The following is a 57,671-nucleotide window of genomic DNA, read 5'->3' as shown; positions in this document are numbered from 1 at the left end:
TTTAAACGATAAACTGTTGACATCGTTTTTACCTATTTTTGATTTCGATAAAAATTAATATTCCCTTTAAATACAGTAGTTTGAAGTTAACACTAAGGGCTGGCAATTTTGCCAGCCCTTAATTTGTTTTAGCGTTTGACCAACTTCTTAGAAACCTTCCGCAAGCGAATTGATTGTGGCGTTACTTCCACCAATTCATCCTGACCGATGTACTCCAAAGCGCGCTCCAAACTCATATCGACTGGCGCTTGCAATTGTGCCAATTCTTCACCGCCAGATGCGCGGTGGTTTGTCAACTGCTTTGACTTGCAAATATTCAGCTCCATGTCTTCATCTCGGTTGTTTTCTCCGATAATCATCCCTCTGTAAACCTTGGTTCCGGGGGTAATGAAAAATACGCCGCGGTCTTCAGCATTTTTCAGTGAATAAGTAGTTGCAACTCCTTCTTCAAAGGAAATCAATACTCCGTTGCGACGGGCGATAATTTCTCCACCGAGGGGGCGATAGTCGAGGAAGCTGTGGTTCATAATTCCAGCGCCGCGAGTCAACCGCATGAACTCGCCTCGGAATCCAATCAAACCGCGAGCGGGGACTGAAAATTCGATTTGGGTGCGACCGGTGCTGCTGACGTGCATATCTTGCATTTCTGCTTTCCGCTGACCGAGGCGTTCGATGCAGCCGCCGACTGCTTCTTCGGGTACGTCTAACACCAAACATTCAAAGGGTTCGCAGGGACGACCGCCGACTTCGCGGAAGATTACTTGGGGCTGGGATACTTGAAATTCGTATCCTTCGCGACGCATATTTTCGATCAGGATTCCGAGGTGGAGTTCGCCACGGCCGGATACGAGGAATTTGTCGGGAGATTCGGTTTCTTCGACGCGCAAGGCGACGTTGGTTTGGAGTTCTCGCATTAGCCGATCGCGAATTTGACGCGATGTTACCAAACTTCCTTCTTGACCGCAGAACGGCGAATCGTTCACAGAGAAAGTCATCTGCAAAGTCGGTTCATCTACCTTGATTAAAGGCAGCGCTTGCGGGTCGTTGGGGCAGGTAATTGTCTCACCAATATAGGCATCAGCAAAACCAGCAACGGCGACAAGATTACCAGCAGAAGATTCTGGGATATCAATCCGCTTCAGGCCTTCAAAGCCCATCAATTTGGTAATTTTTGATTTGACAAGCGCGCCGCTTTCTGTGATTAAGACTGCTTGTTGACCGATTCTAATCGTGCCGTTGTGGATGCGGCCGATGACGATACGACCGACGTATTCTGAGTAATCTAAGGTGGTTACTTGCAGTTGTAGTGGCTTGTTGGGGTCGCCTACGGGGGGCGGTACGTGGTCGAGGATTTCTTCAAACAGGGGCTTCATATCTACCCCTTCGTCTTCGAGGTGTTTTTTGGCGTAACCGCTTAAGCCGGAACCGAAGAGATAGGGAAATTCGCACTGATCGTCGTCAGCACCTAGTTCGAGGAACAGATCCAAAACTTTATCGACGGCTTTGTGGGGGTCGGCTCGCTCGCGATCGATCTTATTGACAAAGACGATCGGGCGCAGTCCTTTTTCGAGGGCTTTTTTGAGCACGAACCGGGTTTGGGGCATCGGGCCTTCGTTGGCGTCTACGATCAGCAGACAGCCGTCAACCATGCCGAGAACTCGTTCGACTTCTCCGCCGAAGTCCGCGTGTCCGGGGGTATCGACGATGTTGATCAGGGTTTCTCCGTACCTGACGGCGGTGTTTTTGGAAAGGATGGTAATGCCACGTTCGCGCTCGATGTCGTTGGAGTCCATGACGCAATCTGGGATTTCTTCCCCTTCGCGGAAGATCCCGGACTGTCTGAGGAGAGCGTCCACAAGGGTGGTTTTGCCGTGATCGACGTGAGCAATGATGGCGACGTTGCGAATGGGAAGACTCATAATGCGTCTGGAACGTTAAACGGATCTAACTAAAGATTTCTTAATAATTGTAGCGCATGAAGTCAAGGGCCGATCGAGCGCGGCTGTAAGATTGGAGTGCGATCGTCGCTAGAATCAAGATTATGGAAGCGCAACAAGCGTGAAATAGAGCGTTACACCACGCCTGACGGCAGAGTTTTTTTCGATCGGTGATCTTGAGTTGGCCCAGGTGAACAAGGTTGGATACGGGGCGATCGCCGGTATTAAGATGAGGGTGCAAGTTCGATCGACTTTATGGAAGTACAACCCAGAGATATTCAGCGTTATATCAGACAAAATGGCACAGTTCCCTTTGCAGAATGGTTTACAACCCTGCGGGATGTTAACGCTAAAATTAGGATTGATAAAAGGCTTCAGCGGGTTAGCGGTGGCAACTTAGGAGACTATCGCTCAGTTGGCGCAGGAGTCTGGGAATTAAGGATTGACTATGGCCCGGGCTACCGAATCTACTTTGGACAAGCGGGAGCTACGATTGTGCTTATCCTGTGCGGTGGAGATAAAAGCACTCAAGACCAAGACATTGTTAAAGCTCAGGAATACTGGAGAGATTATGAAAGACGCCAAAGTGCCGACGAGTGATAGTTATCATTCTTTTAAAATTTCCAATTTCAAAGACCCAAATTATGCTGCTGCTTACCTCTCACTGATCTTTGAAGAAGAGGAAGAAGGCGATTTAGAGATGGGAATAATGCGAAAATCGCTTCGAGATGTATTTGAGGCTCTGGGCGAACCAATTATGTCTGATGAGGAGGCCTCATTGCATCTGGAAAAATTAGATGTTTTGTTGTCGCAGAATGGAAGCGCCACAATTTATGCTTTGGCTAATTGGCTGAAGGCTTTGGGATTGAAGTTAACGGTTGTGGTTGATGAAGGGGATAAAGGGGAAGAGGAAGATTCTGTTGGTACTGCTGAATTGGCGGAAGTTGGTAATGTTTGATGACTCGCCCATTTCCCAAACATGGCTTTTTAAGTTTTTTTGATTTTAGGGTAGCACTATGTCAGAAACCGAACTAGATTTAGTATCAATAGCCACGAGAGTATTGCAGATTGAAGAAGAGCAAGTTATTCTGAAAAAATATTTAGCCAAACTTAAGAGGCAGTTAGAGGCACAGGAACAGCGATTTAACGATCGCCCTGAACCGCAAATGCTAGAAAGTTTGACTGCTGAAATTGCGTCCCTGCAACAGCCGTGTGATTTGGGAAATGGCGATATGTCTGTCATTGCCGATCGACCGATCGAGCTTGACACCGAGACAGAAAAGCAAAAGTCAGACTTTAAGTATCAGTTAGTATGCGATCGTCCCAACAGTCGTGCTGTGTTGATGGAAGCGCTATCACTAGCTCAAGAGCGGCTGATTATTGTTTGCCCTTGGCTCAATTGTAACAGCATTAATGATGAATTGCTGCAAAAATTTAGGGATTGCTTGAACCGAGGATGTTTGATAAATATTGGGTGGGGTTATCTGGGAGACAGGCAAAAAATCGGCAAGGGATGGCGCTACAATGCTTTGGCTGATTTGCAAGAATTAGCCAGCGAATATCCCGATAAATTTTGTCTCTATTTATTGGGAACTCACGAAAACTTTTTAGTGTGTGATTCTAGTTTTGCCATGTTGGGGAGTCATAATTTTCTGACTAACAGCGACCAAAGTGCAGAGAAAGAAGTGGGAATCCGCACGAATGACTGCCAAATAGTCAAGCAATTAATTGAGCGATTTGAAAGCAGCGAAGTATTAAATGAGGAGGAGATAGAAAGGCGGTTTGTAGCGAGTTCGGATTACTTGGATAGATCGGATTATTTGGAAGGATTGGCGCCGGATGCTGAAGATATGGCTTTAGAGGATAGCTGTGAGGATGTGGAGGATGAGTCTGAGGAATGTCTGGAACCCGTTGTTAGTGTTGAGGATTTTTGGGAGCGTTACACTCAGGGAGAAAGAGATTTTACTGGGATTAATTTAGCCGATGCTAATCTAACCGGTAAAAACCTAGCTTCTGATGTCAACCTGAGTAAAGCTAATTTGAAAAAAGCTAACTTAAGGGGTGTTAATTGGCAGAGCCTCAACCTCAGCGGCGCAATTTTGACGGGAGCAGATATGAGGGATGGTTATTTCTGTAGCACCAATTTTAGCGAAGCAAAATTAGGCGATGCCAATCTTGCTCAGGCTAATTTATCCAGTGCCAATATGAATCATGCCAACTTAGTCAACGCCAACCTTTCTCAGGCTAATTTATCCAGTGCCAATCTGAATCAGACAAATTTAATCTATGCCAACCTTGCTCAGGCTAGTTTATCCAGTGCCAATCTGAATCAGGCAAATTTAATCTATGCCAACCTCGCTCAGGCTAATTTACAATCAGCTAAACTAGAAAAAGCCAAATTAAGCAAAGCAAGCTTAAGAGGATCAAAGCTAGAATATGCAAATTTTAGTGAAGCCGATTTGAACGGTGCAAACCTCAGCGGTGCTAAACTCAATCAACAAACAAAATTCACAACGACCAACCTTGCTCAAACTAACTTAAGCGGGCTAAACTTGAGGAAAGTAGACATGAAAAATGCTGATTTGACAAATGCAAATCTGAGTAATTCTAACCTTTTAGAAGCCAACCTCGATCGAGCAAATCTCAAAGGAGTTCAACTTCAAGGAGCGATTTGCAATCAAGCAACTTTATTTCCTACTGATTTCGATCCCGTGAAAGCGGGCGCTTACTTAATTGCTCCTTATGTATCGCTGCAAAATGCCGAGCTAACTGGTAGGGACTTGAGCAGTGTTAACTTGATGGGAGCCAATTTACAAGGTGCTAATTTGATTTCGGCACAATTGAATAATTCCGATTTGAGAGATGTTAATTTAAGTGGGGCAAAACTTCAGGGATCAACACTGGATAGCACAAATTTGAGCAGAGCTAATTTAAGACAAGTTAACTTAAACGATGCAAGATTACACAGTGCCGATTTAACTACAGCAGACTTAACCGAAGCTGATTTGCGACAAGCTGACTTAAACAGTGCAAAACTGAGTGGTGCTGACCTAATTTCAGCCGACCTCCGCGCAGCAAATTTAAGTTATGCACACTTATCTGGCGCTAACTTAACTGGTGCAAAAATAGGGGGAGCCAACTTTACAAATGCTAAACTCACTGGTGCAATTATGCCCGATGGATCTACTCACGAATAAAATTAGTTAAGGGGTTTGCTAAACAAACTCTACTCAAAAAGCCTGAATACACTCTTTCATCAGACAATAAATGTTCCGCAGTAACTGCACCTGCAATTCTGACAACCCGTGCTTAATCTTACCTACCAACTTACCCCAGTTGAAGAGTTCTTCCACACCGCGAGACTGCCGAAATTTCCCCTCATAAAAATCTACCCAAAATATCGGTGCTTGATGTTGGCTGCTTCTCCAGCGTTTCCGCCACCGACTGCAATCTTGCAGCGTCGGCGGTTCGACTCCTAAAATTGGCGGCATATCTCCGTAGCTGACAAACCGACTAATCCCAACTCCCACAACGTGGATGACGTAAGCCCAGCAGCGAATGTCCCGAATCAGTTCTGGCTTGACTTTCAAGACTTTGGCAACTGCTTCTTTGGTTACAAAGCGAGAGAGTGGATTTATTTGCTTGGCTTCTGAGTTTTGTTTTGGTATCATGGTTGGTGACTCGGTGACTCCGACTTGTTTGGGGTGACTGCGACTTGTTTGGGGTGAATCCGACTTGATTTTGGGTGAATCCTACTTTTTGTTGGTGAATCCTACTTTTTGTTGGTGAATGCCAAATTGTCGGTCATTTGAATAAATAGCTGTTCGCTCTTCAGTTTTCGAGGCCGGGGGGCGATCGCTATTTATGATGTAAATATTTTAAGGCCAATACTGGCCTGTAGTCAAGAATGGGATTGATTAAGTTGCGGATTCGAGAGCTGGCTGCCGAGAAGGGTTGGACTTTGACAGAGGTTTCTGAGCGATCGGGAGTTCACTACAGCACGCTTAAGAATTATGCTCGTTCGCCCGGGTTAGCAACGGTTGACGTTACTCATTTGCAAAAATTAGCTCGAACTTTTGACCTGTTGATTGAAGATTTGTTTGATGTTGTGGAAGATTAGGCCCCGTCCTGCGGTTGCGGTGGTCGGCGCTTTCAATCTCATATATAGTATAGGTGAAATTTCACCCTAATGTCAAGAGGCGAATTGGTTAAATTGCGGATCAGAGAGTTTGCTGCTAGGGAAGGCTGGACGCTAAAGGAAGTAGCCGATCGCTCTGGAGTATCCTACAATACTGTTAAAAGTTATGCCCGATCGCCCGGTATGGCAATGGCTGACATCGGTGCTCTGCTAAAATTGGCGCGGACGTTTGATGTGTCGATCGAAGAATTGTTGGATTTTGTCGAACAACAGTAACAAATTACACTTAAAATAAACCAGCGCTACCAGCGCCAACCAGTTCGACCTCGCAGGGACGATCGACTGTGGGCCCAAGTAACAAATGCGAGAGTTGGCGGATGGGACGGGGCGAGGTCAGAAAGAGATGATATACTCTCAGCGGCAATTGTAGCTGTCCGATCGCCCATATCGGTCTACAATTTGTAACGTTGAGCCTTATTGAAGTGCAGGAGTGGAGCTGGCTTGGATAACGCTAGTCTGTCAAGAAAACCCGCGCAAGCCTCGGAGCTTGTCGCCGACGAAATTCCAGAAGCAGTGCGAGATCACCCATACCCAGAAGCAGGGCAGAGTCAGTCTAAGAAAAAAGGGCTGATTTGGAAACTGCTAGGGTTGGCCGCATTAGCCTTTGGGGTCAGCATCTGGCTGCACCTCAACTTTAACTTGTTCCCAGCCACCAGTCAGGCAGAGCAAACTCAACAAGACTCAGCGCCCACCAGTTCCGCGTCTCCGTCTGTCCCAAGTCCAGCTACCACCCCCAAAGCCACCGCCCCCGGCATCCCAGAAAACCTGCTGGGACACTTGCCGTACCCAGAAGCACCAGCAAAAGACTTGGTAAGCGTCACCTCCGACGGTAGCGTCAAACTCCGCACCTCAGCAGCAGCAAAATATCAGGAAATGGTCAACGCCGCAGCGGCATCAGGCATCTATTTCGCTCCCATATCCGGCTTTCGCTCCCTGCAAGACCAACAGCACGTATTTTTTGACGTGAAAGCCGAACGCAGGCAAAACGCCAGCAAGCGAGCCGAAGTCAGCGCCCCACCAGGTTACAGCGAACACCACACCGGTTATGCGATCGACATCGGCGACGGCAGCGCCCCGGAACACAACCTCAGTCCCAGTTTTGAAAATACCGAAGCATTCAAGTGGTTAGAAGCCAACGCCGTCGCCTTCAGCTTTGAAATGTCCTTCCCCAAAAACAATCGCCAAGGCGTCAGTTACGAGCCTTGGCACTGGCGGTTTGTGGGCGACAAGCAAAGCCTCGAAACTTTCTACAAAGCTCATTCGATGAAAAAGTAGAAGGAAGAAGGAAGAAGGAAGTTCGGCAACGGATTCTGTAACGGATGTAACGGATGTAACGGATGTAACGGATGTCCGTCAGAAGAAGGAAGAAGGAAGAAGGAAGAAGGAAGATTTTCCACATCTCCGGCTTTGCCACTCTGCCACTCTCCCACTGCCCCACTATCCTACTCTCCCATTCCCCTACTCCTCCACTCCTCCACTCCCCCCCACTCCGTTGAGCCAAACTCGTGATTGCAATCTATCCAGGCAGCTTTGACCCCATTACCTTCGGTCACGCAGACATTATCGAGCGGGGATCTAAACTGTTCGATCGGGTAATTGTTACCGTAGTCAGAAACCCCAGCAAAACCCCTCTGTTCACCGTAGAGCAACGGATCGAGCAGATCCTGCGCTCTACCCAACACTTGCCAAATGTAGAAGTAGACAGTTTTGAGGGTTTGACAGTAAACTATGCTAAGATTCGACAAGCCAAAGTGCTGCTGCGGGGGCTCCGGGTATTAACAGATTTTGAAATGGAACTCCAGATGGCCCACACCAATAAAACCCTTCTGGGTGAAATTGAAACAGTTTTTTTGGCAACTTCTAACGAGTACAGCTTTTTAAGTAGTAGTGTAGTTAAAGAAATAGCCAAGTTTGGTGGCTCCGTAGATCATCTTGTTCCGAAACACGTCGCCCTAGATATTTACAAATGTTACGCCAGCAGGAACCAACTCGCATCGAACCCGACACTACCGGACGCGGCACTGAGAACGAATCACCTCAGAACACAGCCACCTTCGGAGACCCCACCCGAACCGCAGGAGTAGACATCCAGCGGGAATTGAACAGGCTTGAGGAAATTGTTCTCGACAGTCCGCGAATTCCCATGACCAGACGCACTCTGGTGGATGAAGAACAGTTGCTCGATCAGTTAGACTTGGTGAGGCTAAATTTGCCGATCGCCTTTCAGGAAGCCGAGACGATCATCCGGCACAAGGACGACTTGCTTCAAGAGGCAGAACTTTATGCTCAGGAAGTGATAGAAGCAGCAGAACAGCGAGCTGCAGAAATTTTAAACGATATGGGCCTGCTTCAGCAGGCGAAGATAGAGGCAGATCAGTTGCGGCAGCAAGTTTTGCTCGACTGCGAGGCAATTCAGCAGGCGACGCTGGCGGAAGTCGAACAAATTCGCTACCAGGCTCAAGAGGAATTGGAAGAGATGAGAGTCAGGGCGATGGCTGAATGCGAGGAAATTCAAAACGGAGCCGATGATTATGCCGACCAAGTGCTCGATAATATCGAGCACAAGTTGAGCGATATGCTGCGCGTGATCCGCAACGGGCGCGAGCAGTTGGATAGTGTTTCTGCGTCGCACATCCATCACAACAACGGTTAGCCAACAGTGAACTCATTGCTTGAACATTTCTAAAAGTCTACCTAATTTAGGTAGATTTTTTTTCGCAATAGTTTTTATAGTTTTTATTCCTCAATCCCAGCACTCGGTGACTTGTTTTTGCCGACATAAGTTTTGTGAATATCAAAGCAAGTATAAAATTTTATGATATCCTACTATTCATACCAAATCCGGCTTAATTACCCCCTTTATCTCGCTTGTGCGTGGGAGGGCAGTTCCCTTGACTATTGAGCGATTTCAACCGCCGAATGATAAAAGGGATAGCCAACCCGGATTTTGTATCAGAAAAAACATTCCTAATTTGACTCAAATTGTGGCAATCTAATTTGAACCATGCAAAAAGTTTCTAATCGGTTCGCTGAATTTGATTTGATCCGAGCTTTAGCTATCGTTAGTGTGGTGATTACTCATGCGGGGTTCTTTACATTTCGCGATCGCAGAATTTTATTTGTGGCGATCGATACATTTCAACTATTTTGCGTACCAGCATTTTTATTGTTGAGCGGTTTTTTTCTCACCAACAAACTGGAAAACCAAAATAATCCCGCACTGGTAGTCAAAAAAAGACTGTCCAAAATTATACCCCCTTATCTGTTTTGGTCAGTAGCTGTGTACGTCTTAAATAATTTGGGAGAAATCCAAAAATTTGATTTACTTTCACTACTCAGAGATATCTTGACGGGTTCAGTAATGCCTCCCTATTACTTCATCGTTGTGATTGTTCAATGCTACGGCTGGTGGTGGCTGCTAGTGAAATTCAGAGTTTTAGAACCCAGAAAAGTTTTGGCTTTGGGCTTAACAATTCAAGCAATTTTTACAATCTTCTTCTACTTAACCGCTTTCAAATATATATCAATACCTCTACCTTTGATGGAGCGCTGGATTTTCAGTTGGATTTTGCCATTTTCAACAGGTCTATTTTTGGGCAGCTCGTATGACAGAATTCAACCCGTTCTCGAACGTAAAAAAATGCCAATTTTAGGGGCAACAATCCTTTTTTATCTAGCGAGCATTTGGGAATATTACCTGATAAGTGGAGTTAATTCGGAGGGATGGTTTCTCCGCTCGTTTTTTAAACTATCTGCTCAAGGATACGCAATTTTGTTCGTATTATCTATCCTCGCATTTTCTAAGAGTATCGCACTTCCCAGTAGAGTATCTGGGTTAGTCAAAATATTGGCTGCTTACTCATTCCCTATATATCTCCTGGATTCGACAGTAGTGATATATGTGTTGTTAGTGTTTTATAAGTTTATTGACCCGGTAAATCCCCTGCTGAAGCTCGGCTTTTTAGTTACGGGGACTTTGTTAGGTTGTTTGGCGATTATTTACCTGTTGGAAAAAGTTTTGCCCAAAAATTACAGGCAGTACATTTTGGGAATTTAATCAAATTTTCGGTTTCAGCGGATGTCTTCATAAAACTGCTGGAGATACCTTGGGGAAACGCCAAAACCCCACAAAAAACCAATCGCAAGATAGATCGCAATTGCTTTAAATTCGCCCCAATTCGCCACTCGTCGATCGCTACTTTCCACTACCCGATTGACTAACTTAAGTCTCCCCCGTCGCACTAACTTCAAACACAAATCCGCTTCCTCCATAATTGGCAGCGCAGCATCGAAACCCTCGCATTCCCAAAAATCGGTACGGCGACAAAAAATAACTTGGTCGCCAAACAGCAGGCGCAATCCTTGGAAAAATAAATGAGGTCGAAATAACAGCGGCGCGTAATAAGTTTTCAGGTAATTGTGGAGAGAAAAACCCCATCTTGTTTGCTGCGAACCAGCCATCAGGGAGATAAACCCGCCGCCGGCAATTTCGGCATCGGACAATGTTTTCTGGATGACTGCTACAATGTCGTCGGGAACTAAAGTATCAGCGTGGAGAAAGCACAGAATTTCACCGGTGGCGACTTGAGCACCTAAGTTCATTTGCAGGGAACGTCCGGCTATACTGCTAGAAATAACGCGGATGCCGGCGGAAAGTGCGATCGCGGCTGTGTCGTCTTGACTGCCGCCGTCTACCACCAACACTTCCCAAGCGGGAGGATTAAGGATGCTGAGTTGGCGGAGGGTGCGTTTCAGACAAGTCGCTTCGTTGAGGGCTGGGATGATAATAGAAACGCGATCCATCGGGTTGAAATTTATGCCAGAGATATTATAATAAAAAACTGTGGCGATTCACAACTAACGAGAACATAGAACTTACGCGCACAGATTCAAAAACCCGGTGTCTGCCTGTGAACTCGTCACGAAACATCCGATTTTCTACAGAAATTGGTTTTTTTGGCGTCAGTCCTATAAAATCACGCAAAAGTGCAATCGCCATCTATATTTTCCACTAATCAGGACTGAGAAACCGTGCAGAAAACAGAAGTAAAAAATGACTTAGAATTTTACGAGGAAAATGCCGATAATTGGTGGGACGAAAATGCTAAAATTTATGCCTTATACCATCTAAATAAACCCAGATTTGAGTTTTTCGACAGACACGCGACTAATTGGCAAGGGCTCAAAACCTTAGATGTCGGGTGCGGCGGCGGTTTTTCCTGCGAGTTTATGGCCGAGAGAGGTGCTATTGTTTCTGGAATAGATCGATCGCAAAAATGTATTGTAGCGGCTCAAAATCACGCAGTTACTAGCGGTTATGAGATTGACTACAAGCAAGGTTTTGCCGAAAATATGCCCTACGAAGACAATACCTTTGATGTTGTAATCTGCGTGGATGTTTTGGAACACGTGGCCGATTACAAAAAAGTTGTGTCTGAGGTTCACAGAATTCTGAAGCCTGGAGGATTGTTTTTTTTTGATACAATTAATCGAACTTTTTCGTCGCAAGTTGTGATGATTGGGCTGATGGAAAATATATTGCAGGAAATTAGGCGCGGTGTTCACGATTGGGAAAAATTTGTTACCCCGGATGAACTGTCTGTGGTAATGCGCGATACGGGTTTCGGCAAGATTGAAATTAAAGGTTTTGATATGTTTGGAGAAATGGGCGCTATTTTAGCCCTGATGCACGGTTTTTGGGGGAATCTTACAAGTGGAAAGCAGCTATTTCCTTCGGGGGAGAGTTTCCAACAAGTTTCTCAAGTGCTAATCTCTAATATCGCTAACTATTTTGATTACAAAAAGTCGGGCTTGTTTAAAATCAAAATTAATGAGGATACGTCGATTATGTATGTGGGCGTAGGGGCGAAGAATTAGTCGGTTAATTGGTGACTCTTGTCATTAGGGGCGGGTTTTAGACTGGTTTTTGCGATCGACAAATCCGGCTCAAACCCGCCTCTATTGCATTTTTTAGGGTACGCACGCAGCGGTACACCTTATCCTGTTGAGTGCAATACACATATTCCGTAGGCACGGTGCCGTATCCTTACTATATTGCGGGCAATTGAGAATTGCTATATTGGCGATCGCACGACAAACCTCAGCCTGGGCTGAGGGATACTGAGTATCGATCGAATTTTAATGACTCGCCCCAACTCCTCAAATAGCGATCGAGCAAGCATATATACTTAAATGTTAGGGCGGACAGAGTGGCATCGCCCCTACCGATTCACAATTTATCAAGAATTATGCCAGCAAGTTTTCTGCCAAAATCGATCGCACAACTCACAGAATCTACCTCAATTGCCTTAGCCCAAAGCATTCAACAAGCAGCAATTACAACTCCCCTATCTTCTGGGCCAATTGCCACAACCTATGTGCGCCAAGGCAGTGGCAACACACCAATTTTGCTAATTCACGGCTTCGACAGTTCCTTGTTTGAATTCCGCCGCCTGTTGCCGCTGCTAGCTGCCGAAAATGAAACTTGGGCGGTTGATTTATTGGGTTTTGGCTTTACAGAAAGATCGGCTGGTTTGGCATTCAGCGCGAGGGCAATTGAAAGTCATCTTTACTATTTTTGGAAAACGCTAATTTCGCAGCCTGTAATCTTAGTCGGTGCTTCAATGGGAGGTGCAGCAGCAATTGATTTCACTCTCAATTATCCCGAAGCTGTAAAACAATTAGTGTTAATAGATAGCGCAGGTTTTGCCATCAGTTCTAATAAGGGAAAGTTTTTAATTCCTCCTTTAGGATATTTGGCAACTTCATTTTTACGCAATCCCAAAATTCGCCAGCGAATTAGCGTCAATGCTTATTTCGATAAAAATTTTGCTTCTGTTGACGCTCAAACTTGTGCTGCTTTGCACTTGGAAATGCCCAACTGGAATCAAGCTTTAATTGCGTTTACCAAAAGCGGCGGTTACGGTGGTTTTGGGGAAAAATTATCGCAAATTCAGCAGCAGACGCTGATTTTGTGGGGAAAACAAGATCGGATTTTGGGGACGGCAGATGCGGAAAAGTTTGCAAGGGCGATCGCAAATTCTCAACTAATTTGGATACCCGACTGCGGGCACGTTCCCCACTTAGAAAAGCCACAGATTACCGCGCAGCATATTTTAGAATTCATCACCAAAAGCGGACTCACGCAAAAAAAATAAACTTAGGGTGCGCTGCGGCGCACCTTAAATATATGTTTTCACTTGCACATTTGATATAGTTTGAGGTCAAATAGACAGGTTTCAAACTTTCGGCAAATACTTTTGTACGATCGTCCATCCTGTGAGCAACACAGTCACAAATCCCCCAAACAAGGCCAAATTAGTGCCGATGTGGAGGGGACGCGCCCAAGGATGTTTAGGGCCAATTTGCAGCCCGCTTCCAACAGAAACCAACACCAAAGCCACAACAGCTAACCCCGCCGGTAAATGAGCCGAGTGACCCAAATTGCCGTAGTATCCTAGGGTACCGACTACACCAATTCCCAGCAGTAAAATTACCAAAGTCGCCATCCCCGCACCAGTGGCTAAATGAAAGGGACGCAGCCATTTTGGGCGCTGTTTTTTGGTACTCCTAGCGGCAAACATCCACGTTCCAGTAACGGCCAGCAACAGGTAAGCCAACAGGGAAACACCCATTGACCAAGCCGCTATTTTCCACAACCACAAGAAAGAAGGCAGATTCATCGGTTGCATCCCTAATTAGGATTTTCCACAAAAGGTTTCTTTCCGATTTTACCTGGACTTGAAAGCAAAAATGAATTATTTTGAGAGAAAGTGCGATCGGACTATCCACAGATTGCATCCGTCTTACCTTGAAGTCAAACGAACTTTCTCGGATACTCAGCTTAATTTATGCTAGAGATTTGTGGCTCACCTTTTTAGGAGCCACCTTTCCATTCTAGCTGGCTGGTTTTGCTCTCGATGAAAGGCATTTTATAAAACCCTAATTTTTGTTCTAAGATTAATCGGAAAAAAGGCAGACCTTCAATCAAATATCTTTTCCACAACCTTCTCGGTTCACTTAACAGTCGGTACGCCCATTCTATGCCGACTTCGCTCATCCATTTGGGAGCTCTAGCTTTGCAACCAGCTTCAAAATCAATGGTTGCACCTACGGCTAAGAAAATTTTGACGTGTGTTAATTTGCTCCTATATTTAACCAGCCATTTCTCTTGCTTGGGCGCTCCCACTCCTATAGCCAGAACTGTCGCTCCTGATTTATTTATATGGTCAATTATTTTTTCACATTCTTCTTCATTGTTTTCAAAGCCAAAAGAAGGAGAATGTGCTTCAACCACTATTTCTCTACCAATTTTTTGGTTAATTTTTTCCTGGGCTTTCTTAGCAATACCTTCAGCAGCTCCTAGCAAAAATATTTTAATCTTCTCGTTATCCTTGTGATACATATAAAATGCAGGAAACAAATCCGAACCAGAAATCTTTTCTTTGAGAGGAGTACCCAAAAACTTGGAGGCATACATCAATATTTGACTGTCGCAGACTCTATAAGTAGATGTATTGTAAGCTTCATAGAAGTCGCGGTCATACTGCAACTTAATCAAGTGGTCTACATTTGGCGTAAATACTACACCACCTTCGCAGTCGAGTTTTTCAAACAACTCTGTTATTGACAAGTTATCGATGGAGACATTCAATAAATTAACTGTTTTCATTTATTATTCCCTTCCCGCCTTATATTAAACTACAACTCAAACTATTATAACCCACAATACAGTTTCGTGTTTTAGCTACTTGGGCGCTTCAGTGAACATACTTTTCTCAGTATATCCTCCTAGACCATGCCTGTCTAGTCAGGATTTTTAAAGATTATGTAAAGAATCAGATCGTTTGAGAAAAAGTGTATAAAGCCCCTTTTTAAGTTTACAACTGGCAACACAGTTTCAATAAAAAAGCCATCCCGTGCTAATACTTGTTGAAGCACGGCAAATGAAGGTAAAAAAGAGTTTATGAGATTAAAATTTTAGCCGACTGAGAAATATCTCGCAACTTCTGAACTTGATTGCATACAAAAAGGGTAGATTTTTTAGTTTTTGTATTCAGCGAATGCAAGATATTTTCAAGCTTTGAGTGAAGCCGCGATCGCATTCCTGAAAATCATCCTAATTTTTGGTGAACCAGCGACTGTCTTCTTGGTGGCGAACTGGTTTTCTTGGCCTTAAGACTTTCTGGAGCTTTTAAGACCAGACCCGATATTCCTCCAGCAATCAGCGCAAAAATCGGGTTAGTCATAGCGTTCAAAACACAGTCAAACACGTACATAGTTAAGGCTACTCCCAGGGCTGCCGCGGGCGCTACTTTGGGATTAGACCAGGTTCTGGCGGGATACTTCACGCAAAAGACGATAACAGGAAGTAACAATGAAGAAAATAAACTAACTAAACCGACTGCACCGTTGACGCCAAATGCAATAATCCATAAGCTGTCGGTGACCGAGATATCATTACCGTACCCGTCGTACACGCGGTTTCCGCCGGAATCTCCCCAGCCAAAAAGAAATCTTTGCCGCGCTTTTTCCCCCAATATCTCTTCCATGTCAAATCTAAACTTCAAAGAGCCGGCTCGTTCTTCGCCAAATACTTGAGTGATGAAATGAATCACGTCTGTGCTCGAAAATTGACCCGATGCAGCTATGTACAGATAAAACACTATATATCCAATTATGAATAGCAGGGGCAAAGAGGTGCGAAACCACTTTGCCGAGAATAATAAGAGTAACGCGATTGCAAATAAACTGTAGGCGCCAGTAGAACGGCACAGGAAAAAAGCGATAGTTAATATAATTGCTAAAGTCTTGATGTTACGGCCCATAAACTTTTTAAGCGTCCCAGTTTGCCACAGCCAAACAGCCATTAAGGCGGCTGTCATCATCCACAGGCCCACCATCAAACCGTGCTGCATAAACACTACTGGTCTCCACCCCCCCAAACGCCTTGCTTGACCCCAGTCCTCAAAGGCATTGACGCCGTAAATCATTTGGTGCAAAATTGGGCCCCTAACCCCTTCAATTAAAGTAAAAGGAATGTAGGCTAACCCACCTGCAAAAATGCCGATCGCCAATTGTCGCAGCCCGTCTAAACTACCCACATACAAGCGTCCTAAAAAATAAGGCAAACCCCAAGTAACGATTTGGTTGAAAGTCGGAGAAATCGGGCTGCCACCATTACTAAGTTGTGAAACGATTGGGCACAAACACCAAATTACCATTGGCACATCCAGCCAACCGGGCTTAAAAGATGTGAGGCGCGCAGTATCGTAGATAAGAGTCCCCAGCAAAATGCCGTAGCAAGCTGCAGAGATTTTGGTATACGGTGGCAATGAGGGGATGGGATAAGAAGCTTGCGGCAAAAACAGCCATGCTACCACAAAACTTATAATTACTGCCCGCTGAGCCGGAAACCTCACAAACAGGTAAAAAACGACTGGAATAAAGCCGAACATAGCAAGTGGGATTAATGCAACCATAGGTCTTTTTTGGCAGTAAAATTGTAGAAAGACAACTGAAATTGCCGGATAAAAATTCTCGCTTAAACGATCGCCCAATCCCAATCTTTTAAATCCACCTCAATTTTACGTCTTGTTCGTTAATTGTGCTTGACGTTCCAAAGCAGTGTATAGTGCCGCCTCGAAGAGATTAGTTGCATCCTCCCAAGTATAATTTATCACCTTTTCCAAAGCATTCTCGGACATGGCGCGCCATTCGGCATCAGGCAACTGACAAATCTGCTCGATCGCTTTTGCCATATCCTCTGGGTCTTCTGGCTTGACAAGTATGCCACCCCCGCCAGCAAGTAGTTCCGGAGCCGCACCAGCAGGAGTGCCGATGACTGGAGTGCCACAAGCCATAGCTTCTAAAATTGGCAAGCCGACGCCTTCGGATCTGCTGGAAAACAGCCAAGCATCACATTTGCTGTAAAATTCTTTTAGTTGGTCTTGAGTCGGTTTCTTATTATACTCAGTGCCAGGCGGCAGAAAATTGGGAGGAGGAGTATGGCCGGAACCAAAGGCAACTAAACGAAGGTGGGGAATTTTTTTAGCAGCTATAGAGAAAGCTTTCAGGGCAATATCGCAGCCTTTCCAAGGAGTTGTAGTATAGTACATCCCGACTGTGGGAACTAATTGCTTGCCTCGCGGCTGCTTCGCTCGCGACTGGGGGTCGAAAAACTGTTTGGTGTCCACGGTGGGAGGGACGAGAGATACAGACAAATCGCCGTATTCATTCCGAGCTATATCGGCCAGCCACTGGGCCACAGCGATTTTGTGCATCGGCAGCCTCCAAGTTGCCTCTACTCGACCTTTTGGTACGTAGTCAAAAGCCTCGTAGTGTTGGAGAAAATATACTTTCGTTCCTTTGCTGGGAGAGAGTTTTGCCACCCACTCGGCAGTTTCCCACCAAGTAGCCATGACAATATCGGCATCAGGTACGTCCAGGTCGGTAATTGGACGGTAGGTTTCGAGAACTCGGTGTTCGACATCCACCTTGTCAAAGTGAGAGTGTTCTTTCTTTGGAGCGGACTCCCAACCCCTACCTCTGAGCAGCGAGCGCAATTGTTGGAGCCCAGTCGGTTGCGGCGGGGGCGTGGAGACGATCAGTATTTTGTGTCCTCGCTTTTGAAGAAGTTTTGTGTAGATAGATAAAACTCTCATGCCACCTGTAAGACCAAGGGTAGGAAGGACAAAAGTAATTTTCATGAGTAGATGCTGAAGATTGATACTGGTTAAAACTCCTCCATAACAAAAAGTTCGCACTTACCAGCCTCTGTTTGGCTTTTCTGCGGGGTGCGGATCTCTGCAGGAGGCGATCGTAACTCGATAGTCGAGCCGATCTTACTTTGTCGTCAGGGACTTTTCCCCATTACAAATCGGGAGATGTTTGACGACTAGATAAGTTTAACCTGTAACGGAGCCAGCCTTAAAACCTCCGTTGCCCTCTGGTTCAGATTTGGGCAGAGCAATTTATAACCAGTATTCCCTCGTCGGTGCGGTCAGAATTCGTCTCTAGACTGCGGCGTAGAAAACAGGACAGAGGCGATTTTAGTTGTGGCAAAAGCACCCCACCAAACGATATTGAGTTTCTCCCCAGAATCCGGCGCCGAAAACGCCCGTAGCGCCGAATTTCAAAGGGCCGCGCGGCACTTAGCATCCAACCGGAATTTTTCCTTGGGTTACATCGTAGTAGGGAGAACAGGAAACTATGTTAACCTCGCGCTGCTTAGATTTGTCTACAGCAACTTTCAATGCCGCTTCAAAATGATCCGTGGCATCTTCCCAAGTATAATTGTTCACCTTGGCATAGGCGGCGTCCGACATGGCTTGCCACTTGGAATTTGGCAACTGACAGATAGACTCTATGGCTTTGGCCATTTCTTCGGGATCTTCTGGTCTTACAAGTATGCCAGTACCGCCGCTCAAAATTTCAGGAGCAGCACCTGCTGGGGTACTGATGACGGGAGTGCGGCACGCCATCGCTTCGATAATTGGCAAGCCGAAGCCTTCTGAGCGGCTCGCCAGCAGCCAAGCATCGCATTTGCTGTAATAGTCTTTGATTTTGTCTTGGTCGGGTTGAATTACATACTCGGCATTGGCCGGTAAGGGCAATTCCGAGGATGGGGCCCCTGTACCGAAGGCAACCAGACGCAGGTTGGGGATGTTTTCGGCCGCTAGGGAAAAAGCTTTGAGGGCGATGTCGGTTCCTTTCCAGTAGATTGTAGAGTACATTAGGCCAACTGTAGGAACCGATTGTTTGTTGCGAGGACAGGCGTAAAATTGCTTGGTGTCCACGGTAGGAGGAGCTAAGGAAACTTTGCTATCGCCATATTTAGTCCGAGCTAGCTCAACTAACCACTCTGAGATCGTAATTTTGTGCAGGGGCAGCATCCAAGTTGCTTCTACTCTACCTTGAGGTAGATAGTCAAAAACTTCGTGGTGCTGGATAAAATAAGCTTTTGCTCCTTTGCTGGGAGAGAGTTTTGCTACCCACTCGGCGGTTTCCCACCAGGTGGCAACTACTACGTCAGCGTCAGGTACATCTTTGTCTTCTACCGGGCGGTAGCGATCGGTAATTTTGTGTTCTACACCTAACTTATCGAAAAATGAGGGTTCGTTTTCAGGTGGGGAAATCCAACCCCCTCCCCGCAGCAGCGACTTGACTTGCTGGCGCATACTCGGCTGGGGACGGGGTACAGAGATGACGAACACGGAGTGTCCTCGCTTTCTCAAAAGTTCGGCGAAAATAGATATTACTCGTATTCCACCAGTCAGAGACAGAGTAGGAAGAACAAAGGTGATTTTCATTTTTAAGTCCCGCTGACGACTTTAACTCGCTTTCGGCGCTGCTACCAGCGCTGATGTTAGATCCCAAAAGGAAAGGGGGGCGGGTGAATATTAATTACCGCTTTCCTGGTGTTTACATAGAATCTAACCGATCGACTGTTCGCAACACCCCAACATCTATCTGCCAAAACTTCACTGTCATTGCATTGATAATAACGATTGATGTGATCGCGAAACAGTTCCTATAGGGATAAGTTGCCGAGCAGCGAAATTTCCTTCTGAAGATAGATCCCTCATCAAATAGGAGCTTTGTTCGCGACAAACACCAAGCTAGACAACACCCTCTGTTAAAGATAACATCATTTACGATCAAACAGACAGGGATGTACGGTAAACCGAATATCAGCCAACTTTTAATGTGGGGGATAAAGGTAGCATTAGCAACAATATGCAGTAGATTGACATCGCCTTTGGCAAAATTTTATACTGCATTCAAGAGGGAAATTCTTATCTTGAGAATGTTGATGGCCCCATTGAACTAACAGATATAAATACCATCAGTGGCTGTGATTTTTTGGTAACTGTGCAGTCGGCATTGCTTGATACACTATCCTATTTTGTCAAGATTCAGAGATGGTGGTTTTCTCAGATACCTGCAGGGGCGCGATCGCGCGAATCACCGTCGTGGACGTGCGAATGAGGGGAGAAACCCTGTTTTTCAAGCGATATCCCTCGCCCTCACTTGTCGTATGTTCCTGAAAAAACCTGCTTGAGGCGTCCACTGTTTGAAAAAATAGGTTTCCCAATCGTGCTACAGAACATAGAGTTTCACCAATATAAATTTAATTAGCTGCCTGAGTTTTAAATTTGTTAATAAAAGGCGATCGCCTGAAAAAATTCCCAAAAGAGACTGCCACTGCGGGGCAGAGTATATGTAGCGTTCCTGCCCAATTCCTGTCTAAGTAATTACCGTAACAAAACTTCAGCAGAAATTATCAAATCACCCTATAAAGATCAAAGGAATACTCAAGGTGGATCGGCCTATATCGTGCAAACTTTGACTCCTAAGCAGTAGCAGCAGCTTCGTGATATGTATCAAACGATTTCGCCTACAAAAAATTGGATGTTATGAAAGCATAATTTTTCCTAAGTTGGCAATTCCAGATGACAATCGGTGTGATCTTGGGGGCCCGGCCGCCGATGCTTGTAGCGATATGTGGGCCAGTTTTCATGCAGCTAAAATTATGCGATCGCCAGCAAAACCCAACCTAGAATTAAAAGCAGATGGCTGAACGGAAAGCATCTTCCTGTGGGAAGATATGAAGGTTAGATTATTGCACAGCATCAGTCAAGAACCCAGTTCGGATATTCCGGCTGCTGAAGAATGGATTAGTTTCACAGTCAGCGATACTGGAATTGGAATGAATACAGAGCAAATTGAGAGAGTATTTCAAGGTTTTACGCAAGCGGACGAGTCTACTACTCGCCGTTACGGCGGTACGGGTTTGGGATGGGCAATCGCCCAGAAATTCTGTGTGATGATGGGGGGAGATATTAGTCGGGAGAACGAGTTGGAAAAACTGTCAATTTTTACTGTATAATTGCCGACGATATTCGCTGAAAAAGCAGCTAGTTAAAGAGGATTTGCCAACCAATAATTGCCAGGGCTAAATCTGCGATCGCGTGGCTGATATAACTCGACCACAGCGAACGGTAAGTCAGATAAGAATGCGACCAAATTATCCCGGCGGCGAAGACAGCTAAGGAACCTAAGATCACAGCCGGCCAGTCGCTGTAAGCTGCTATTACAAAAATGTGGTGGAGCGTGAAAAATAGCGAGCTCAGAAATATTGCTTTTGTTCCCGGTATGAGAATCTGGCACTTGTTGCAGACAAACCACCGCCAAGTAAATTCTTCGATTAATGAGTTAACTAGCACAAAATATGCTTCAACAATTAAGTAAATATTAGGGCTGCTAATACCTAATTGGTGCGATTTTTGTTTAGCAACTACAGGATCGATCCAGTGCTGGCCGAAAAGCCGATAGATACCTAGAATCATCGCAAACATGAATATTCCCCAAATAGCTCCTGCCAGCAATTCTTGGCGCTTGGGCAGGGATAAATGCAGCTTTTTGCGATCGACAAAAACAGACCACGCGATCGGAAAAACTAGCAACCAAACTTGACAAAAGACTGACAGTGTTTGTCCCCAGCTTCCAGGGGCAATATACAAGGCTGCTACTATACCAATACTAGCAGCAGGGACAAGCAGTGTTAGAGCCAATAGTGCTGTTTTGCGATCGCCCATATCCAGCATTTTGCACGCTTCCTTTAAAAATAGGATTGAGATCAAAGGAAAAAGCTTGGTGGCGGCGGACAAGTTATACCACTTTCAATAAACAATGCAACTGTATGCCCAAATTCCCAACCCTTATGCAGTCAGTCATTCTCAATTTTTTAATCTAAAATGTAAAATGGTATGAGTTTTGTACAGTTTACAAAAGTTGCGCTTATTTGTTGCCACAAAAATATGCAGTTGCACAAAATTGAAGACTCCGCCGCTAAAGCTGTTCCAGTTGTAACAAAATCTTTATTCAAGCACAATTTGAGAATCTATTTGCATTTGCCGCTCCAAATACCATATTATAATCTAATCCCTAGTAGCTGTGTATTTTGGCTGAATGACGATCGCAATTGACTTTGGAACTAGCAACACCGTCGTCGCTCGCTGGAATCAAGTCCTCCAGCAGCCCGAAACTTTAAAATTACCGGGATTGTCGGCAATCTCGGCTCAAAATCCGCCCCTAATTCCCAGTTTACTCTACGTTGAGGACGCTGCTCAAAGTAAAGTCATACTCGGTCAGCAAGTCCGCGACAAAGGCCGGGATTTGAGTGGAGATTCTCGGTTTTTTCGCAATTTTAAGCGGGGAATTGGCACTTCTGTTCAGGGTTTTGTGCCGGAACTTGACGGACAACTTATTACTTTTGAACAAGTAGGTGAGTGGTATTTGAGTCAAATTGTGAACTCAATTCGCGAACTGCCCTTGCCGATCGATTCTTTGATTTTTACTGTGCCGGTAGATAGTTTTGAAGCTTACCGCCATTGGTTGGGCAAAGTGTCACAATCTCTGCAAGTAGAACAGGTGCGGATGTTGGATGAACCTACGGCGGCTGCTTTGGGTTACGGTTTAGCCGATCGCGAAAATCTGTTAGTCATTGATTTCGGGGGTGGCACTCTAGACCTTTCTTTAGTGCGTTTGGACGCTTCCGCCGACAAAAAGCCCCTCGGTTTTATTCTTAAGTGGGGCGAAAAGTTATTAGCTGAATCTTCAGCGCAAAAAACAAAAGTTGCCCGCGTTTTGGCTAAAGCCGGACAAAATTTAGGCGGTTCTGATATTGATAATTGGCTTGTTGACTATTTTTTCAAAACAAAAGGGCTGGCAAAATCTCCGATTACAACGAGATTGGCAGAACGGTTAAAGATTCAGTTGTCTTTGGTGAATCAGGCAGTTGAGGTTTATTTTGATGACGAAAATTTTGAGAGTTACGAATTAGAATTAGACCGAACTCGTTTTGAATCTATCCTCGCGGAACATCAATTTTTTGACAAACTCGACGACTGCATGAATCAAGTATTGCAGCAAGCGCGGCGCCAAGGCTTAGAAATTGGCGATATCGATGCAGTTTTGCTAGTTGGCGGTACTGTGCAAATTCCCGCTGTCGGGCGTTGGGTGCAGCAATATTTCGAGCCGGCCAAAATTCGCTGCGACAAACCCTTTGAGGCGATCGCCCAAGGTGCTCTGCAACTGAGTCAAGGCATAGAAATCAAAGATTTTCTCTATCACAGTTACGGAATTCGCTACTGGAACCGCCGCGACAATTGCCACAGTTGGCACAGTTTAATCAAATCCGGCCAGTCCTATCCGATGAGCGAACCGGTAGAATTAGTCTTGGGGGCTTCTTTAGAAAATCAGCCAAGTATAGAATTAATTATCGGCGAATTGGGAGCGGAAACTGGTGGCACGGAGATATATTTTGACGGCGACAGGCTAATTACTCGCCAACTCGCGGGCCAAACATCGGTACAGCCTCTAAATGATAAAGAAGGAGCCCGCAGTATCGCTCAATTGACGCCGCCTGGGTATCCAGGGAGCGATCGCATAAAAGTTTTGTTCCGCGTTGACGAACAGCGCTTTTTACGCATTACGGTGGAAGATTTGCTGACAAATGAAACTTTGTTAGAGGATAAACCAGTGGTGCAGCTAAGTTAAGCATTCCTGAACGCATAGGAGCTCAGAAACCGGGTTTTTTAGGAAAATCATTCGTTGCAGCCCGCCGATTAAGTGAAAAACCCGGTTTCTTTGATGGAGTGTGTCCAAGACTAAAATTATTAAAAGCAGATGAACTACAAACTAGAATGTCCACTCTCTCCAGAACTAGAAAAGTATCGCGACAGAATCGAAGCTACCATTAAACCTTACATCGAAATTCAAACCCAGAATAATGATGACGTTAATTGGTGGCAGAGTAAATTTGGGGGATTGCCCTATTTACCTAAAGGCTTTGAATATCCCAAAACTTGTGACGGTAAATATTTATTTTTGCTAGCGCAACTCAACTTTGATGAAATACCGCCTTTAGATGGTTTTCCCGATCGGGGTATCTTACAGTTCTATATAGCTGACGATGACCTATATGGTTTAGATTTCGGCAATTACGCCAATGTAGATAATCCCGCAGTCGAGCAAAAAATCAAAATAATCTATTTTCCTCAGCCAGACTTCCAAGTTGAAAATATCATTACCAATTATGATTTTTTGCCAGAACCCGAATACTTTCCTGTTGATGGCTGTTGCAGCTTGCAGTTTACTAAAAAATATGCGCCGATTAGTACCAGTGACTACCAATTTACAGAAATTTTAGGCGCGGAAATTGAAGAGTTATTTATGAGCTCTGAAATAGAGGATGAGTACCTAGACATATGGCCTTCCTTTGGTCATAAAATAGGTGGTTATCCTGATTTTACACAAACCGACGTAAGAAAATATAGGAGTAACTCCACTCAAAAACAAAAGCCAGACATTCTTCTATTCCAAATGGATACCGATTGCAATGAGACAGTAGATATCATGTGGGGAGACGGTGGTATAGGTAATTTTTTTATTGATGAATCAGCACTCCGGGAATTAGAGTTTAGTAAGGTTTTCTACAATTGGGATTGTGGTTGAAGGCAGCAGTTAAGCAAGTACGCGTAAAAAACCAGTCCTAGACGCACTACGACCAAAGAAACCGGGTTTTTTACTCAATCTAAGGGCTGTACCAAAGTATTTCCCAAAAAAACCCGGTTTCTGACCATCGGTGCATAAGTTCTAATAATGTTCGACTATGCCCCATGCCCGATGCCCAATTCCCAATTCCCTAAACCTGAGATTTGTGCACAACCACAGGTGTTCCCACCGAGGCCCATTCAAATAGCCATTTAGCGTGATTGACAGCTACATTTGTGCAGCCGTGAGTAACGGGATTGCCAAACAAATTGTGCCAGTAAGCGCCGTGAATTGCCATGCCTCCGTCGTAATACATTGTATAGGGAACGTCGGGTACGTCGTAGTCCGGCCCAGTCATTCTAGTAACGCGGTGTTTGGTTTCAACGGCAAAGGTTCCCGTGCGGGTGGGAGTCGATGATTTGCCGCTGGAAATAATCACCGCGTAAACAGGTGTATTTCCTTCCCAAGCTATTAATCTTTGTCTTGACAAATCTATTTCAATCCAGCGTTCGCTGGATTGCTGCAACAGCATAATTTTATTGGCAATTATGTTGTGCTGTTCGCTGGCAAATGCGGTCATTGAACCGCCGCAGAATGTAGCAAAAGTGAGGGCGCAGCCGGCACAGAAAGTTCCAGCGCGACGGAAGTAAGTTGAGTTAATAATCCTGTTCATTTCTCACACCTCGTACTATTTTAGATTTTAGATTTTAGATTGGCTTGTCCTATTTTAGATTGTAGATTTGAAAAGTTGGATTGGGAAACAGGGCTTAACAAGTTCTTAAATTTTGGGCGAGAGTTTGGGCAATTTGGACGATCGCGCGCCAATCGCGATTTTCCACTAAGTGTTTAGGAAATAAGTCTCCGGCTAAACCAACGGCGATCGCCCCGGCGTCAATAAATACTTTCGCATTTTCCAGCGTCACCCCGCCAGTGGGAATTAAAGGAATGTGTCCCAGGGGGCCTTGCAGGCTTTTCAGGTAAGCCGCGCCTCCCAAAGCCGATATCGGAAATACTTTAACGCAGGTAGCGCCTGCTTGCCACGCGGTTACAATTTCCGTGGGAGAAAAAGCACCGGGGACGATCGGCACTCCGGCGTCAACTGCTGTTTTAATCATAGTTAAATCGGTGTGCGGTGTAAATAGAAATTGAGCGCCGCAGTCGATTGCTTGTTGCAACTCTTCTAAGTTTAATAAAGTGCCGGTGCCAATACTAAAAGTAGGGAATTTAGACCGGAGTTCGGCAATTAATTCAGCGGCTTTGTGGGTGTTCCAAGTAATTTCAATAAACTGGATTCCTCCGGCTGCTACCGATGATGCCATCTGCCAAGCAAGTTCCTTTTCTGAGGAACGGATGACTGCGATCGCCCGGTGTTTTTTTAGTTGTGTCAACCAAGATTGATGATTCATGCAATTTTAGATTTTAGATTTTAGATTTTAGATTTGGGAAGGCTCCCAAATTGTAAACTCATATCATTGTGAGTCGCCTATAATTTTAATACAGCTTACTAACTTCGATATATGGCAATTTACAATATGCACGGCGTTCAAATTTTAACTGACAAGTTAGGTAAAAAACTGCTGCAATTGTTGACCTCAAAGAACACAGAGATTTTTGGGCGGACGTGCTGGCTGAAGGTGGCGAACCGATCGACTTTCAGTTCTTAGTTGACTCTCAAGGCTAAAAAGTCGCGGTGCTGCTTGACTTCGAGTACCCAGGCGAACTTTGGGAGGATGTTTACGACTGTGTGATTATTGAATCTCGAAAAGATGAACCAAGAGTTCCCTGGGAAGAATTTAAGCGCTAGCTGCTGGAAAAAGGTATGCTGAATGTCTGATATCATGTCCGATCGATTGACCATAATATCCCGGCCGGGCGGGTTTTTGAGATTGTCAATTATTGGCCGATATTATTGGTGAACCCGCCCCTACCTGATTTCGGGCGAAGCGACCGGACATAATATCATTCTTTAGATTTAATCTAAAATCCAAAATTTAAAATCTAAAATCGATCGATCGCACTCATAAAAAAATCGGGGCGATTCCAGACAATCCCAGAATCACCCCAATTATTGATTTCAAACTTTAGATTTAATCTAAAATCCAAAATCCAAAATCCAAAATTGATTAGGCGATCGTCGCCATTTTCACATCGCTATTAGCTAACAAATTTTGCAATTCATCCGCATCCACAGTTTCCTTTTCAACTAGCATATCTGCCAAAGCATTAAGGACATGGCGGTTGCCAACGAGTACATCTTTAGCGCGACGGTAAGCTTGTTCTACCAACAAACGCACTTCATCGTCGATCGTCGCTGCGGTTTCTTCCGAGAAATCCCGTTCAGCCATGATATCGCGACCCATGAACATATTGCCTTGTTGGCGACCGAGAGCTACAGGGCCTAGCCGATCGCTCATTCCGAAGCGAGTCACCATTTGGCGCGCTACTCTTGCCACTTGCTGCAAGTCGTTCGACGCCCCAGTCGTTACTTCTTCTTCGCCGAAGACAATTTCTTCAGCAATGCGGCCGCCCAAAGCTACCGCCATTTGATTTTGCAAGTAAGACCGAGAATACAAGCCAGAATCCATCCGATCTTCGCTGGGTGTGAACCAAGTCAAACCGCCAGCGCGGCCGCGGGGGATAATGCTAATTTTCTGCACGGGGTCATAATCGGGCATCAGCGCGCCGACTAAAGCGTGACCGGCTTCGTGGTAAGCTACCAAAGTTTTGCGCTTTTCGCTCATCACGCGGTCTTTCTTTTCTGGGCCAGCGAGCACGCGGTCGATCGCGTCGTTGACTTCATCCATTGAGACTTCGGTCAAGTTGCGACGGGCGGCTAAAATTGCTGCTTCGTTGAGTAGGTTGGACAAATCCGCACCGGTGAAACCGGGTGTCCGGCGGGCGATTTTTTCCAAGTCCACGTCTTTTGACAAAGTTTTGCCGCGGGCGTGAACGTTGAGAATTTCTAGGCGGCCTCCGAAGTCGGGGCGATCCACTACAACTTGGCGATCGAAGCGACCCGGACGCAGCAGCGCCGCATCGAGTACATCGGGGCGGTTCGTGGCAGCAATCAGAATGATGCCAGTATTGCCCTCAAAGCCGTCCATTTCTGTCAGCAACTGGTTCAGGGTTTGTTCCCGTTCGTCGTTACCACCGCCCAAACCAGCGCCCCGCTGGCGACCTACGGCGTCAATTTCATCGATAAATACGATACAAGGAGCGTTCGATTTAGCTTGTTCAAACAAGTCGCGGACGCGGGAAGCACCGACACCCACAAACATTTCCACAAATTCTGAGCCGGAAATCGAGAAGAAGGGAACGCCTGCTTCTCCAGCAACTGCTTTTGCGAGCAGGGTTTTGCCAGTTCCGGGAGGGCCCACCAGCAGTACGCCTTTGGGGATTTTTGCTCCGACTGCGGTGAACCGGTCTGCATTTTTCAGGAAGTCCACGACTTCTGCGAGCTCTAGCTTGGCTTGTTCGATGCCGGCCACGTCGCCGAAAGTCACCTGAGTTTGTGGCTCCATTTGGACTCTAGCTTTGGATTTGCCGAAGTTCATGGCTTGGTTGCCGGGCCCGTTTTGCGCGCGCCGCACCAGGAAAAACAGTCCCACCAAGAGCAAGATCGGGAAGAACAGGCTGCTGAGGGCTTTTACCCAGAAGCCTTCGTCGCTTTGGGGCAGAACTGAAATATCTACGTTATTTTTGGTCAGGATGTTGATCAGTTCTGGGTCGTTTGGCAGGTTAACGAGTACCTTGTTGCCGTCCTGGGCTGTGACCAGGGCTTTGCTGCGATCGGAACTGATATTTATTTTGTCTACTCTCTTGCCTTCGACTTCCTGAATGAATTGACTGTACTTCCAAACTTCGCGGCTTGGGGGCTGTTTGTCAAAAAAAGCCGTTGCTAAGGCAATGACTACAATAGCCAGCAGTGCGTACAGGCCAGCGTTTCTCCACCGTTTATTCACCGAGGTCGATCCTCCTAATTTTTAGTCCCTGTGATTTGGGAATTTTTATTTATGTTCATCAATCTTAACGTAATTGTAACTTGTTTTTGTGTGGTGAGGAATCCCGGCCATGCTGCGGCGGTCTCAGGTGAGGTCGTGGAATTGACCTCGTGGGCTGTAACCAGTACACTCTAAAATGGAATTTGTCAATGTCTAGATGAGTAAGGGCGATCGGGTTAATCCCTTTTTCGGTTAAACTCATATCTTGCACCATTATCAAGAACAGGCCGGAGATCCCGTTCCACAAGAGATAAATTTTTTTGTGGAACAGGCCGGAGAGCCTGTTCATAAAAAGCTGATTGAGCATGATGCAACATCTCAGTTAAATAGTCCTGGACGCAGAAACCGATTTTTTTAACGGAAATACTGCATTTGAGTCTTTAGCAGTTGTAAACAATCCGATTTATTTGGTATTTATGCGTAAGTTATATTAGACTGTTAAAGTGAAGCTGGACTGACCTATCAACCAAGTTTATTTGCCAAAAAGAGTTATTTAATAATTTTAACAACAGAGGTATCTATGCCAAGTCTTTCAGTTTGTATGATTGTACAAAACGCCGAAAAAACTCTCGCGATCGCCTTGACATCCTTGGCAAATGCTTATGATGAACTCATTATCGTTGATGGTGGTAGTACGGATAAGACTTGTGAAATAGCCGCTCAATATGGAGCAAGAATTATTCACTCTCCGTGGCAAGGGAATCACTCTCAACAGCGAAATATTTACCTACAAGAAGTTAAAACAGACTGGGTATTTGTAATTGATTCCGATGAATTTATAGATCAAAAAACTTTAGACTTCCTACAGCAGTTAAAATTAAATGGGAGTACCGCAAAAACAGATAACTTTTGGATTACTCGTAAATGGATTAGCCCCTTTAGCAAAAATCATTATGTATCAAGCCCTCCCCATTATCCTGACTGGCAGCGCCGGATATTTAGATATAACCAGTCTCTAACTTATAGCGGTCAGATTCACGAAATCATTCACGGGCTCACGAAACCGGGCGAAACATTGTTAGACTTATGCGTGTATCATTTAGACTTATTAATTAAAAGTGAATCGCAGAGGCAAGAAAAGGTTCGCATCTATAGCTCAGTAAATGAGAAAGATGGAATGCCCCATTTTTATTTGCCAGATATTAGGCAGCTAACTATAGACCGATGGAATCATCAATCTCTCCTTTCTCAAGTTAAGAATTTACTATATCATATGCCCCTGAAATGCAAAGTTTGCGAAGCCGATTCCCATCATTTTGCCCAGGGTAAAGTTCTGGGAAAATATGATGTAGATTATTTTCAATGTTCAAACTGCGGATTTATTCAAACTGAGGAACCCTACTGGTTAGACGAAGCTTATTCTCAGCCAATAGCTAGCAGTGATGTAGGCTTAGCGTTCAGAAATTTGTCATTTTCACAAATAACCAAAAATTTATTATTTAACTTCTTTAATCATCAAGCAAGATTTCTCGACTACGGCGGTGGCTATGGTCTATTTGTCAGGCTGATGAGAGATGCGGGATTTGACTTTTACTGGCTAGACAAGTTTTGTCAAAATATATTTGCTCAAGGATTTGAGATTGATGCAGCCGCAAATAACCAATTTGAATTAGTCACGGCATTTGAAGTATTTGAGCATCTGGTTCACCCCATAGATGAGCTGGAAGAATTGTTAAAGATTTCCCGAAATATTTTACTGAGTACAGAATTGCTGCCACAAAGCAATCCTAAACCTAATGAATGGTGGTACTATGTGCTTCACGAAGGTCAGCACGTTTCTCTTTATACAGCTAAATCTCTTTCAATCCTTGCTGCCAAGTTTAATCTCAACTTCTACTCAAATGGTTCGTCTCTTCATTTACTAACAGAAAAACACTTGCCGGAAGATTTATTTGAGCAATTGGCAAAAGGAGAATTAGCGGCGGTTAATAAGGAGTCGTTTTTACCGAAAGACTTCTTAAAAGCTTCTAGAAAAATTACTAATATTCAACAAGAAGCAAAGATACCGCCTTCTGAAATAGAAGAGGATGGTGACTCGCGAAGCGGGTTAACAATACTGGTTGATGGTGTATTTTTTCAACATAATAATACAGGCATTGCTCGCGTTTGGAAATCCCTCTGGCAAGAATGGGCTAATACGAACTTTGCTCAAAATATTATCATTTTAGATCGAAACGGAACTGCCCCAAAATTTCCCGGTATCCGTTATCGAACTATTCCCCTTTACGATTATGGTAATACCGATCGCGATCGCGCTATGCTCCAACAAATCTGCGATGAAGAAAAAGCCGATTTATTTATTTCTACTTATTATACAACGCCTTTGTCAACGCGATCGGTATTCATGGCCTACGACATGATCCCAGAGTTGATGGGACAAAATATTGGTCATTCCGAGTGGAGAGAAAAGCATTGCGGTATCCGCCACGCCTCTGCTTACATCACCATTTCCGAAAATACAGCCCGCGATTTAATTAAGGTTTTTCCGCAGATTTCTTCAAATTCTATCGCTGTAGCGCACTGTGGCATTGATGCCAATTTTTCGCCAGCCGATAGAGAAGAAGTTTCAGGCTTTAAGTCAAAATACAGCATTACCAAGCCCTATTTTCTTTTGGTAGGCGAAAGAGTAGGCTGGCATGGTTACAAGAACGGAATATTATTCTTCAAAGCCTTTTCTCAACTTACCAACAAGTTTGACTTTGATATAGTCTGTGCAGGTGGCAAACCTATATTAGAACCAGAGTTGAAATTGTACTGTTCTGGGAATACTGTCCACACGCTGCAACTAAGCGACAGCGAACTGAGATCTGCTTATTCTGGTGCTTCAGTGTTAGTTTATCCGTCGAAATATGAAGGCTTTGGGTTGCCAGTCCTTGAGGCAATGGCTTGCGGTTGTCCAGTCATCACCTGTCCAAACGGTTCGATTCCTGAAGTAGCAGGACAAGCAGCGGTTTATGTAAACGGGGATGATGTTATTGGGCTTGTCAATGCTTTGCGGGAAATACAGCAGCCCGCTGTCCGCAACTCATTAATTGCGGCGGGTTTAGAGCAAGCTAAGAAGTTTTCTTGGTCGAAAATGGCTGCAATTGTTAGCTCAGCTTTGGTTCAAGTAGCTGAGCACGCACATTCGGAGAATGCTTCCGTTCAACAGCCAACTGATGCAGCCTTGCAGGGGGAATTAGGGAATGGTGAGAACTCGCAGCCTCTCCCCTCCGCTTTTAAAGTATCTGCGATCGTTTCTACTTACAATTCGGAAAATTTTATCCGCGGCTGCTTGCAAGACTTGGTAGAGCAAACTCTGTACAAACAAGGTCAACTCGAAATCATAGTGATTGACAGCGGTTCCCAAGAAAATGAACAGTCTGTTGTGCGGGAATTTCAAGCGAAATATCCGAATATTGTGTACGATCGCACTTCTGAGCGCGAAACACTATATGCAGCCTGGAATCGAGGCATTAAGATGTCGCGCGGAGCTTACATGACTAATGCTAATACCGATGACAGACACCGCCCCGATGCCCTAGAATTCATGGCGAAATACTTGGACGAAAAAGCCGAAGTAAGTCTGCTTTATGCTGACCAATTAATCACCAGCACAGCTAACGATACTTTTGCAAAAACCCAAGCAGAAAAGCGCTGGAAGTGGCCAGCATTTGACTACAGCGAACTCGAACGGCGCTGCATTATTGGCCCTCAGCCGATGTGGAGAAAATCGCTGCACGAAAAACACGGCTATTTCCGAAGCGAATTTACGGCGGCTGGCGATTACGAATTTTGGCTGCGGATTGGCAAAACCGAAAATATTGTGCACCTGCCAGAAATTCTCGGCTTGTACTACGAAAATCAACAAGGTTTGCAACATTCATCGCCAATATCGTACCAAGAAACTCGGCAAATATGGGATGAATATGGAATCACTCGCCGAGGTGTAAAACCAGCCACTACATTACCTGTTTCACTCTCTCCATCACAGCTAAATGCCATGCCCTACCGCACCTCCGCAGAAACACTCGTCAGCGTAATCATTCCCTGCTACAATCACGCAACTTTACTCAGAGAAGCTGTTGAAAGTGTTGTCAGTCAAACTTATCCAAACTGGGAGTGCATAATTGTCAATGATGGCAGCACTGATGATACCCGTAACTTCGCCAATTATTTAATTAAACTGTATCCTCAAAAATCGCTTCGCCTCATAGATAAACCCAACACGGGACCCGCTGATTCGAGAAATGTTGGCGTTCAGCACTCATCAGGAAAGTTTATTTTATTCCTAGATGCTGATGATAAACTTCATCCCAAATTTCTAGAGGAGTGCGTGGAAATTTTATTAGCCAAACCCAAGGTTGGTTTTGTCTATACAGATGTGCAGCACTTCGGAGTAAACTGCGATTTAGTTGTTCACGGTGACTTTGATGCCAATCGGTTTTTGAGAGACAATCAAGCCCCTGCTACTTCCCTATTTAGAAGGGAGATTTACGAGCAAGTAGGTGGCTTGAAAAAAGTGATGAAGCTGGGATGCGAAGATTGGGAATTTTGGGTGTCTGCCTATGAAAAAGGCTGGTTAGGCGATCGATTACCTAAGCCTTATCTCTATTACAGGCAGCACGGCGACGGCTCTAGCAGAACCCAAAAAATGGCTGGCGATCGCCCAAAATTAGAATTAATGAGAGCCACAATTATTCACCTCCACTCTCAACTTTACAAACCCGAAGAAGTGCGTTGGTCACAGCAGATTTTGCAGCAACACGGCAATTTAATTGCTAACGAATTAGTTGAATTAAACAAACCCGAACAATTTTTAACTTTGCTGTCCCAATATGTGGGAGAGTATCAAAAAGACCAAGCTAATGAAGTAAACCTCGCTAACCTCCGCCAATCCCGGCAGCAACTTGCCAATTATTGGCTGAATCTGCCTGCTGAACAACTGGCAAATGCCTATGGCGGTGATGCAGGTAAGGCGCAGCAGCTACTGCTCAACAGTAACATCAAAGATGAAGCGGTGACAGATGCCGAAAAGACTGTTATCGATCGACTAGCGGCACATCTCTCCCAGGGAGTTAAAAATCCCAAAGATATTAACTACCTACTAGCAGCCTCTCTCTATCGTCGTGCTGACCAGTTACTGCTGAACTATGAAAAGGCAGCTATACCTAATTGGTTTGTCAACGACTATCTCAAATTTATGTTTGCTGCGCCTACTCTCTTTCAAGAAATAGGAGAAGCTGACAATTATTGCCGGTATGTGCAGGGATGGGTCAGTTATTTGCATAGCAATATATTCAAGAACCCAAACTCAAAAGTCTGGCAGGACATCGCTTGGTTTTTTACCCAAAGTGCTAACTTTATTCCTCTGTACTTCAATAGTAAAAATCTCAAGGATATATACACAAAGCGGGCAGATATTATTGAATATGCCATGAAAAATCGTGGCGCTGCGATTGATTGCATTTTTCCGGCTAGACCTGCAAACAGGCAGAAAATTCGCCTCGGTGTCCTGACTAAACATTTTGGGGCGATGACGGAAACTTTCGCCACGTTACCCGCTTTTGAATATCTGAATAGAGAGCAATTTGAAATTTTTTTATACGCTCTCAATCTCGACGGGAATAAACTCGAACAGTATTGTCAGAGTCGCGCTGACAGACTTGTTAAACTGTCTAATGACTTGCCAAGTCAAGTTCAGACAATCCGCGCTGATGACTTAGATATTCTGCTGATTGCTACCAATATTACTGCGGTTACTCATCCGATTAGTTTACTAGCATTGCATCGATTGGCGCGGGTACAAACTACCTGTTTTAATTCTCCCATTACCACAGGAATGCGACACATTGACTATTACATTGCTGGTAAGTTGATGGAACCTGCAACTGAAGGACAAGAGCATTATCGCGAGGAATTAGCAACTATTGACGGGCCTGGGTGCTGTTTTAGCTATACCCTCGAACCTTACACTCCTAACGTTAATTTCACCCCAAATAGTATCGGCATTTCCGAGGAATCGGTTGTCTTTATTTCGAGTGCAAATTTGTATAAGCTAGTGCCGGAGTTAAGGGAAACATGGGCAAAAATTATGGCGGCTGTTCCTAATTCTGTGCTGTTTTTAATGCCCTTCGGCCCTAGCTGGACTAATCATTATCCTGGGGGGGCTTTTGTGAATAATATGAAAGCCGTTTTTGCTAAGTATGGCATTGAGAGTAATCGTTTGCGGGTGTTGAAGAGTTTTCCTAACCGTGCGGATGTTAAAGAAGTTTTGAAGTTGGGAGATGTTTATTTGGATTCCTATCCCTATGCGGGGACTACTTCGCTTGTAGATCCGTTAGAGGTGGGGATCCCAACTGTGGTTAGGGATGGTGATACTTTGCGATCGAGAATGGGGGCCGCTGTGTTACGATCGCTCTCTATGCCGGATTTAATTGCCAATAGCGAAGCATCTTACATTCAGCTAGCCGTTACCCTCGGCACTAACCCGCAATTGCGGCAGCAAAAACGGCAGGAAATTCAGCAAAAAATGCAAGCTAATCCGGCTTGTTTTGACAGTGTGGCATATTCTGGGGCGATCGGCAAATTATTCCAAGAACTCTTTGGCAACTGGCAAACCAGCCACCTGGAAGCATCGCGCAACTTACAGGATAGCATTCCCAAGCAGCCAGATTTTGACGAGATTCTCTCGAACAACGTCCAGCTTTACCAACGAAACTCCTCAAACATCTCAGCCATATCCGAACTGCGTCAAATCCGCAAACAAATCGCTGATTTTTGGCTGAACGTTCCCACCGAAAATCTCGAAACCGCCTACAGAAGTGCGCCCGGTAACAGCTATCAAATCCTGCTCAAGAGCGGCTTTCAACGTCAAGCGATGATAGAAAGCGAACAAATATTTTTGCAGCAATTAACCCAGATTAGCAAAGGATTAGTGCATCCCAAAGCTGTCAACGCCTTGCTCGCGGCGATGCTGTATTTCCCAGCGGAAACCATGCGAATTCCCGACGCTCGCAACCGTTTGCCGCACTGGTTAATTGGGGATTACGAACAAGTTTTTGAGACAGAATCTGCCGTCAATTCTGAGTCAACTTCTGACTTGCTAGCTAAATACATTCAATCGCCACAATTTGCGAATCAACTGTTAGGATGCGTCAATCTTTACCGCATCGATCCGTCAGACGAATCGGTTGTTTTGGAACTCCGCCAAATCCGAAAACAAATGGCTGATTTTTGGCTGAGTGTTCCTTCAGAAAAACTGGCAACTTTTTATCAAGGAGAGGTTCGCAAGGGATATCAAGCAATACTTAGCTGCGGCTTGCAAGCAGAATCCATGACTGAAGCCGAACAGCAGTTTTTGCAGAAATTGACCGACATTAGTAAAGGGTTGGTGCATCCTCAAGCTATCAATGCTCTGCTGGGTGCGATGCTGTATTTTGTGCCGGGAAAAATGCGGGTTCCCGATGCTCGCACCCGCTTGCCGCAGTGGTTGCTTGAAGATTACGAAAAGGTGTTTGAAAGCGCATTTGCGACAACAGAACCAACACTTGTCAAACAAGATTATCTGCCGCAGTTTCTCAATCAATTAACTGCTGCCGTCAATCTTTATGAAATCGACCCGACGGCTGAATTGGTAATAGCAGATTTGCGGCATATTCGCAAGCAAATTGCCGATTTGTGGCTGAGCGTTGCCGGCGAACAAGTAGAAGTTTTGTACCGGAGCGATTTTGGTAAGGGTTACAAAGCAATGCTGGGCAGCGGGTTTATTAACGAGCCGCTGCATGAGAGCGATCGCGAGTTTTTTAAATCGTTGGTTGTTGAGTTGAGTAAAGGGTTTGGAGCGCCTAAAGCTGTAAATAATTTGTTGGCGGCGATGCTGTATTGTCGCCCTGGACAGTTGCGGGTTCAGGATGCGAATACTTGTTTGCCTCCGTGGTTGTTGGAGGATTACGAGCAGTTGGTTGGGGGTGCGGTTAAGGTGGCTGTGAAGTAAACGAAGGTAATTTGTTATCGGCTCAATAATTCGGGGCGGACTACCCACTCAGGAGCGATTTTGCGTCATTTGATGTGCATCCTTGAGCGATTTACCCCGGATTATTGAGCGGATACTAACCAAAATTATGTCATTTTTAGAGTAGCTGGGCATAAACATCATCCTCAGTATTGTCCCAAACTGTATCTAGTGATGTTTGACTGGCTTGAAGCCAAAACTCAGCTTCTTCATCAGGTAAAACTGTTACTAATACTTTTGCCCCTTCGGGTAATTCGGATAACTCCAGCAGTTCTATTTTCCCTTGTCGAACAGTAGCCCAAAGTGTTTTTAGCATATCCACCTCCTAAACTGTGCTTTATGCAATTTGCAGATTTCTGGTACATTGTCGCACTGAGCGACTAATTACAACCTAACACAGATAGATCGAGGAAGTATTTAAGCCTGATTTAGGATTAATTCAATACGAGTTCTGGATGTTGCGGCTCAAATAAGGGGCGAGTTACCTGACGCACTAGCACTGTTTCTAAACTGCCTTCTACTACATTTTCTGCTTCTATTTCCAACTCGCCCCACAATAGCCGATCGCCTGGAGTGGGCATTTTACCTAAATTGTGGATCACGAATCCGGCGATGGTTTGGTAAGCTTGGTTAGTTGGCAGGTTTAACCCGAGTTTTTCGTTAACTGCTGTCACTTCCCATAGACCAGAAATTAGTGCTGAATGAGCATCTTTTTGAACGAAAGTTGCCTGGGAAGGTGACATCAGCGGTTGAGACTCTTTACTGGTAATCCAACCGGTCAGCAGCCGCACGGTACCGTTGAGAATTGCTAGCAGCGGCCACAGTAATTTTGAGCAAAGTTCGAGGGCTGGCATCAGCAGCAAAGCGGTGCGTTCTGGGGCGTGGGTTGCTAATACTTTGGGGATTAGTTCTCCTAAGACTATTTCTACGTAAGTTACTAAGATAAAAGCTGCGGGAACTGCGATCGAATGAGCAGTCAGCACGGCCGACAAATGACCGATCGGCAATTTGTCGATCCACGGTTCGATCCAGTGTACAGTCGCTCCCTCACCCAACCAACCCAACAGCAAACTCCCTGCTGTTGTGCCAGTTTGAGTCACAGACAGGTAATGCGGTATGTTGTTTTGAGCTTGGTGGACGAGTTGGGCGGTTTTGGCGGTTGGGCGATCGTCCAAGTGGGCAAGTTGGCGGATTTGATGGCGATCGGCTGATACTAATGCTAGTTCTGACGCCACAAAAAAGGCTATTAAAAGTGTTAAGCCCACCAACATTGCTAATCTCAGCGTTGTTTGAGCGACTTCTATTTCCAGGCAAGTAAGGTTGTTCAAGATAGATATCTAATATGATAGATGTTTTAAGTTAATTATTTTATTTTAGCTGGGGATTGAGATAGATCGATCGCCAGACATTGTGGATCTCCGCACTACCCGTATTCGTAGGTGCGGCTGCACCTTACCCGTAGAACTTGTAAACTCTTTCTCTTCTCTTCCTTCGCGCCCTAGCGCTTACGCGCCGCTTCGCTAACGCACCTCGAAGCGGTTCGTTTTAACTGAGATATTGCACCATTCTCAATTACTTTTTTAGGAACAGGCCGAAAAGCCTGTTCCACAAGAAGACTCATTCTTTGTGGAACGGGCCGGAGAGCCCGTTCTTGACAATGGTGCAAGATATCAGTTTTAACTGAGATATTGCACCATTCTCAATTATTTGTTTAGGAACAGGCTTTTCGGCCTGTTCCACAAGAAAATTCATCTCTTGTGGAACAGGCCGAAAAGCCTGTTCTTGACAAGGGTGCAAGATGTGAGTTAAAAGAAAGAATCTAATTCACCAAACCGGAACTCATTGCTGTATCAACTCTCCCTTACTCCCCGGAGCGAGTTAATTTCCGTAAAAGTCTGCACCGGATCGGACTTCAACCCGCCTTGAATGTAATTCAACTTCACTTCTTCTAACAAATCCGACAGCAGCGACTGCAATTCCCCGATAGTTTTCTCATCTTGCAATTCCCGCCGCAAACTTTGATTAAATTCTTGGCTGAAATTATCGAGAATTTTTCTACCTTTATCGTCTTCATAAGTAGTAGATACCACATCAACAGCAGTTTGAGCCAAATAATTCGCTACCTGTTCCGTCATCTCAGTAGGCAAAATGTTAATCGGAGAGAAATTTTGCAGCATTTGATAAAAATCCGACTGTTTGATTGTTGTTTCCAAATTGTGGTGCAGCAATTCTTCCAAATCCGGTTGCACCTGCGGCAAAACTTTGTAAATTGTCAGATCCAAAATCCGCTTGGTAATTTGTTCGATCGTATTTTCCTGATTGACGTGAAGGTACGGCTGCTGCGCCAGCAACATCTGCGCGGCGTCGCCCTGTTTGATCGAACTTTTAGCTTGATTGATAAACCGCACCATCATGTATTCCGACATGGTATGGGCTAAATAAGCCACCGGTTCATAGGTAACTTGAGCAACTACGCGATCGAGATTCACCAAACCCGACTTGTGCAGCCGCACCAATACCGGCAGAATGCGGCACTCCTGCCAAATCGGGATCACCAGAAACACCTCGTACCAGCGCCTCAGCAGAAAATCAAACCAAGTTACCCCCGGTTTACGGCGGGTGTGGAACAGACTTTTAATCAAAAATTCCGCCCCAAAAAAACCGATAAAAAACGTATCAATTCGCCAAAACTTGTCAGCGCTTTTCAAATATTCGGGATTTGCTAAACTCGAATCAATGCCTTTAATCGGGTCATAAATTTTAACTAAACCCGGAAAAAAGCTCTGATAAACAGGGCGCAACTGAAGGTAACTGAAATGGAAAAGCACCAGCAAGAAATTAACCAGCGCTACTAAGGCGCTCAATTTAGCCCAAGAAATTGTTTTTTTGGACGATTTTACATGGGTGCTGTTAACAGTTCTGTTGGAATCTAACATAAAAGTAATTTTCCGAGTTTGCTAATCGATAAATCTATCTTGTGGCCGACGCTAAAAAAACCCTAACCTATTAAAATCCCTTGGTGAACGCTAAGTATAAGGAAACCAAAAGCCGTGAAATTAAAAACAGTCATATCGCTGCTCAAACAAACTTTTACTGAATGGCAAGAAGATAAAGCGCCCACCTTAGCCGCGGCCCTAGCCTATTACACAGTCTTCTCCCTCGCCCCGCTGCTAATTATCGTAATTGCGATCGTCGGTGTAGTCTTTGGTGCAGAGGCAGCCGAAGGTCAAATCGTCGCCCAACTCCAAAGTTTAATCGGCAAAGATGGCGCCCAAACCGTCCAAGAGCTCATCCTCAAAGCCTCCGAACCAAAGTCGGGAATGATTGCTACTATAGTCGGCATCGCTACACTTTTGTGGGGCGCTTCCAACGTGTTTACTAATCTCAAAGAAGCCCTCAATACTATTTGGAATGTTTCACCGCCCCCCGGAAGAGGAATCTGGGGATTTCTGCAAGACCGCGTATTGTCTTTTGCCATGATTTTAGGCATAGGCTTTCTACTGCTAGTATCTTTAGTAATTAGTGCCATTTTAGCCGCCGTCAGCTATTGGTTGAACGGCTTGCTGCAATTACCAGTCGGCATTTGGCAGATTGTGGACTTTGCTCTCTCCTTTGGCGTAGTTACGCTGCTTTTTGCCTTAATTTACAAACTTTTGCCCGATGTCCATCTTGCCTGGAATGATGTTTGGATCGGCGCCGCCATCACCTCAGTCCTGTTTACGATCGGCAAATCCATAATTGGAGTTTACCTCGGAGGTAGCGGTATCGCCTCTACCTACGGTGCTGCGGGCTCGTTCGTGATTATCCTGCTTTGGATTAATTATTCCGCTCAAATTCTCTTCTTAGGTGCCGAGTTTACCCAAGTTTGGACTAACCGATACGGTTCCAGAATGCCCGGTTCGCGAAACAATATCCTAAACAGTGAAAACGGGGAATCCTCCGCACGCAAACCTCGGAAGAACTCTTAACATTACACAAACGGGAAATTTGAGGTTAAACCAGAATCCCTAGTTTGAGATAAGAAGCAAGAAGCAGAAGGCAGAAGGAAGAGGGAAAAAGGCAGAAGGCGGAAGGCGGAAAGAAAGAAAAATTTTGAATGCAATAATTTTGCTTTTTTTTCTCTGACCCTGTAACATTCTGTCTTCGGGACGACCGACTTCTGCTTTCTAGAAAGCCCTACTTATTTATTCAGAGGGGTAATATTCTACCTTCTGCTGACCTCGCATCTCTAGCAGCAAGCTGAAAGCAGGCTCGAGTTATAGATGGCTAGGAGGTGCGAGTTTGACAGCGGCCAGAATACGGAAAATTCCCTTCATCCTCGTTCATTTATATTTTGATTATCTAAAGTTTGAGCTGCTGCACGTCTCTGTCAGCAGAAGGAAGTCGTCTGTGAATTTTTTCCTGGAACTTATCCCTGAAGGATGATTGATCGATCCCCCATTTTCACTTTAATACAAATTAGCTAGAAGATTCCCGTCCCGGCGCATCAGCAAAAATTGCATTTTAAATTTTCTTCGGAATTATTTTTAAATTTTGGTAAACAATTATGATTTCATTAACTAAAAAAAGCATCGCTCTTATCTCCGTACACAGTGATCCCTATGTGGAAATTGGCAAAGAAGAAGCGGGCGGGGAAAATGTTTACGTGCGTCAAGTAGGAGAAGCTCTGGCTAAACAGGGCTGGCAAGTTGATATGTTCACCCGCTCATCCGATCGCCAACAAGCAAGAATTGTACAGCACAGTCCGAATTGCCGGACAATTCGGCTAGTAGCAGGGCCGCAAGAATTTATTCCCCGCGACGAACTCTACGGATATTTACCAATCTTTGTTCAAGAATTTCAGAAGTTTCAGTTAGAGTCAGGCTGTCAATATCCCTTAGTTCACACAAATTACTGGCTGTCTTCTTGGGTGGGAATGGAGTTGAAAAAATCGCAACCTCTGCAGCAAGTTCACACTTACCATTCTTTGGCTGCTGTTAAATACAAGTCGGTTTCGACAATTCCGATGATTGCCAAAACCAGGCTGCAAGTAGAAAAAACAGTTTTGGAAACAGCCGATCGCGTGGTGGCTACCAGCCCTCAAGAAAAAGAACACATGAGGTCTCTGGTTTCCTCAAAAGGCAATATTGACATCATTCCCTGCGGTACCGACCTTGAAAGGTTCGGCTCGATCGCCCGATCGACCGCCCGTCGCTACTTGGGCATAGCCCCCGAAACCAAAGTCGTGTTGTACGTCGGCCGTTTCGACCCCCGCAAGGGCATCGAAACCTTAGTCCGCGCAGTCAGTCTGTCGGCGGTGCCCAAAGCCGATTTAAAACTCATAATTGGCGGCGGATGGCGTGCGGGGGAAAGCGACGGCAAAGAGCGCGATCGTATCGGCAGCATCGTTGAAGAACTCGGGCTGAGCGAGATTACCAGTTTTCCTGGCGCCTTGAGCAGCAACATTCTCCCCGCTTACTACGCCGCCGCCGATGTCTGCGTCGTTCCCAGCCACTACGAACCCTTCGGTTTAGTCGCCATTGAAGCGATGGCCAGTGGCACACCCGTAGTTGCCTCCGACGTGGGAGGGCTCAAATATACTGTATTGCCACAAGAAACAGGTTTGCTCGCGTCGCCGAAAAATGAAGCAGTCTTTGCCCATGCGATCGATCGCTTGTTAGCTGACTCAGTATGGCGCCAGCAACTCGGACACACAGCCCGCAAGCGCGTCGAAACCTATTTCAGTTGGGACGGTATCGCCTCCCAACTCAGTCAACTTTACACTCAACTGCTCGAACAATCGGCCCTTGAGCTTGACCCGGTGAGCGCTTAGTAGTATCACTTAGTATGGTTGAAGCCAGTTTCCCTTGATCCCTGTTTCACTCATCCTTTCTAACTGGCAACCTTCAACTAGAAGTGATATCAGGAGGTACTCTTGTACGCGCCAGAACATCTGGGAAGCCATCTGCAACCCATTTCAGACATCGAGCTAATTCGCCTCTGGGTGGAGCGCAAATCCCCCCGCAGCAAGCGCTTTAGCTGGCAGGCGGCCAACCATTTTCGGCTGTTTGTAGAAAAACCGCTGGCAGAAGTGACTCTGACTGATGTCGAGACTTTCGCAGCAGCAATGAGAGCTCGGAAACTTGCACCCGGTTTCTACAAGCAAACCTTGCTAGCGCTGAAATCGCTGTTCGCCTTCGGCCAGCAAACGGGAATCTTGCCCGCAGCCCTCCCTCTGCACGGGTGGCCGGTGCGGCAGCGCAGGCAACTGTCCAAACGCCTCCGTTTTAAACTTTCGTGCACTTTATTAATCTGTTTGTGCTTTTTCTTAGGTCGAATGACGCCGAGACTGTGGGGGCAATCGGTCTCGGCAGAAAGCTCACCCGCCCCGAAACGCCTGCAGGAAGTTGCGGCCCTCGACTCACCAGACAAAGGAGAGGATAACATAGAGCGCGATCGATCGCCCGAAACTCCAACCCTGAATTCACCAGAGCCCATACAGGATAGCAGACTCGATAGCATCGCGCCCGAACTTCGAGTCAAAGCCTTTCTCGACACCATAGCCGCCGCCGAAGGAACCGCTAGCCCCGACGGCTACCGCATCCAGTACACCGGCACGAAATTTGTCAGCTTTCAAGATCATCCCAGGGAAATGAAATGCGGCCGTCGCTACGGCAAAAAACTCTGTTCCGACGCAGCGGGGCGATATCAGTTTCTCAGCACCACTTGGGACAGATTTGCCAAAAAATTTGGCGTCCGCGATTTCAGCCCAGGAAATCAAGATTTGATGGCTATAGAGTTAATCCGAGAAAAAGGTGCATTAGAAGATATAGAAGCGGGGAGATTGGAGTCAGCAGTCAGAAAACTCGCTTACATCTGGCCTTCTTTTCGCCGTTATGGCGGTTCTGTAGAATCGTCGATGCCCAAACTCGAAGCAATGTACCTGCAAAATTTGGGGATTTACCGGCAAGGATTGGTGGTTAGCAATTAGTCAAAAGTTCAACGACGAGTTTAGATTCGAGTTTGGCAATTTTGGATTAAATTTTGACATCCAAAATTGAAAATGGGGTAGTTATGGGTGATGTCTATTCTTCGGAAATTTAAAAATTAGGCTAATTTTCCATCTTCCATGTGAACGATGCGATCGGCAATATCCAAAATTCGGTTATCGTGGGTTACTAACAAAATAGTACAACCCTGTTCTTTGGCTAGTTGCTGCATCAAATTCACCACTTCGCGACCGGATTTGCTGTCCAGGGCGGCTGTTGGTTCGTCAGCTAAAACAATTTGCGGTTGACTGACCAAAGCGCGGGCGATCGCAACTCTTTGTTTCTGTCCTCCCGACAAATCATCGGGATAATAGTTAAGCCGCTGTTCCAGTCCTACTAACTCTAGCATTTTTGCAGAGCGATCGCGCATTTGAGAACGCGACAAATTCCCGTGAACTTCCAAACCCATCTGCACGTTTTGCAGCGCCGTCAAACTGCGGTGCAAGTTATGCGCCTGAAAAATATAGCCAATTTTGCGCCGCGCCTTTACCAATTGATCTGAACTCGCTTTGCACATTTCTTGACCGAGAATTTTGAGACTTCCCGATTGACCGGATCTCAATCCGCCAATCAAAGTTAAAAGCGTAGTTTTTCCCGAACCAGAAGGCCCCGTCATCAGCACGATTTCACCTGCTTTAATTTCGAGATTAATGTCAAAAAGTACCTGTTTTCGCAGTTGACCTTGACCGAAGTAGTGGTCGAGTTGGTGCGCGAAAATTATAGGCTCAGGAATCTGTAAGGCGTTGGTTGTCGGGTAGAGAGTAGTAGAATTCATAAGTTCTTGGTTTGAGGTTTGAGATTTAAGAATAAACCGCTTTCTTCGCCGAAAATGCAGAGGAAACACAACAGAATGATTACAAAAAATATGTGTGTACTCAGGACTTTATACAAAATCTGGCTTTAATACCCCCTTTATTCTTTAGTCCGCGCAGGCGGACTTCGTTTGTGTAGTAGCGGTTTCAACCGCCGAATCTTATAAACTGATTCATTTTCCCTTAAAACATATCTGCCGGATCGGCTGCTTGCAGCTTGCGAGTGGCAATTGCTCCAGAAATAGTGCACATAATCACGTTCAAAAGTAATACTATAAATGCTCTAAGCAGCGTCATATAAAGGGGTAAATTTGTAGCTTGGCGAGTTAAAGAGTAGAGTCCGAAAGAAACTCCTACTCCCGGCAAAAAACCGAGGACGGAAAGAATTAGAGCTTCTTCAAAAACGATGCCGAGTAAATAAACATTGCGGTAGCCCATCGCTTTGAAAGTAGCGTATTCTCCCATGTGGTCGCTGACATCGGTTGAGAGAACTTGATAAACAATAATCACACCCACTACAAAACCCATCGCCACGCCTAAATTAAACACAAAGCCGATCGCAGTATTCTTAGCCCAATAGTTTTTCTCAAAATCGATAAATTCTTGTTTGGTTAATACCTTGACATCCGGCGGTAAATATGCTTTCAAAACTTGTTGAACTTCCACGGGGTCAGCACCCGGTTGCAGTTGAATTAATCCGGCATTAACACTCGCGGCGTTTTGTCTCGCAAACAGGCGCAGGTAATTTTGATCGCTAGTCATCAAAATACCGTCGGCGGCAAAAGATGCTCCAACTGTGAATAAACCGCTGACGGTAATCGTGCGTCGCTCTACCTCAGCTTTAACAGACTTTCCTTGATTAATTTGTGCGATCGTCCCTTGGTAATCTCCCCTAGAAGCTCGATCGAACAACACAGTATCCGGCAATTTAATCGCGCTCAAATTTTGGTTAACTTCTGGAAGCGCAAACGCAGGGCGATTCGGATTGAAACCCACCACCATCAGCGACGTTTCGCGCCGAGTTTCGGGATTTTTCCAGTTAGCAATTTTCACGTAAAGCGGCTCGGCTGATTTCACGCCCGGTACGTTCATTGCTTGATACAATCTGCGCCGGGGGAAGGAAGACAAATTAATCAGATTTCGCGCTTGGGGGTGAATCAAAACTAAGTCTGTTTCCAAGCTTTGATGCAGCCGGGTATTGCTGGTGTAAAGCGCATTTTGAAAGCCTAACTGCATGAACATCAAAACGTCAGCAAAGGCAATTCCGGCTACTGCAACCAGCATTCGCCCTTTGTCGTGACTCAGTTGCAGCCATCCGAGGGAAGTTCTGCGTCTTAATTGTTGTAAGGGTTGGATGAGTCCAAGCATATGATTTTAGATTTTAGATTTCGGATTTTGGATTAAAGACAGCAACCTGATGTTGGAACAATTCTTAATCTTTAATAATTAAGTCAGAATGATTCATCTCTCTATTCTCTTCCTCTGTGTCCTCAGCGCTCTCTGTGGTTAAAAAATTCTTAATCCTTAATTTCCCCGATCGCCACTTTGACTTGCAAATTGGTGAATCCCGCTACTTTCTGGCTGGAAGCTTCATCTAAGCGCACTTTTACTTCCACAATTCGACCATCAATATTCGCCGAAGGATCGGTGTTAACAATGTTTTGCCGCTGCACTTGCAAACCAATATGTTCGACAGTTCCCCGCAATTCGCCTGTCAAAGCATCGCTAGTAATTTTGGCGGTTTGTCCGAGGCGTACTTTGTCCACATCGCTTTCGTAGATTTCCGCAACAGCCAGCATCTCGCGAGTTTGTCCGAGTTCGACAATGCCGTCGTTTCCCACTTTTTCCCCCGGATGCGTATGAATTTTCAGGACTTGGGCGTCTCTGGGAGCACGGATGTAAGCTAGATCCAGATTGGCTTTGGCTTGTTTGGCGGCTGAAGCGGCGGAACTGACTTCGGCGGCGGCTGCTGCTATGTCAACGGGACGCACTTCGGCGATGCGATCGAGATTTGCTTTGGCTTCGTCGATTTGCTGTTGTCGAGATTGCTCAACTTGGCTGAGTTTGGCTTGGGCTTCGTTAATTTGTTGTTGGCGAGATTGTTGAATTTGATTTAGTTTGGCTTGGGCTTCGTTAATTTGTTGTTGGCGGGATTGGCGAATTTGATTCAGTTTTGCCTTTCCTTCGTTGATTTGCTGTTGGGCTGTTTCGGCGGCGAGGCTTTTGCTGTCGCTAGTTGAGGCGGAAATTGCTCCCTGTTCATACAGTTGGGAGTAGCGCTGATCCTCGCTTCTGGCGTTGCGGAGTTCGGCTTGTAGACGGGCAATTGTGGCTTGTTGGGTTTGAATTTCTCCTTGTTGTTCGGCCCTCAACCGCGCAATTGTGGCTTGTTGCGCTGCTATTTCGGTGCTGCGATCGATTTCTAGACGCGCCACGATCGCCTGTTGCGCTGTGATTTCGTTGCTGCGATCGGCTCTTATGCGGGCAATGGTTGCTTTCTGGGCTTGAATTTCGCCGTTTTTGGCTCCAGCTTTCACTTTTGCTAGGTTTGCCTCGGCGACGCGCACTTGTTCTTGAGCTTGGTCGAGGGCAGCTTGCTGGCGATCGCGGCTGTCCAAAATTGCGATCACCTGACCTGTTTTCACCCTGTCTCCTTCTTTGACTAAGAGTCGATCGATCCGGTTTCCTTCGGCTGCACCGGAGGCGGAGACTTTAATTACTTCTCCTCTGGGTTCGAGTCGCCCCAAGGCTGTAACTGTTTTTAATTGGGATGCTGTGACGGCTGCTGCTGCGGCTACGGCGTTGGGATCGGGTATGCGCGATCGCCAAATCGTGTAGCCTGTTGTTCCCGCTGCCCCCAGGGTTGCTACTGCTGCCACAACTAGGAGTTTTTTAACTAGGGATGGATTTGAGGATAAGCCGTCTGCTGTTGGTTGGTGTACCATGACATACCTCTTTGTGAGAAAATAAAACTAAACGGTTTAGTTACGATATGTTTTAATACTAAACCGTTCAGTATAATAATGTCAAGCTCCCAAATAAAAATTACAGAAGCAAGGTATGGCAAGGACAAAACCGATCGAAGCAGACGCAGCAGGAGGTGACAAGAGCGAGCAAATCCTGCAAGGTGCGATGCAAGAATTTTTAGCCCACGGCTACGCGGGCACGAGTATGGACAAGGTAGCGAAGACGGGGGGAGTTTCCAAAGCCACGGTTTACAGCTATTTTGCAGATAAAGAAGGATTATTCGCGGCTTTGGTACAGCGGCTGGCGCGAGAAAAAGTCCATTTTACAGTTCTGGATGAAGAACCGGCCGTAGCGCTGCGATTCGCAGCCACAACTATATTGGATCAGGCGACCCATGAACCAGAATATCTCAATTTTGTGAGGTTAGTGATTGCGGAATCAGGGCGTTTTCCCCAGCTAGCGCAGACTTTTGTGAAAAACTTAGCTAAACCGGGTATCGAGCGGCTAGCGGATTATTTGGCATCGCATTCAGAGTTACAATTGCCCGATCCCGAGGCAACTGCGCGGATTTTTATCGGAGCTTTGGTATATTTTCAGTTAATGCAGCATATGATGCACGGTAAAGAGATTATCCCAATGGAGCGCGATCGACTGATCGATGGTCTGCTGCATTTGATTTTAGGCCCGCAGTCCAATTCCTAAAGTGCGATCGACAAAATCTAGGAATTTTATTGGATAATTATTTAAATGCCATAAAGAGCGAGCTCCCTTTATGGCTGCGATCGCAGGTTTTAGTCAGGTGTTTTTCCTAACCTGTCCCTCAATTCATCCGCCGATAACTGTGGCAGTTGTTCTACAAACAATGTCAATTCTGCCACAGGCAAGGCCAATAAATTAGTAACGGCTGTAGGCAGAATAGCGCCCAATTCAGGCGATCGTATTTGCAAGACGCTTTCAGCCAGCAATTTTACTGCTAATTCCCGTCCAGATTCATCGACTGTCAGCATGGATATTGCCAGCAACAGCACTGTAAATTCCGCCGCAGCCAACTTTGATATTGGAGATAGAAAAGCAGTCATTTTCGGGCTTAATTCTCCAAATCTGACTTGCAGAAAGTTTTCTAAGATTAAGCGCTGTTGTTCTTGTCTGCCTCGTTCTAGTCCTCGTTCTAGTCCTCGTTCTAGTCCTTCTTCTAGTCCCTGTTCTAGTCCTTCTTCTCTAGCTTGTTGCTGTGCTGCTTGTATTTGTTGTTGAAAAAGTGGTGCAATGGCCATAATTAACTCCCGCTCTTCTGGCTCTAATTCTTGTGGCACATCGGTTACTAAATTTGACTGTAACCGATACAGCAATTCTAGCGCGATAATCCGCAACGGATCGTCTGTTGCTAAAGCGCTTAATTGGGAAATAGCCCTTTGCTGCACTCCCCCTTTGCCCAAAATCCTCAACCACAGCGTGTCTGGAGTTTCTGGCAACTGGTGAATCGCCACAATTGCAGTCCGCAAAGATTCCCCCAAAAAATAGATTCCCTGTATCCAATTCTCTGTGTCTGGTATCGCATTAAAGCTATCTACCAATGCTTTCGATGCTGTGGGCATCAAAATCCAGAGTTTGGGTAACTGAGCGTCATCATAGCGAGTATTTTCTCTCCTAAATTTTCGCTCCAATTCACCTCGCACGTCCAATAACTTGCCCAGACAGCTACAAATTTCGCTGACGTTTGCCGGATTGCGAAACGGTTCAAAAATTGCCGTTGTGTTTGCCATTTTTCCCAACAATCCCAGGGTTTCTGAGTATTCGGGAATTGCGGTGCTGGGAGTGAAGTAAACATCTATTTCTCGAACTTCGGAAGCCACATCGCGACCGATATTAACCGTTCCGAGCGGTGACAGCAATTCCTCCAGGTATTCTTTGGCAAAGAGATCGTGAATAAATCGCGTCATAGAAATTATTTCAAACACTAAATAGATTTTTTACCCGTTTTCTCACCCATTCTACAGGATTTTCATCCTCTTCTGCTGCATCTACAAATTCCATTTCTCGCAATAATTGCTGTCTCTCGCTGAGTTCTTCTTTGTGTTTGACTATTTCTTGAATAATCTGTTCAGATAAATCCGGTCGTTCAGTTAAAACTTTCTGGAAACCTTCTTTATTGATCGCAAATAAAATTGTTTCTTCCAAAGCTCTTACCGAAGCAGTTCTGGGAATTCCCAACATCAAAGAAAGTTCACCGAGAAACTGACCAGTGCCGAGGTTATTCAGGTGTTTGTCAATAGCTTCTACAAAAACTTCGACTGAACCTGAAAGAATCATGTAAAAAGCATCTCCGGGGTCGTTTTCGTGAAACAAATATTCTTGCGATCGCAGCCGTTTGCGGTATCCAACTTCAATCAATTGCCGCAATTCAAGATCAGTCAGATTTTCAAAGTATTCCACCTCTCGCAGCAAACAGCTAAGGGACGATGGCTTTTTCAATTTATCTGCAAAAATTGGCGGTTTTTGCTCATTTTCTGAGTAACTGTTCGGGAGGTCTATTGCAGTTTCTTTTTTGTTGAACATTGACAACAGAACTTCGGGATTTTGCAAATAAATTTCTCTGTCATTGAACGGAAATTCGATTTTATGCTGGCGGAAATTGTATTCAATTGCAAAATTCAAAGAACTTTTAATTACTTCTCTTTCAGTCGGCTTGTCCGTCCAAACTAAAAGTTCAAATTTAAAACTATCATCACCAAACTCGACAAACAATACTTTCGGATTCGGTTCGTATAAAACTCCCGCTTCCGCGTAAGCAATATTTAATAGAGTTTCTGTCACTAACAGCGGGTTACTATTCTCCGCTACTTCTACGGGAACTCGCAGACAGAGTAGCGAGTTTTCGTAACTCCAGTTAACAATTTTGTTGCTAATCATTTTGCTGTTGGGAACTATGACGCTAGAGTCCTCAGTAGTTTGGATGATGGTCGATCGAATCGAGATTTTTTTGACGATTCCCATTAATCCTTCTAATTCCACAAAGTCTCCGACTTTCACAGGTCTGTCTAAAAGCAGCGTTAAGCCACTGACAAAATTAGTTGTTAAATCCTGGATCCCGAAGCCAATTCCGACTCCCAATCCCCCCGCAACTACTGCAAAAGAAGCGAGGTTAAAGCCGATGCTTTGGATGGCGACTATTACCCCCAAGGCTACTATTAAATACCCAATAATTACTGCGATGGCTTCCCGGTTTCCCTCGTCAATTCCCAGTCTGACTAGCAAGCGTTCCTTCAGGAAGTTTGTAAAAGAGCGTGCTATGACAAGGATAGCCATAAACAAGACTATTAGTTCTACCAGTGACTGCAAGGATACTGGATTGTCACCTATTTTAAATAGGGTAGCTGTAAATATTTGGGATATCTGTGTCAATACTTCTTCTGGTATTGTAGTTAATTTAAATTCCGGGAATAAGGTTTTTTGTGTAGTCATTTTTTAAGGAAAGTAGTAAAAAAGAAAGTCCTCAGTACCAAATCTAAAAATCAAATACTGAACTCGTTATCATAAATTTTAACCTGTTTTTAGTGTAAAAAAATTGAATTTTTTACATAGATATGGGGTTTCTCATAATACGCAGTTATCCCTCTGGCTAATTTTTAGGATACCTTGTCTTCGCAGACCTGCGGTTAGTGTGCCATTTTTTCGCGATCCGAGAGCCGACTCATCTATTATTAAAGCGATCGCTCTAGTAACTTTAGTCAACATTAACTCGATTCGAGTTTATCATACTCTCCACTAATTTTTTTTTGAAGTCCCGTTATCAACTTAAGCGGGGATTATGCAATGACTATTTAAGTGGACAAGTCAAATATCCAAGTATTACAATGACTTTAACTGCTAGGAGAGATATTGCTATTACTCTGCCAGTTGCGTCCGTATTGTGTATATCTAATTGAAAATTTAACGGATCTAGCTAAAATTGATAACGTTCCAAGAATACTTGGCATTCTACCGACATGGGGGACAAACTATAACTTAAGTGCATTTGTCAATCCGTAATTTTACTTAAAATACTGCTTGTTTAGGAGTAGAAAATTGGCGATTAGGGGGTGGGTGGGGATAGAGAGCATCTCACTTTTGCCGCCAAGCTAGAAATTCGAGCTAGGAGTCAGGAGTCAGGAGCCAGGAGAAAAGAGGAAGAAGGAAGAAGGAAGAAGGAAGGAGCCAGAAGAAGTGTTTTTACAAATATGAGATGCTCCCGTGGGGATAAATATGCCGATCGCCATTATTCCTCGATCGCCCACATCTAAGTTTGCCACGCAAAATCTAAGTAAATGCTGAGCATAATTGCTGATAGACAAATGCTTCCCTAGGTTAAGTTGTCAGCAATGTTCTACCAATAGGATTGATTAGGAATAGAATTGATGAGCAATAGAAATACTTGGCGATACATCCGAAGAATTAAGGGAAATAGTGTCGCAAGGGATACATATATCGCAGATTGAAAGCCTAATGGTCGCGCTACTGAACGTTTTCTTCAGTACCAAAATTGGAGGCAAGGAAAACCTTGCGATCGCGCAATGGGACAGAAGTTCTAGAATAAAAGCTGAAATGCACGATCGAACATGAGCAACTTCCCACCAGAGAACACCCAACCGCCACAGCAAGAGAGCGCAACAGCACAGGCATTGCGACAGGCTCACTTCGAGGCTTTTTTTGCTGGTGCCAACGCCGGAATGGTGATTTTTGACCGCCAACTCCGCTACGTCCAAATAAACGAAGTTCTGGCAGAGATCGATGGCATTTGTGTGGCAGACTATATTGGTCGGTCGCTGCCTGAAATGCTGCCAGAATTGGCTCCGACTCTGGAACCGATGCTGCAAGGCATTCTGGATACGGGCCAGCCGATACTTGAGTGTGAAGTAGTGGGTGAAACGGCGAAAGAACCAGGCATCATCCGCTACTGGGAAACATCTTACTATCCTTTGCGGGATGAAAATGGCATCATTTTTGGTATTGGTGGGATTGTAATTGAAATTAGCGATCGCAAGCGGGCAGAACAAAAGCAGGCAAGACTGACGGCCATTTTGGAAGCAACTTCGGACTTAGTAGGAGTTGTGGATGTGACTGGGCATAGCGTCTATCTCAACAAAGCCGGACAGAAAATGCTGGGGATGTCCCCAGAGGAAGCACGATCGCCCTTTACTATAGATTCTGTATTAGCTCCCTCGGCAAAAGCAAAGTTCCACAACGAAATAATTCCCGCTGCTTTACAAGAGGGTAGCTGGGGTGGTGAAATTCTATTTTTGTCACGCGATGAGCAAGAAATTCCCGTCTCCCAGGTTTTAATCGTTCACAAAACAGAAGCGGGCGAAGTCGAGTTTATTTCCACTATTGTGCGGGATATTCGCGATCGCAAAAACGCAGAAGATGTCCTGAAACAAAGTGAAGAACGATTTCGTTCTTTGATCGAAGCTACCGCTCAAATTATTTGGATCGCTAATGCTGAGGGCGAATTGGCCAGCGAGCAACCTACTTTATGTGCATTTACAGGACAGACATTTGATGATTACAAGGGAGGGGGTGGGCTCAACGCTATCCATCCAGACGATCGCTCGTCTATTGCCACTGCCTGGTCAACTGCTGTTGCTAATCGATCGTTCTATGAAGTTGAATTTCGTATGCGTCGCTATGACGGGGAATATCGCTACATGAGTTGTCGTGGTGTCCCAATTCTGAACGCGGATGGTTCAATTCGGGAATGGATTGGGGCTAATACAGATATTACCGATCGCAAGCAAGCAGAAGAAGCTCTGCGCGAACAGCAAGCTGCGCTGCGCGATCGCAACCTCTTGCTGAGCTCTATTTTGGAAAGTACGCCAGACATAATAGTTGTTAAAGACCGGGAAGGCCGATATGTTGCCCTTAATTCCGAGGTGGCAAAATCCTTTTACGGTAGATCCATTGAGGAAATTATCGGTAAAGATGATTCGGAACTCCTTCCCCCGGAGGCCGCCGTTGCAATAATGGCAAAAGACCGCCAGATCATGAAAGCAGGCATTACTGAAACCTACGAAGAAGATGTTTCTAATGGTAAGTGCATCACTTCTTTTTTAACCACAAAAGCCCCTTGGCGGGACGCTCAGGGCAATATTATCGGCCTGATCGCCATAGCACGAAACATTAACGATCGCAAACAAATGGAAGCAGAGTTGCGCGATCGTAATGCACTGCTAAAGTCAATTTTGGAAAGTACACCAGACTTCATTGTCGTTAAAGATCGGGAAGGGCGTTATGTTGCCGTTAACTCCAATGTGGCAAACTTCATGGGCCAGCCCATTGAGGAAATCATCGGCAAAGATGATTTGGAATTCCTACCGCATGAGAGTGAGAGTGTCCGTGCAATTATGGCAAAAGATCGCCAAGTGATGGCAACAGGAATCGCTGAGACTTACGAGGAAGAGGTCTCTCAGGGTGAGACCACCGCGACCATTTTCACTACCAAGACTCCTTGGCGGGATGCTAAGGGCAATATCCTCGGCATTATCGCCATATCACGAGATATTAGCGATCGCAAACAAGCGGAAGATGCGATAAAACAAAGCGAAGAACGCTATCGTTCGCTAATCGCTGCTACATCCCAACTTGTCTGGACAGCGGATGCTGAAGGAAGATCCGTGGATCAACCGAGTTGGAGAGCTTACACCGGACAAACCGAAGCCCAGATGGCTGATGGTTTTGGCTGGTTAGATGCAATTCACCCGGACGATCGCGAACGAACGGCTCAGGTGTGGATGGAAGCAGTGCAAACGAAAACGCTGGTTGACATAGAATATCGAATCCGGGGAGCGGATGGAAACTATCGTTATTTTCAAGTTAGAGGGGTGCCTATTCTGAATGAAGATGGTAGCATCCGGGAGTGGATTGGCACTTGTAGCGATATCCACGATCGCAAACAAGCCGAAGATGCTATCAAACAAAGCGAAGAACGCTATCGATCGCTAACCCTTGCCATCTCCCAAATTGTCTGGACAACCGATCCTGAAGGAAGATGCCAGGATTCACCGAGTATGAGAGCTTACACCGGACAAACGGAAGCTGAGGGGGTTGGTTTTGGCTGGTTAGATACAATCCACCCGGACGATCGCGAACGAACAGTTCAGGTGTGGATGAAAGCAGTGCAAACGAGAAGCCTGTTTGAGATGGAATATCGAATGCGCGGAACGGATGGAAACTATCGTTATTTCCAAGCTAGAGGGGTGCCAATTCTAAATGAAGATGGCAGCATCCGGGAGTGGGTTGGCACTTGCATCGATATCCAGGATCGCAAACAAACAGAAATCGTACAGGCAAAAGCCAGGGAAGCCGCAGAAGCAGCTAGTCGGGCTAAAAGTGAATTCCTTGCTAACATGAGCCACGAATTGCGGACTCCGCTTAATGGCATCATGGGATACGCGCAGATTCTTCAGCGTTCCAAAGTCTTGAATGAAGAAGAGCGATCGCGCATTGATGTTATTTATCAGTGCGGTTCGCATTTACTGACCTTAATCAATGATATTCTCGATTTGTCTAAGATTGAAGCACAGAAAGTCGAACTAATGCCCACGGATTTTCATTTTCCGGCGTTCCTGCAAGGTGTCGCAGAAATGTGTCGCATCCGAGCTGAACTCAAGGGAATTCACTTTCATTTTCCATCCAGCCCCGAACTCCCGATCGGTATTCGTGCGGATGAAAAACGCTTGCGCCAAGTGTTAATTAATCTTTTAAGCAACGCTATTAAATTTACGGATGAGGGCAGTGTCACTTTTATAGTCAGTTTTGCCACAGAAGGAAAAATTCGCTTTGAAGTACGCGATACAGGTACCGGCATTGCCCAAGAGCAACTCGAAGCTATCTTTCAGCCCTTCGAGCAGGTTGGAGATCGCAGACGGCAGACGGAGGGCACCGGGCTGGGATTGGCAATTAGCCAAAGGATTGTAGAACTAATGGGCAGTACCATTCAGGTTCAAAGTGAGATGAATGTTGGCAGTATTTTCTGGTTTGATGTTAGTCTGCCTCAAGCAGATGAATGGGTAAAAACGTCTCAAATCGACCATCACGGGCAGATTATAGGCATCAAAGACCGCCAACCTAAGATTGTGGTTATTGATGACAAATGGGCTAACCGTTCGGTAATTAACAATTTGCTCAGTCCGATCGGCTTTGAGGTGTTTGAAGCGAACGATGGGCTTGAAGGCTGGGAAAAAATTCTAGAGGTGCAGCCAGATTTAATTGTTACCGACCTATTAATGCCCGAACTCGATGGCTTCGAGGTGATTAAGCGGGTTCGAGAATCGGAAAATTTCAAAGACACCGTTATTATTGTCTCTTCTGCCAGCGTATTTGAAACCGATCAATACAGAAGTTTAGAGGCAGGAGGCAACGCCTTTATTCCCAAACCAATTCAAGCAACTGAACTCCTGCAAAACTTACAACAGTATCTTGATTTGGAATGGGTTTATGAAGCTAATGAAGAGCCACTGGCGAGATCCTCAGACACCGATGAGCTAATTGCCCCACCTGCTACAGAAATGGAAATGCTATACGAGCTGGCTATGAAAGGAAATTTCCTAGAAATAGTTAAGCAGGCGATATTACTTGAAGAACTAGAGCCCCAATACATTCCCTTTGCTAAAAGATTGCATCAAATGGCAAAGGACTTTCAAGACGAAGAGCTTTTAACGTTTATTGAGTCCTACAAGTAAGGTTTATGAATTCAGAAATTCAAGCAAATGGTACGATTCTTATAGTTGATGACAATTCAGCTAACTTGGGTGTTTTATCTGATGCCTTAAGCCAAGAAGGATTTGAAGTTCGGGTTGCAAAATCTGGCAAAATGGCACTAGAGCGAGTCAAATATGCTCTACCGGATCTAATCTTGCTAGATGTCATGATGCCAGAAATTGATGGATTTGAAACCTGTCGTCGATTACAGGCTAATCCAGAAACTAAACAGATTCCCATTATATTTATGACTGCTCTCTCGGATACGGCTAATAAAGTTGAGGGGTTTAAGCTTGGGGCTGTAGATTATATTACCAAACCCTTCCAACAGGAGGAAGTATTAGCTCGCGTCAAGCTGCATTTAAAGCTTCATGTTCTAGCTGACAAATTAGAAGAAAAAAATATCTTATTGGAGCAAAAAGTTTTAGAAGTCAGCCAAGCCTATGAAGATTTACAACAAATGCAGCTTAAGTTAATCCAAAGCGAAAAAATGTCCGGCTTAGGGCAAATGGCGGCTGGGATTGCTCATGAAATAAACAACCCTATAAATTTCATATCTGGCAATCTGGGTTATGCCCAAGAGTACGCTCATAACTTACTAAAAATTATACATCTCTATCAAGAAGATTATGTAAATCCCACCCCTCGGATTCAAGCCGTAATGGATGAAATAGAACTGGAATTTGTGGAGGAAGATTTTATCAAAGTTCTTAACTCAATCAACTTAGGAACGCAGCGCATCCAGGAGATTGTCAAGTCTATGCGAATCTTTTCTCGCCTAGATGAGGCAGAGGTGAAAGCTGTAAATATTCATGAAGGAATTGATAGTACACTCACCATCCTGCATCATCGTTTAAAAGCAAAACCAGAGCATCCTGAGATTGAACTAATAAAAAAGTACGGTCAGCTTCCACCAGTAGAATGCCATGCCGGACAATTAAATCAAGTGTTCATGAATATTATTTCCAATGCCATTGATGCTTTAGATGAAGCGAATCAGCAGCGTTCTTTTGCAGAAATCCAACAACACCCGAACCGTATTCAAATTTCTACAAAAGTAATTGACGAGAATTGGGTTGCTATTTATATTAGTGACAATGGTCGGGGAGTTTGCGAAACTCTACAACAGAAGCTATTTGACCCATTTTTTACTACCAAACCTATCGGTAAAGGAACTGGGTTGGGATTATCTATAAGTTACCAAATTATCGTTGAAAAGCATGGGGGAAGATTATACTGCCAGCCTGGATTAGGAAAGGGAATAGAATTTGTCATTGAAATTCCTATTCGGCAGCAAGCTTGTAAAGCTGCTTAGGATCGCGAATTAAATAACTTACAATTTTAATTGTTATTGTGGGATGGGCGTCCCGCCCGTCCTTTTTGGACGGGCGGGACGCCCATCCCACAATAACAATTAAAATTGTAAGTTATTTAATTCGCGATC

46 protein-coding genes (1 of these 46 running past the window's edge) are annotated in these 57,671 nt (G+C 45.1%); 24 read left to right on the top strand and 22 right to left on the bottom strand.

Annotation, left to right across the window (positions count from 1 at the left end; all coding sequences use genetic code 11):
* The 3 genes from QUB10_RS09590 to QUB10_RS09580 all read right to left on the bottom strand — a co-directional run.
* Nucleotides 1–23: the start of a hypothetical protein gene (locus tag QUB10_RS09590; RefSeq protein ID WP_333094472.1), read on the bottom strand. It extends 199 nt beyond the left edge of the window; the window shows 23 of its 222 coding nt (coding positions 1–23); it begins with the start codon at nucleotides 21–23; its stop codon lies off the left edge, out of view.
* Between the two features lie 105 nt (nucleotides 24–128).
* Complete coding sequence (gene typA, locus QUB10_RS09585; protein WP_333201558.1) at nucleotides 129–1,919, bottom strand: translational GTPase TypA; 1,791 nt, start codon at nucleotides 1,917–1,919, stop codon at nucleotides 129–131.
* A gap of 40 nt (nucleotides 1,920–1,959) precedes the next feature.
* A complete protein-coding gene (locus tag QUB10_RS09580; RefSeq protein WP_333201556.1) occupies nucleotides 1,960–2,178 on the bottom strand; it encodes a hypothetical protein in 219 nt (72 codons plus the stop codon).
* 14 nt (nucleotides 2,179–2,192) lie between these two features.
* Here QUB10_RS09580 and QUB10_RS09575 point away from each other — a divergent pair, with 14 nt between their 5' ends.
* The 3 genes from QUB10_RS09575 to QUB10_RS09565 are packed head-to-tail and all read left to right on the top strand — an operon-like array spanning nucleotide 2,193 to nucleotide 5,134.
* Nucleotides 2,193–2,537: a type II toxin-antitoxin system RelE/ParE family toxin gene (locus tag QUB10_RS09575; protein ID WP_333140890.1), complete on the top strand. Its 345-nt coding sequence runs from the start codon at nucleotides 2,193–2,195 to the stop codon at nucleotides 2,535–2,537.
* Complete coding sequence (locus tag QUB10_RS09570; RefSeq protein WP_333140888.1) at nucleotides 2,509–2,895, top strand: transcriptional regulator; 387 nt, start codon at nucleotides 2,509–2,511, stop codon at nucleotides 2,893–2,895. Before QUB10_RS09575 ends, QUB10_RS09570 begins: the two co-directional genes overlap by 29 nt.
* A gap of 58 nt (nucleotides 2,896–2,953) precedes the next feature.
* Entirely contained in the window at nucleotides 2,954–5,134 is a 2,181-nt protein-coding gene (locus QUB10_RS09565; protein WP_333201554.1) for a pentapeptide repeat-containing protein, read from the top strand.
* A gap of 33 nt (nucleotides 5,135–5,167) precedes the next feature.
* On the opposite strand, the gene QUB10_RS09560 is transcribed toward QUB10_RS09565, so the two are convergent.
* Entirely contained in the window at nucleotides 5,168–5,608 is a 441-nt protein-coding gene (locus tag QUB10_RS09560) for a hypothetical protein (RefSeq protein ID WP_333201552.1), read from the bottom strand.
* A 236-nt stretch (nucleotides 5,609–5,844) separates the two neighbouring features.
* Here QUB10_RS09560 and QUB10_RS09555 point away from each other — a divergent pair, with 236 nt between their 5' ends.
* From QUB10_RS09555 to QUB10_RS09530, 6 genes are all read left to right on the top strand, one after another.
* Complete coding sequence (locus tag QUB10_RS09555) at nucleotides 5,845–6,057, top strand: helix-turn-helix transcriptional regulator (protein ID WP_333055443.1); 213 nt, start codon at nucleotides 5,845–5,847, stop codon at nucleotides 6,055–6,057.
* A gap of 69 nt (nucleotides 6,058–6,126) precedes the next feature.
* Nucleotides 6,127–6,351, top strand: coding sequence for a helix-turn-helix transcriptional regulator (locus QUB10_RS09550; protein WP_333055442.1), 225 nt, complete (start codon nucleotides 6,127–6,129; stop codon nucleotides 6,349–6,351).
* A gap of 225 nt (nucleotides 6,352–6,576) precedes the next feature.
* Nucleotides 6,577–7,410: a M15 family metallopeptidase gene (locus QUB10_RS09545; protein ID WP_333201550.1), complete on the top strand. Its 834-nt coding sequence runs from the start codon at nucleotides 6,577–6,579 to the stop codon at nucleotides 7,408–7,410.
* 230 nt (nucleotides 7,411–7,640) lie between these two features.
* The gene (gene coaD / locus QUB10_RS09540) at nucleotides 7,641–8,219 is read left to right on the top strand and encodes a pantetheine-phosphate adenylyltransferase (RefSeq protein WP_333201548.1); all 579 of its coding nucleotides are present in this window, start codon (nucleotides 7,641–7,643) and stop codon (nucleotides 8,217–8,219) included.
* Complete coding sequence (locus QUB10_RS09535; protein WP_333201546.1) at nucleotides 8,102–8,788, top strand: DivIVA domain-containing protein; 687 nt, start codon at nucleotides 8,102–8,104, stop codon at nucleotides 8,786–8,788. Before coaD ends, QUB10_RS09535 begins: the two co-directional genes overlap by 118 nt.
* A gap of 351 nt (nucleotides 8,789–9,139) precedes the next feature.
* Entirely contained in the window at nucleotides 9,140–10,192 is a 1,053-nt protein-coding gene (locus QUB10_RS09530; protein WP_333201544.1) for an acyltransferase, read from the top strand.
* A gap of 14 nt (nucleotides 10,193–10,206) precedes the next feature.
* Here QUB10_RS09530 and QUB10_RS09525 read toward each other — a convergent pair whose 3' ends face one another.
* Nucleotides 10,207–10,938 (bottom strand): TIGR04283 family arsenosugar biosynthesis glycosyltransferase, encoded by a 732-nt coding sequence (locus QUB10_RS09525; protein WP_333201542.1) that lies wholly within the window; start codon nucleotides 10,936–10,938, stop codon nucleotides 10,207–10,209.
* 228 nt (nucleotides 10,939–11,166) lie between these two features.
* On the opposite strand from QUB10_RS09525, the gene ubiG reads away from it, so the two are divergent.
* Both ubiG and QUB10_RS09515 read left to right on the top strand, forming a co-directional pair.
* Entirely contained in the window at nucleotides 11,167–12,012 is an 846-nt protein-coding gene (ubiG, locus tag QUB10_RS09520) for a bifunctional 2-polyprenyl-6-hydroxyphenol methylase/3-demethylubiquinol 3-O-methyltransferase UbiG (protein WP_333201540.1), read from the top strand.
* Between the two features lie 371 nt (nucleotides 12,013–12,383).
* Complete coding sequence (locus QUB10_RS09515) at nucleotides 12,384–13,292, top strand: alpha/beta hydrolase (protein ID WP_333201538.1); 909 nt, start codon at nucleotides 12,384–12,386, stop codon at nucleotides 13,290–13,292.
* Between the two features lie 81 nt (nucleotides 13,293–13,373).
* Here QUB10_RS09515 and QUB10_RS09510 read toward each other — a convergent pair whose 3' ends face one another.
* The 5 genes from QUB10_RS09510 to QUB10_RS09490 form a co-directional block, all read right to left on the bottom strand.
* Nucleotides 13,374–13,817: a DUF4079 domain-containing protein gene (locus QUB10_RS09510; protein ID WP_333201536.1), complete on the bottom strand. Its 444-nt coding sequence runs from the start codon at nucleotides 13,815–13,817 to the stop codon at nucleotides 13,374–13,376.
* Between the two features lie 194 nt (nucleotides 13,818–14,011).
* Nucleotides 14,012–14,806, bottom strand: coding sequence for a WecB/TagA/CpsF family glycosyltransferase (locus QUB10_RS09505; RefSeq protein ID WP_333201534.1), 795 nt, complete (start codon nucleotides 14,804–14,806; stop codon nucleotides 14,012–14,014).
* Nucleotides 14,807–15,248: 442 nt separating this feature from the next.
* The gene (locus tag QUB10_RS09500) at nucleotides 15,249–16,616 is read right to left on the bottom strand and encodes an O-antigen ligase domain-containing protein (RefSeq protein ID WP_333201532.1); all 1,368 of its coding nucleotides are present in this window, start codon (nucleotides 16,614–16,616) and stop codon (nucleotides 15,249–15,251) included.
* A gap of 105 nt (nucleotides 16,617–16,721) precedes the next feature.
* On the bottom strand, nucleotides 16,722–17,843 hold the full coding sequence (locus tag QUB10_RS09495) for a glycosyltransferase family 4 protein (RefSeq protein WP_333201531.1): 1,122 nt from the start codon (nucleotides 17,841–17,843) through the stop codon (nucleotides 16,722–16,724).
* A gap of 444 nt (nucleotides 17,844–18,287) precedes the next feature.
* The gene (locus QUB10_RS09490; RefSeq protein WP_333201529.1) at nucleotides 18,288–19,445 is read right to left on the bottom strand and encodes a glycosyltransferase family 4 protein; all 1,158 of its coding nucleotides are present in this window, start codon (nucleotides 19,443–19,445) and stop codon (nucleotides 18,288–18,290) included.
* Nucleotides 19,446–20,575: 1,130 nt separating this feature from the next.
* On the opposite strand from QUB10_RS09490, the gene QUB10_RS09485 reads away from it, so the two are divergent.
* Both QUB10_RS09485 and QUB10_RS09480 read left to right on the top strand, forming a co-directional pair.
* The gene (locus QUB10_RS09485; RefSeq protein WP_333201527.1) at nucleotides 20,576–20,716 is read left to right on the top strand and encodes a hypothetical protein; all 141 of its coding nucleotides are present in this window, start codon (nucleotides 20,576–20,578) and stop codon (nucleotides 20,714–20,716) included.
* A gap of 27 nt (nucleotides 20,717–20,743) precedes the next feature.
* Nucleotides 20,744–21,025 carry an ATP-binding protein gene (locus QUB10_RS09480; RefSeq protein ID WP_445300756.1) on the top strand — a complete coding sequence of 94 codons (282 nt, stop codon included), beginning with the start codon at nucleotides 20,744–20,746 and terminating at the stop codon, nucleotides 21,023–21,025.
* A gap of 28 nt (nucleotides 21,026–21,053) precedes the next feature.
* On the opposite strand, the gene QUB10_RS09475 is transcribed toward QUB10_RS09480, so the two are convergent.
* Nucleotides 21,054–21,743 carry a CPBP family intramembrane glutamic endopeptidase gene (locus QUB10_RS09475; protein WP_333201525.1) on the bottom strand — a complete coding sequence of 230 codons (690 nt, stop codon included), beginning with the start codon at nucleotides 21,741–21,743 and terminating at the stop codon, nucleotides 21,054–21,056.
* Nucleotides 21,744–22,107: 364 nt separating this feature from the next.
* On the opposite strand from QUB10_RS09475, the gene QUB10_RS09470 reads away from it, so the two are divergent.
* Complete coding sequence (locus tag QUB10_RS09470) at nucleotides 22,108–23,697, top strand: Hsp70 family protein (RefSeq protein ID WP_333201523.1); 1,590 nt, start codon at nucleotides 22,108–22,110, stop codon at nucleotides 23,695–23,697.
* 129 nt (nucleotides 23,698–23,826) lie between these two features.
* Nucleotides 23,827–24,654 (top strand): YwqG family protein, encoded by an 828-nt coding sequence (locus tag QUB10_RS09465; protein ID WP_333201521.1) that lies wholly within the window; start codon nucleotides 23,827–23,829, stop codon nucleotides 24,652–24,654.
* Nucleotides 24,655–24,844: 190 nt separating this feature from the next.
* Here QUB10_RS09465 and QUB10_RS09460 read toward each other — a convergent pair whose 3' ends face one another.
* The gene (locus QUB10_RS09460) at nucleotides 24,845–25,366 is read right to left on the bottom strand and encodes a L,D-transpeptidase (RefSeq protein WP_333201519.1); all 522 of its coding nucleotides are present in this window, start codon (nucleotides 25,364–25,366) and stop codon (nucleotides 24,845–24,847) included.
* 94 nt (nucleotides 25,367–25,460) lie between these two features.
* A complete protein-coding gene (locus QUB10_RS09455; RefSeq protein WP_333201517.1) occupies nucleotides 25,461–26,099 on the bottom strand; it encodes a bifunctional 4-hydroxy-2-oxoglutarate aldolase/2-dehydro-3-deoxy-phosphogluconate aldolase in 639 nt (212 codons plus the stop codon).
* 111 nt (nucleotides 26,100–26,210) lie between these two features.
* Between QUB10_RS09455 and QUB10_RS09450 the strand changes: the two genes are divergently transcribed.
* Nucleotides 26,211–26,357: a hypothetical protein gene (locus tag QUB10_RS09450; RefSeq protein WP_333201515.1), complete on the top strand. Its 147-nt coding sequence runs from the start codon at nucleotides 26,211–26,213 to the stop codon at nucleotides 26,355–26,357.
* A gap of 459 nt (nucleotides 26,358–26,816) precedes the next feature.
* On the opposite strand, the gene ftsH3 is transcribed toward QUB10_RS09450, so the two are convergent.
* A complete protein-coding gene (gene ftsH3, locus QUB10_RS09445; RefSeq protein WP_006633639.1) occupies nucleotides 26,817–28,655 on the bottom strand; it encodes an ATP-dependent zinc metalloprotease FtsH3 in 1,839 nt (612 codons plus the stop codon).
* A 580-nt stretch (nucleotides 28,656–29,235) separates the two neighbouring features.
* Here ftsH3 and QUB10_RS09440 point away from each other — a divergent pair.
* On the top strand, nucleotides 29,236–36,669 hold the full coding sequence (locus QUB10_RS09440; protein ID WP_333201513.1) for a glycosyltransferase: 7,434 nt from the start codon (nucleotides 29,236–29,238) through the stop codon (nucleotides 36,667–36,669).
* Nucleotides 36,670–36,805: 136 nt separating this feature from the next.
* Here QUB10_RS09440 and QUB10_RS09435 read toward each other — a convergent pair whose 3' ends face one another.
* The 3 genes from QUB10_RS09435 to QUB10_RS09425 all read right to left on the bottom strand — a co-directional run bounded on the left by QUB10_RS09435 (nucleotide 36,806) and on the right by QUB10_RS09425 (nucleotide 39,623).
* Nucleotides 36,806–37,003: a hypothetical protein gene (locus QUB10_RS09435; RefSeq protein ID WP_006633633.1), complete on the bottom strand. Its 198-nt coding sequence runs from the start codon at nucleotides 37,001–37,003 to the stop codon at nucleotides 36,806–36,808.
* Between the two features lie 118 nt (nucleotides 37,004–37,121).
* Nucleotides 37,122–38,015: a CNNM domain-containing protein gene (locus QUB10_RS09430; protein WP_333201511.1), complete on the bottom strand. Its 894-nt coding sequence runs from the start codon at nucleotides 38,013–38,015 to the stop codon at nucleotides 37,122–37,124.
* Between the two features lie 522 nt (nucleotides 38,016–38,537).
* Nucleotides 38,538–39,623, bottom strand: coding sequence for a hypothetical protein (locus QUB10_RS09425; RefSeq protein ID WP_333201510.1), 1,086 nt, complete (start codon nucleotides 39,621–39,623; stop codon nucleotides 38,538–38,540).
* A gap of 114 nt (nucleotides 39,624–39,737) precedes the next feature.
* On the opposite strand from QUB10_RS09425, the gene QUB10_RS09420 reads away from it, so the two are divergent.
* The 3 genes from QUB10_RS09420 to QUB10_RS09410 all read left to right on the top strand — a co-directional run bounded on the left by QUB10_RS09420 (nucleotide 39,738) and on the right by QUB10_RS09410 (nucleotide 43,657).
* Nucleotides 39,738–40,655: a YihY/virulence factor BrkB family protein gene (locus QUB10_RS09420; RefSeq protein ID WP_333152587.1), complete on the top strand. Its 918-nt coding sequence runs from the start codon at nucleotides 39,738–39,740 to the stop codon at nucleotides 40,653–40,655.
* Between the two features lie 578 nt (nucleotides 40,656–41,233).
* A complete protein-coding gene (locus tag QUB10_RS09415) occupies nucleotides 41,234–42,499 on the top strand; it encodes a glycosyltransferase family 1 protein (protein ID WP_333152589.1) in 1,266 nt (421 codons plus the stop codon).
* A gap of 102 nt (nucleotides 42,500–42,601) precedes the next feature.
* Nucleotides 42,602–43,657, top strand: a complete 1,056-nt coding sequence (locus QUB10_RS09410) for a glycoside hydrolase family 104 protein (protein ID WP_333152591.1) — start codon at nucleotides 42,602–42,604, stop codon at nucleotides 43,655–43,657.
* 116 nt (nucleotides 43,658–43,773) lie between these two features.
* Here the strand turns inward: QUB10_RS09410 and QUB10_RS09405 are convergent, their stop codons facing one another.
* From QUB10_RS09405 to QUB10_RS09395, 3 genes are all read right to left on the bottom strand, one after another.
* Nucleotides 43,774–44,490, bottom strand: a complete 717-nt coding sequence (locus QUB10_RS09405; RefSeq protein ID WP_333201509.1) for a DevA family ABC transporter ATP-binding protein — start codon at nucleotides 44,488–44,490, stop codon at nucleotides 43,774–43,776.
* 220 nt (nucleotides 44,491–44,710) lie between these two features.
* Nucleotides 44,711–45,895 (bottom strand): ABC transporter permease DevC, encoded by a 1,185-nt coding sequence (gene devC / locus QUB10_RS09400; RefSeq protein ID WP_333201507.1) that lies wholly within the window; start codon nucleotides 45,893–45,895, stop codon nucleotides 44,711–44,713.
* A gap of 149 nt (nucleotides 45,896–46,044) precedes the next feature.
* Entirely contained in the window at nucleotides 46,045–47,472 is a 1,428-nt protein-coding gene (locus QUB10_RS09395) for an HlyD family efflux transporter periplasmic adaptor subunit (RefSeq protein ID WP_333201505.1), read from the bottom strand.
* 115 nt (nucleotides 47,473–47,587) lie between these two features.
* On the opposite strand from QUB10_RS09395, the gene QUB10_RS09390 reads away from it, so the two are divergent.
* A complete protein-coding gene (locus QUB10_RS09390) occupies nucleotides 47,588–48,196 on the top strand; it encodes a TetR/AcrR family transcriptional regulator (protein WP_333201503.1) in 609 nt (202 codons plus the stop codon).
* Between the two features lie 89 nt (nucleotides 48,197–48,285).
* On the opposite strand, the gene QUB10_RS09385 is transcribed toward QUB10_RS09390, so the two are convergent.
* Together QUB10_RS09385 and QUB10_RS09380 are read right to left on the bottom strand one after the other, a co-directional pair.
* Nucleotides 48,286–49,434 carry a flagellar assembly protein H gene (locus QUB10_RS09385; RefSeq protein WP_333201501.1) on the bottom strand — a complete coding sequence of 383 codons (1,149 nt, stop codon included), beginning with the start codon at nucleotides 49,432–49,434 and terminating at the stop codon, nucleotides 48,286–48,288.
* A 10-nt stretch (nucleotides 49,435–49,444) separates the two neighbouring features.
* Nucleotides 49,445–50,956, bottom strand: a complete 1,512-nt coding sequence (locus QUB10_RS09380) for a mechanosensitive ion channel domain-containing protein (protein ID WP_333201499.1) — start codon at nucleotides 50,954–50,956, stop codon at nucleotides 49,445–49,447.
* Nucleotides 50,957–51,573: 617 nt separating this feature from the next.
* Here QUB10_RS09380 and QUB10_RS09375 point away from each other — a divergent pair.
* The 3 genes from QUB10_RS09375 to QUB10_RS09365 all read left to right on the top strand — a co-directional run bounded on the left by QUB10_RS09375 (nucleotide 51,574) and on the right by QUB10_RS09365 (nucleotide 57,542).
* Nucleotides 51,574–51,774: a hypothetical protein gene (locus QUB10_RS09375; protein WP_333201496.1), complete on the top strand. Its 201-nt coding sequence runs from the start codon at nucleotides 51,574–51,576 to the stop codon at nucleotides 51,772–51,774.
* A 315-nt stretch (nucleotides 51,775–52,089) separates the two neighbouring features.
* A complete protein-coding gene (locus QUB10_RS09370) occupies nucleotides 52,090–56,208 on the top strand; it encodes a PAS domain S-box protein (RefSeq protein WP_333201495.1) in 4,119 nt (1,372 codons plus the stop codon).
* A 5-nt stretch (nucleotides 56,209–56,213) separates the two neighbouring features.
* Entirely contained in the window at nucleotides 56,214–57,542 is a 1,329-nt protein-coding gene (locus QUB10_RS09365; protein ID WP_333201494.1) for a response regulator, read from the top strand.
* The last annotated feature ends 129 nt before the right edge of the window (nucleotides 57,543–57,671 follow it).

It is taken from the genome of Microcoleus sp. B5-D4, from assembly GCF_036705145.1.
GTDB lineage: Bacteria > Cyanobacteriota > Cyanobacteriia > Cyanobacteriales > Microcoleaceae > Microcoleus.
This window is presented reverse-complemented; position numbering and strand designations above follow the sequence as displayed.

Bases quoted from the DNA above. Each gene is read 5' to 3' on its own strand.
- QUB10_RS09395 (WP_333201505.1), bottom strand. From the start codon at position 47,472: ATGGTACACCAACCAACAGCAGACGGCTTATCCTCAAATCCATCCCTA.
- QUB10_RS09490 (WP_333201529.1), bottom strand. From the start codon at position 19,445: ATGAAAATCACCTTTGTTCTTCCTACTCTGTCTCTGACTGGTGGAATA.
- QUB10_RS09495 (WP_333201531.1), bottom strand. From the start codon at position 17,843: ATGAAAATTACTTTTGTCCTTCCTACCCTTGGTCTTACAGGTGGCATG.
- QUB10_RS09440 (WP_333201513.1), top strand. From the start codon at position 29,236: ATGATTGTACAAAACGCCGAAAAAACTCTCGCGATCGCCTTGACATCC.
- QUB10_RS09480 (WP_445300756.1), top strand. From the start codon at position 20,744: ATGAAGGTTAGATTATTGCACAGCATCAGTCAAGAACCCAGTTCGGAT.
- QUB10_RS09435 (WP_006633633.1), bottom strand. From the start codon at position 37,003: ATGCTAAAAACACTTTGGGCTACTGTTCGACAAGGGAAAATAGAACTG.
- QUB10_RS09370 (WP_333201495.1), top strand. From the start codon at position 52,090: ATGAGCAACTTCCCACCAGAGAACACCCAACCGCCACAGCAAGAGAGC.
- QUB10_RS09575 (WP_333140890.1), top strand. From the start codon at position 2,193: ATGGAAGTACAACCCAGAGATATTCAGCGTTATATCAGACAAAATGGC.
- QUB10_RS09460 (WP_333201519.1), bottom strand. From the start codon at position 25,366: ATGAACAGGATTATTAACTCAACTTACTTCCGTCGCGCTGGAACTTTC.
- QUB10_RS09570 (WP_333140888.1), top strand. From the start codon at position 2,509: ATGAAAGACGCCAAAGTGCCGACGAGTGATAGTTATCATTCTTTTAAA.
- QUB10_RS09535 (WP_333201546.1), top strand. From the start codon at position 8,102: ATGTTACGCCAGCAGGAACCAACTCGCATCGAACCCGACACTACCGGA.
- QUB10_RS09405 (WP_333201509.1), bottom strand. From the start codon at position 44,490: ATGAATTCTACTACTCTCTACCCGACAACCAACGCCTTACAGATTCCT.
- QUB10_RS09560 (WP_333201552.1), bottom strand. From the start codon at position 5,608: ATGATACCAAAACAAAACTCAGAAGCCAAGCAAATAAATCCACTCTCT.
- QUB10_RS09505 (WP_333201534.1), bottom strand. From the start codon at position 14,806: ATGAAAACAGTTAATTTATTGAATGTCTCCATCGATAACTTGTCAATA.
- QUB10_RS09385 (WP_333201501.1), bottom strand. From the start codon at position 49,434: ATGACGCGATTTATTCACGATCTCTTTGCCAAAGAATACCTGGAGGAA.
- QUB10_RS09390 (WP_333201503.1), top strand. From the start codon at position 47,588: ATGGCAAGGACAAAACCGATCGAAGCAGACGCAGCAGGAGGTGACAAG.
- QUB10_RS09470 (WP_333201523.1), top strand. From the start codon at position 22,108: ATGACGATCGCAATTGACTTTGGAACTAGCAACACCGTCGTCGCTCGC.
- QUB10_RS09475 (WP_333201525.1), bottom strand. From the start codon at position 21,743: ATGCTGGATATGGGCGATCGCAAAACAGCACTATTGGCTCTAACACTG.
- devC (WP_333201507.1), bottom strand. From the start codon at position 45,895: ATGCTTGGACTCATCCAACCCTTACAACAATTAAGACGCAGAACTTCC.
- QUB10_RS09525 (WP_333201542.1), bottom strand. From the start codon at position 10,938: ATGGATCGCGTTTCTATTATCATCCCAGCCCTCAACGAAGCGACTTGT.
- QUB10_RS09555 (WP_333055443.1), top strand. From the start codon at position 5,845: ATGGGATTGATTAAGTTGCGGATTCGAGAGCTGGCTGCCGAGAAGGGT.
- QUB10_RS09415 (WP_333152589.1), top strand. From the start codon at position 41,234: ATGATTTCATTAACTAAAAAAAGCATCGCTCTTATCTCCGTACACAGT.
- QUB10_RS09455 (WP_333201517.1), bottom strand. From the start codon at position 26,099: ATGAATCATCAATCTTGGTTGACACAACTAAAAAAACACCGGGCGATC.
- typA (WP_333201558.1), bottom strand. From the start codon at position 1,919: ATGAGTCTTCCCATTCGCAACGTCGCCATCATTGCTCACGTCGATCAC.
- QUB10_RS09515 (WP_333201538.1), top strand. From the start codon at position 12,384: ATGCCAGCAAGTTTTCTGCCAAAATCGATCGCACAACTCACAGAATCT.
- QUB10_RS09465 (WP_333201521.1), top strand. From the start codon at position 23,827: ATGAACTACAAACTAGAATGTCCACTCTCTCCAGAACTAGAAAAGTAT.
- QUB10_RS09530 (WP_333201544.1), top strand. From the start codon at position 9,140: ATGCAAAAAGTTTCTAATCGGTTCGCTGAATTTGATTTGATCCGAGCT.
- QUB10_RS09425 (WP_333201510.1), bottom strand. From the start codon at position 39,623: ATGTTAGATTCCAACAGAACTGTTAACAGCACCCATGTAAAATCGTCC.
- QUB10_RS09380 (WP_333201499.1), bottom strand. From the start codon at position 50,956: ATGACTACACAAAAAACCTTATTCCCGGAATTTAAATTAACTACAATA.
- QUB10_RS09550 (WP_333055442.1), top strand. From the start codon at position 6,127: ATGTCAAGAGGCGAATTGGTTAAATTGCGGATCAGAGAGTTTGCTGCT.
- QUB10_RS09450 (WP_333201515.1), top strand. From the start codon at position 26,211: ATGGCAATTTACAATATGCACGGCGTTCAAATTTTAACTGACAAGTTA.
- QUB10_RS09565 (WP_333201554.1), top strand. From the start codon at position 2,954: ATGTCAGAAACCGAACTAGATTTAGTATCAATAGCCACGAGAGTATTG.
- QUB10_RS09365 (WP_333201494.1), top strand. From the start codon at position 56,214: ATGAATTCAGAAATTCAAGCAAATGGTACGATTCTTATAGTTGATGAC.
- QUB10_RS09510 (WP_333201536.1), bottom strand. From the start codon at position 13,817: ATGAATCTGCCTTCTTTCTTGTGGTTGTGGAAAATAGCGGCTTGGTCA.
- QUB10_RS09500 (WP_333201532.1), bottom strand. From the start codon at position 16,616: ATGGTTGCATTAATCCCACTTGCTATGTTCGGCTTTATTCCAGTCGTT.